This window comes from Veillonella sp. AS16, assembly GCF_000517785.1.
Taxonomy (GTDB): domain Bacteria; phylum Bacillota; class Negativicutes; order Veillonellales; family Veillonellaceae; genus Veillonella; species Veillonella denticariosi.
Genome location: NZ_AZYX01000013.1, coordinates 1 through 57671 on the forward strand (window position 1 = coordinate 1; position 57671 = coordinate 57671).

Sequence of the window (57671 nt, forward strand, 5' to 3'; positions counted from 1 at the left end):
AGGTATCTCGCTCGGCCATGGCAACCGGTCAGCCCAATCTGTTCACTCCACCCTCGGTGGTCCATTTAATAAGCTGCGTACTACAGGTTCTCAGCTAGTCCCGCTCTCTGTAAGTGCATTTCCTATTTTTATCTCCACCTCATCGGTTTCTTTCAGACGAGTATAAAATTATAATTAGATTATACGATTCCTATAAAATGAAAATCAAGAATTTTAATTTCTGATTATTATTCTTAGCATGAGCTTTGATGATACTGATAAATGTATCCATAAAATATCTTCTAACTATATTCTTACGAATTAATAGTTCGAATAAATTTATATGAAGCTACCAATATTAATATCACCTTTATCAAGAATGGCAAATTACTCTGTAACAGCCAAATAACCCCTATAACATATGCAGAAAAAATAAATATCCATTTTATTTTGCTTCTAGGAATGATATCAATACCTAACAACTTACCATGAAGGCCCAATAAAAAATAAAGATATACTTTCCATTTCGACTGATAACGTTTATAAGCCTTTTTATAAATAAAATAATAAATCTTTCGTCGTCTGTATACCGGCCATAATACGGGTATGCAAAAAATATAAGCCGGAAATAAATAACCTAACAACGATAAAGAAAAGGTATAGTTGCTTTTTTCATAAGCTGCAGCAATTGCAACAATCATAAATAGACCTGCGCCAATCCATCTCATTCTAAAATCATTTAACAGATTTAAAACGTTCTTCTTCATATATAATCTAGCCAATCATTACTCATTTATAATGGCCATATCATTGCATAGCCATAAATGCGTTACCTATTCCCATTTGCCATGTAACATGTAATAAAACAAATAAATGAAATGTATTATCTATGTTAAATTATCCATATACCTATCTCCCATAAATAAGCGAACCGATACAACGATTCTCTTTTCTACAATAAAAACGTTCTTCAAGGTCTATGTGTTTGTACGTAATGTCGTGTTATGATTAATATAATCCATAGTGATTACCTCGTTAGATTATATTTCGTCACTTAAATCATAACACAAGGTTCACTATGGATTTTTTATGTGTTCAATTTCATTCTACAATTAAGCAATAAAAGAAAATATCAAAAATTTGGTTTTATAGTAAAATACCAAGATTTTTTTAATAGTAAATGATATAGTACAAATACATTTACAAATGGTAGTACTAAACCAGCAATCCATAATGAGCTTAATAAACAATCATGTAAACGTCTTAGTGATAATGTAATAATCCCTATACCTGGCCATATATAAACCATTAAAAGATTAGTACCTCTAATTAAAGATACATTAAATATATCAATACTAAATTTAGAGAAAGAAATAAACAAGAACATCAAAATGAAAGAGACGAAGTTCCCTCCAATCACCCCAGAAAAATATTCTCTCCTATTTGCTCGACCACTTATATAAAATAATTTAGCAAAATATATTCTATAAACATTATCAAAAAAATCAACTTGATTTACTTTATTGTTTAGAGAAGTATTATTTCCATACGCCACAAAATAATTATCAATTTTGTTAACACCATAAGCATATCCATGAATATTATTAACCGCTTCACCAGGAGGTAATGAAAATAACATCAAAAAAATAACTATAAAGAAGTTTTCCTTAGTTAAATCAAAAATTGAAATGATTTCGAAAAAGGATACTCCATCCAAATCATAGTTATTAAATGTTAGTTTAATAAAAAAACATATAGTTAAAACTATAATTATAACCCATCTTGCTAAACCTATGTCATTTAGTCTTCTAACTAAAGATATAAAAATAACAATCATACCACTAATGATTAAAATATATGGAAGTATTTTAACAAATGGACTATTTGTTAAACTGCCCAATAACGCTATAAGAAATAAATATATATAAATATTTATTACGGTTCCGACAATAGCAAATATATAGGCGACCCGTTCCATACGTTTATTTATTACTATACAGGATATATTATTTTTAAATAATTGCCATTCCTTTGATAAGTTCACTAATAAGACCTCTGAATTTCATTAAAATCTTGTTTAAAAATTTCATTTGGAATAAGAATAAACTTTTCTTTATCAATTAACAACTCTTTTCCTCCATATTTATTTTCACGAACAAAATAAATATAACCAGGATCATTATTTGAATAATATAAGCGACCTTCGTTAGGATGTAATTTTTGATATGATATAGCCATCTGATTGATTCTAGGTTGATAACCATAGCGCTCATTAATCGATTCATTCACTTCATGTGTATTAACACTTGGCACTTTAAAATCCTGTGAAATACGTAATCTTAAATCAGTCGCACCCTCACCATAATTAAATGTTCGTTGTTTCGTATTATTTTTAGGGAAATGCAAATTCACTAAATCATTATAAAATGATTTATTTATCTTTATCGTATAATCTACCACATCTAACGTGCCCGTACGGAGTGGTTTATTATCAATTGTAAGTGTTTTATAATAAACTTTTATATGTGGATGATTAAAGTCAGATGAAAATATATTATTATCAGAAATAGATAATGATGGTTTCTTAGGTAAAGAAAATATATTATCTACCCTATCATTTTTCGATTTTTTATCAAAAGGGTTTTTGATAAAATCTCTTACACCTACATCTATACCTAATGCTCCTGTAACACCATCTACGGAATCATTTCTAATTGCTCCATACCCTATAAGACTAGCACTAACCTCAGTACCATGTGGAAGTTCTGCAGATGTTTTTCCTTCAAAACTTGTAGCACGATTATACATTGGTGTTGCTATTTCATAAGAAGATTTCCTATTAGCTGCAAAAGCTTTACCTTCGTAAATAATATAATTCATAGTCATATCACCACTTGCAGGATACACTTGATATCCATTATCGGCCATATAATCACCAAATTGAGAGAAAGAATAAACTGCCGGTTTAATAGTATATTCAAATTTACCGGTATTAACATCAAACACGGCATTATTACCATCTGCTAAAGTGATAGCTTTATGACCATTATCAACTAATTCATCTCCATAGTTCTCATGTACTCTAGCATAAGGATTATTATTAGAATAGTATTGATCATCAGAAGCATAAATCGTAGATATCCAAGCATTTGGCTTCCAACTAGAATTTCCACGTTCTAAGTTTGAGCGTGTAGAATAAGCAACATCAACAGCTGTCCTATTTAGGCCAGCTAAATACATTAAAGTATAATTTAGCCCACCATTTAATACAGATTCGTCTGGTAACCATGATGCTAAGGCATAAGCAACACTACCATCTATAGTTTCATTTTGATCATTATCATCACCCAAACCATGTACAGCTCTATAATTACTTAAACCAGCCCATTTTCCAATAATTTCTGCAATTCGTTTATTACGAGAATATCCTTCATCATACGTAAAAGCACCTGTTAACTCTGTCAACATTTCTTGTTGTTCTTCATGTGTTAACCAATTATTATCTGTCGCTGATAAAGCAATACTTTGTCCCACATTATTAACAGAAAATGTTTTTAAGGCTGCAAGGCTAACTATTTTTCTAATTCCAGAATCTTTTATATCCTTTAAGGAATTATTAAGGGCAATATTTAATGTACTACCTTTAACACCACTTATAGCACCATTACCTGACCACGAAGAAATTACACCTCCGAATCCTGCATGTAAAGCAAGCCGATAAACACCATTCTCATTCCATTTTTTTGCTTCTTTAATATATTCTTGTGCCAACTTCTCATTTCCATCTCGACTAGCTTCAATAGCTTTAATAGTTAAATCTCGAGATTTTTTTAACGCAATATCCCCTATCAACTTATACCCCTGATTAGAAATCTTAGTCAACAGGATCTGCTTTTCTTCCACTCTCTTCTTATCAAAGATTGGAGCCAGTTTATTAAGTGCATGCTCTGTATCATGATTAATTTTTTCTAACGATTCTTTTTCAGCAAGTTCAATAATTCCTTCACTAATAGCCGAATGTGTAGTAGACTTTGCACTGTCTTTTACAGGAATACCCATATTAGGACTACCTGTAATTCCTAATGGGTTATTCTTAGTTCGTTTAGTCGTTGACAAACTATAACCGGAAGTTTTTGCAGAATAGGATTCTTCATTTTGAATATCCTTCATTTCTAAGGATTTAGAAGATAGTTTATTCTTAGATGTATCTGAACTTCCTTTTATTATACCACCGATAAGTGTAGTCGCATTGCCTACTTGTACATGGTATCCACCTTCACCGGCATAAATCCCCGCTTGGTCTGTCACACTGGCATAATGACTATCCGTAGTTCCTTTACCATTTTCAAATCCCACAAGAGCAGGTCCACTCATACCATACGATACAGATAAGCTTTTGTTCCGACTATTTTTATGATAATCATGTGTATCTTGCAAACTTTCAATACGTAAATCATTACCTACATTAGTTACAACCGTATTACCAGTAATTTTAGAACCAAGGATATCCGTATTGTTACCGGATGTTGTAGTCGCCAGTTGTCGTCCCCTAATCATCGTACCGACATGTGTAGTAATCGTTTCAATACCCTTTTCTTTACCTTTGAATACATTCGCATCAAGACCGATAACTCCATTACCATGAGGACTGATAGTAGCTCCGACAGACCAGCCGGACTGCGTATAGTCATTTGTTTGTATGCTTGTATTCGTACCGGCCTCTAAACGAATATTATTCTTCGCATTAATATGTACTTCGGGTGCATCAACTGTAGAACCGGTAATATGTACATTACCGGTATTAGGTGTTTCTCCTGTTCCCGTAACGATAACTTTTGCGTTACTTCCAATTGAACTTCCCACATATTGTGCCTGATTGAGTTCACTCGTTTGTTTATATTGACTGGACCCGATACCGACTTTAATATTAAATAATCTGTCATGTTTAGCCTGTTGCACTTTATACGCATTCTGTTTATTTTGAACATTCTCTACCGTCGGATCTATGCCGTCAAAATCATGAGTCGCCAATCGATATGAAATATTTCTTTCAGCAGCACTATCCAGTACCGCTTTCTCATTATCTAATAACCGTAACGGTTTCAAGGATTTATACGCTTTCACATCATTATAAGCATGCTTAGCAGCATTCGCTAACTCGCCATATTCAAAAGCAGCCAATGCACTGCTTTGCCGATTATGAGCTTTCTTACCTAATTGTTGCGCTGTATTAAGAGAGCTTACAACACTTCCACCTACGCTAACGGTTAAACCGGATCGTTTTTCTTCATGGCTTTGTACCTCATGCGTTACATTATGCTTACCATCAATAGTTACATCAGAAGCCGTTAACTCTGCCGGTTGATTACTAAAGTAATTTGTCGCCGTGCTATGAATTGAATTCCCTGCATTTACCGCTATATTACCTTTAGAGGAAGCAATATTTGTTGCCACCTGATTCGTATACTTTCCATCCAGTGTATCCGTTACTTTTTTGCTACCGATGGTAAAACCTATACCGGCACTCATCAAACCTGTTTTCTTGCTGTGCTCATAGATATCATCACGCTGTCTTTCTTCACCGGAATTTGTACTCACATCATGTCCCGCAGTAATGTTTACATCCTTCGTACCCAATACATTGGCCCCCGTTAAGGACACATCATGGTTGGCTTTCATATCGACAGCATTGCCACCGATGGTTGAAGATAGAACACCCGTATGTTCATGGTCAGTACGTAGTGTACGCACTGTTTTAGATAATAAGCTCTTTTCCTTATACTTAATACCATATTCATCACGGCTATAGCTTTTACCGGATGTCACATTCACATCATGTCCGGCTGCCATCGTCGTTGTACCCTGCTCACTATTCACGACACCATTACGAACAGATACATCATGACCGGCACGAATAGCCACATCACCGTCACCTAGAATTGTCGTACCCAATTCAGTACGACGTTCCGTACGGTTATAATTATCGCTGTTGACGGTCATATCTTTTTTTGCAGCCAGCTGTTCCGTACCGATATTCACATCATGGCCGGCCGTGATGTCCATCGTTGTATTAACACCGCCATGAACCAAGGCCCCTTTGAGATGTATATCACGATTAGCGGCAATAGATAATTGTCCGCCCGGTTCAGATACACCTACTGTACCTTGACGACGAACAACATCCTGATTCGACAATGCCTTAACACGAGCGCCCACATTCACATCCCGACCTGCACGCACCACAACGTGTGTATCGCCATGAATAGCCCCCGTAGTATTCACATCCTGTTTCGCTGCAACCGCCACAATACGTCCATCAATCGTACCGGTATTATGGATATTCTGTCCATTCAATACAATGGTATCAGCCGTCATCACACCTTGGTTTTGTATATCAGCATCGGTCTCGCTTACAATCGCACGACCGCTGATCAGACCGCCCATAGCATCCAGACTCTTTGCGGATTGTTTTGCTAAGTATACTTTTGGATAAAGAACTTGCTGTTCTTTACCATTGACAACCATCGTTTTCGTTTCGAGCCATACCATGTCCGTTGTAATCGCCTGCATTTGTGCATCAGACAAGGTAATCCCCGGCGTTAAATTAAACTGTTTACCATAAGCAATGCCCGCCTCAAGAAGCGCTTTATACTCCGCTTCATTATCTGTATAACCGGTCAAATATTGACGGCCGGTAGCAGCGAGAATCTGCTGATTCACCAATTGTTGTTCATAGAAACCGTCACCTAAACGCTTAAGACGACGGTCAGGGTCCTGATTAAGGGCATCAATCATATATTGAGAGGATAAAAATTGTTTACGGTCTGTGAACGCCGGATCTGTCTCTACCAATGCATTAGCGGTAATCTCCGGATGAATTCTGTAAAGTGATTCCGTAGGTAATGATAACCCATCAATCGTGCCGCTACGCTTACCGTTTCCTTTACCCAGACCATATGGATCTAAACTCTCACTTACCTTAACTATTGTTGAAGCCGACAGCACATCCTCTGCATGATCTTTTACGACACCCACAGGTTTGACATTCTGTTCGGTAACAGACGGTGTCATAAACACTTCATCCTTCCAGTACCGACGGCGCTTATGACCTATACCGCTGGACTTTCTAACCCGTTTAGTATAGCTTTCCTGCGTTGTACCTGTCGCAATCGTTTTCTCACTGACTTCATCAGATTGATTATCTATCGCACCATGGGTACGTACAGTTCCACCCGCTACGATACGGCTATTCGTATTATGGATGGCTCCGGATACAGTCATATCCCCACCGCTGCTGATGACCCCCGGATCATCGTGGGTAATGTCAGTATGGGTATGTTCAGTTTGACTACGAATAATAGTAAACTTATGAACACGATTTTCATCCTTATCCATTTCTTTGTTATACGCTTCATCTTCTGCACTATGTACCGGTATAACACGAGGTGTACCATAGCCACCATTATTATCAGCATACGGGAACTCCGATTTATCAAACACTTGCCCTTCCAGCTTATGATTCGGATCATTCACTTTAAGCTTATCAGGATTGTTAGTCACACCGTCAGAAACACGCTTAGCCCCAAATGCCGCATTCTCATTTTTTACCACAGGCGTATCAATCGTCATAGCCCCTGCGGATTTAATCGTTGCACCGGTATTCGTCAGGTCCTCTTTAGCTGTCACACGCATGGACCCGCTACTATATATAAGCCCTCTGCCTTCATTTTTTATATGCTTCGCGTCAACATCTACCTCTTTGCGACCTGCTATGGTACCTGATGTATGACCAGCAAACTCTGTTTCGATAGCAGTCAGCTGTGTTTGTGCCTCATCATATGCTTTTGTAAGGTGTTGGATACGTTGTTTGTGCGCAGCCAACTCTTCTTGAGTTTTATACGCAGTTACATCCGCATTCCATTCATCATCGAGTGCTTTCTTTGCCGCTTTTAATGCGTCTCCGGCTTTATGATAGCGTTCTTCTAATTCGCGATTTGTATGGTTATTAACGTGATTAGCTTTAATGGATACAGCATCCCCATACACACGTCCACCATCATGGTTATCTACAGTGCCCGCTTCCACATGTGTAGTACCACCGGAATTAATAAGACCTGTGTTATCTACTGTCGTTTGACTGTCTACGGTAGTACCTGCATCACCTTGTACAATCCCGGATCGTCCTACTGCAACGGCTTGACCGGCTATAGCCGTATTGCCATTACTCGTCACACCACCACTAACAACAATGCGGCCGTCACTCGTAATATTCGTGGCTTTTGCACTACTGACTACACCTTTTACATTCACACCAAGTCCGGTATTACTTCCTTTCATGGTAATGGCATTGGCATACATCCCACCGATAGCCGCTACATCCAAGCCAACTTGATTGGATGTGCCTATGCGCTGTGTATCTAACGTATTCGCATCCACAACATTTTTGCCGGTACGGACATTCGCCTCATTTGCCCATACACCGGCATTAATATGGGCCGCTTCCGTTAAAATCTGTAATGCATTAGCCCCTTTGGCGTTTAACCCTTTTCCATTAACCGATACCGCACCTTGTTCTACACGATAAGTTTGAATATTACCGTCCGCATTGAACTCCGGTTTCCCTGTCGTCAATACGGCACGGTCTGTATTAATAAATCCGCCTCCATCGACACTGATACCATTCGGATTAGCCACCACTACCGAGGCCTTTTGTCCTGCCACCTCGATAAAACCTTTCATAGCAGTTGGATTGGTAGAAGTTACCTCATTAAGAATCACACGTGCCGCACCACGAGCCATATTAGCATTACCCGGTACATAACCGGCAAGCGTAGTATTGGACATACCATACGAATTATTTAAAATAGTCCCGGACTCAGGCACATTAAACTTCGTATAATCGTTGCGAGATACACCACCGGCCGTAGGACCTGTTACATTAACTAGTGTCACACCATTACCGGCCTGAGTGACTTGAGCCTGACGGTCTTGAGGGGCCTGGCGGTCCACTTCAATCGGATATTCCGCATACGAAAAAGGCATCACAACAGGATCCACAACCAACAATCCCATCGTGAGCCATATAGCAATTTTATATTGTAATGATTTCTGTTTCATACAGCTCTCTTCTCCACACATAATAACACACTATACATTATATAGCAGGCGGCATACACTATAGCATACCGCCAGTTCAATACACATAACGACTACTGAACAGTACAATTGCATCACACTTGCATTCACGCATATACAACTGTATTGTCAATGCTTAGAATCGAATACCGGCCTGAAATCCGGTCGTTACATGATCAGTTACATATCCGCTCGGTTTATATAAAGGGACACCGACAAAAGCATCATAAAACAAACCGGACTTAAATTGACCGCGTATACCTAATGCCGTACCGGCTATAATTCGTCCTATTAATATATCCGTACTAGGTCCATATACTGCACCGACATCTACATTAACATATACACTGGAATGAAGACGAGGAATATAGCTAGCCACTTCATTCCGTACATACCAACCGCTTTCACCTAAAAGCGTCCGTTCCCCATCAAAACCTTGTACCGTATAGCGATTCCCAATACTCATCATATCGCGAGAAAATAACCGCTTACCGCCTAAGGTCCATTGACCGTGAAATGATGTAGTAATGCTGGCCGGACGATGTCCCCACCGACGTGGTATTTGATAATCTACATCGGCAAGAAGTTGGGTAAATCGAGTGCTAGGTGCATCGCCGCCAAAATCAGGATGGGAACCGAACCAGCCTACCCCCTGCTTTACGCCTACACGAGAGTATAATGTATTTTGCCTTATATAGCGCCGTTCCGACACCCCCACTTCCAAAGCGGCCGTATCAGCCCGTTGTACAGCAATATCCACATCATTAATATAATTATGTGAGTTACGTTTGCTGATACTCACGTCCCAACTGCGTTTAGTAGTTCGATCACGATGGAACACATGCTGCCACGTGCCTCTAACGGATTTCACTCGACTGGAACTGATCACAGGCCCCACTATAGACTGAATCGATTGATGATACGATAAATGACTATATCCAATGCTAAAGGTATCCTTACCTCGCGGAATAGAATAACTAATACTATGGTTTTTAGTTCCCTTTACATACCCCTCATTGGCACCATCATGATTGGCACTGATACGCAATACATCATTCGCATTGAAAAGTCGATCAATACCAATAGACGCATTCCATTGCAGTTTACCCGTATCTTTCATTCCCGAGTCATCCACAGAAATAACACCATGAATCGGTGGGCGTTTTGTTGTTTGTAAAACAATACGGGAAGATAGCGGTCTGGCTCCCGGCTCCAGCTCAATCGACACATCTTGGGAGCCGATTCGTTTCATCTGTTCCAGTCCTTGTTCAATATCCCGAATATTCAATATATCTCCTGGACGTAATGGAAACGCATTTTCCCATGGTAAATGGGGACTCTTTTCTTTATATACGACAGATTCGATGCGACCTACCTGCAAATTAAACTGTAACTGCCCTGATGCTAACGACTGTGCAGGAATGCCAATTCGTGACGTGATATACCCATGAGAAACTAACGCCATATTTAACCGTTCTGCTAATGTATTAATATCCTCAATGGTCATTTTCCGATTGACAAATGGACGTGCCGTTTTACTTAAAAATGAAAACTCCTTAGGTACATCCATGACTAACGGTGTACGCCGCGCGTCATAAAACAAAGGACCTTTAATCATGCGCGTACTTGCCGGCACACTATTATCCAGGAAAGTGGTATTCTCCATTGTGGAGGCCGTAACAGAATCACGGGATATAACGGTTTCCTCATGTATCGGCTCCTCCACAATGCGAATATGAGACACAAAAAAAGATGGTCCTACCTGTACTGGCTGCTCTGCCAGTATAGTATGACCATCTAATGATGTACTTGACGATGCTATAGTATCCATAGTATCGTCTTGTAAATGTATACGTTCTTCTCCTAGCCGCGCCTCTCTCGCTATCTGTTCTTCTTTTGCCCGTTCCAACGGTTCCATTTGATCCATAGTTTGTGCTTGTATGGATAATGGAAGACTCATTACAGCTGTAATTCCCATCAATAGTTGTCTATATTTCATAAACACTCTCTTTCTATAACTACTGTATACACATTCTGTACTTATTATATGGTGATTAATTCATGAAATCAAATGAGTGATACATGAAGTTGTATTTATATAACTCTCATAAGTTGATATTGTTTTCTCTTAAATGATAGTAGTATACTGACAATAAATGTATCATGAAGATATCACAATACGTCCACACATATTAAACATTCAATACTAAAGGAGGTCCCGCATGGAAACGTGGAAACGAACTGTCTATATCAGTTTATTATGTGTATTCTGCACCTCCTTCGGTGTCAGTCAGTTGGCGCCGATTCTGCCGCTCTACTTTCACGATTTAGGCATTACCACACCGGAAGGTATGTCTCTATGGTCCGGTTTAGCGACGGGCGCCACTTATCTCATCGTGTGTTTAGCCGCTCCGTTCTGGGGGCGTATCGCCGACAAGAAAGGGCGCAAGATTACATTGATCAGGTCCAGCTTCGGCATGGCCCTGTGTAACATCCTAATCGCCTTTCAAACAACTCCGGAGGGTGTCGTTATCGTGCGCTTGATTCAAGGACTGGTGAGCGGATTTTATACGGCAACGATAACATTAATCGCCTCTGAAACGCCAATCGACCGGACCGGTTGGGCCCTTGGCATGTTGGCCTCCGCCAATTTGGCCGGTTCATTAATCGGACCTCTTATCGGCGGCTATATGGCCGATGCAATCGGCATTCGTAACGACTTCATCGTCGTCAGCGTGCTCATGTTCATCGCCTTTATTATGGCGACCCTATTTATCCACGAGGATTATACGCCCCAATCCAATGCCAAGAAATTGACACTTTCAAAACTGAAAGAAGAAATCCCCGAATTCAACAGCATCATTGCATTATGCGTGGCGTCTTTTATCTATGCGATCTGCATCATGTCCTTACAGCCTATTATTTCCGTTTATATTAAAAGTATCGTCCCAAGCGATACGGAAAATCTTGCATTCATCGCAGGCGCGGTATTTTCGGCCATGGGGATTGCACAATTAATCAGCAGTTCGCCTCTTGGCAAGCTGGTCGACCGAATCGGACCGCGCAAGGTACTCGTCATTTCTCTCATCTATGTAGGCCTCCTCAATATTCCTCAAGCCTATGTAGACAATATTTACCAGCTCGCTGTCATCCGCTTCTTACAAGGCTTCGGTTTGGGCGGAATGTTGCCGGCCCTAAATACATATTTATCCTCAAAAACACCTCGCCAGTTTACGGGACAAATATTTTCCTATAATCAGTCGAGCCTGTTTCTCGGATACTTTTTAGGCGCCGTCGGCGGATCCGGACTCATGGCGCTATTGGGATTTACCACATTATTCTGGATCAGCGGCGGATTATTTATACTTTCAGCCCTCTGGATCGGATTAAAATTAAAATAGAATACAGTACATAACCATATATATTTTTATATCACGCTGTATCAAAATATGACACTACAACAGCAGTAACATAATAACTACAGTTGCCGCTACGCATGGAACAGCATTACGCTTTGCCAATTCCATCGGATTGATGCCTGCCAATCCGGCGATGATGATGCCGGCTCCGGCCACAGGGCTCATACTGCGACCGATACCGGCCCCGAGCTGAGCCATAGAGCCGAGTTCCATAATACCGTATCCAAAATCCGCCGCATGAGGTGTTACGGCGCCATTGAAAGCAAGGGCCGCCGCATTACCGGAACCGGAAATAACAGCCAACAGGAACGGCCCGAAAGCAGCCCCGATCTGCGCAATTTGCTGAGAGTTTTTCATACCATCGATCAATGCGCTTGTAAGCCCGATATACTGCATCCCCGCCGTAAAGCATGCAGCAGCAGCCATCAAGCCTACTACATCACACATACCGTCACCGGTACCGCGGAAAAATTTCTTCACCGCATCAGTCACATTAGGACGGACCGCAACGATACCGATGGCCGTACCGATGAGCATTGAAACAGGTACGGAAATCTCAGGGATTATCGCTACCTGCTTACTGCCTAACACAAGCAGTACCAGCGGAATAATCGGGATAATCGCATAGAAATAATTCACCCTGAACGCTTTGCTGTCTTCGGCATTAGACTCCAGTACATATCCGGTATGTTCCTTTTTGACGATTGCCACGATATTAAGTAATACGGAGGCCACCACAAGTCCCACAACCGCTTGCATCGAAAAGCTGGCAATAACGGTCATAACATCTGTTCCTGCCAGTTGCGCCACCTGCGGGTTAAACATGAGGCCGGGACTCAGGGAGCTACCCCATGTGCCTAAGAATACAGCGGATCCCGCCATCGCCGGATGAACACCGGAGCGAATAAGGGCCGGAATCAACAGGGCCCCTACGGCGGCTGCACAGCCCGCCGCAGTCGGCAAAGCGATATTAATCAAAAAGGTAATAATGACCGCACCGGGAATGATGATTTTTGTCATGCGCTTTAAGCCGGCAGAAATGAAGTATACCATGTGCTCCGTACACTTCGTGTACTCCATAACATAACTGAAGCCGAGAACCGTACAGATCGTCGGCACGAGTCCGGCATTGGTAAGTTCTTTCACGAAGGCCGTCGTACCCGCCGCGATGTTACCGCCGATAAAGCACATCAACAATCCCGATAAAAACAGAACAAGTCTCGTTTCAAACTGTTTAATGATGGCGATAAATGTCGCCACCACGATAATAATACCCGAAATAACCATAGTTCTCTCCTGTCCACAAACTAAAACTCGTGATAAACCTAATTAAGATTCAGATAATCCCTTATAGTAGTTAGATGAGCCTTGTTTCAGCTGAGCTGAGGCTGCGCAATACCGTATCCAGAACCCTCGCCCCGGTCACGATATCGTCCATCTCGGCGAATTCCGCCGGATTATGGCTGATACCGTCGCGACACGGAATGAATATCATCCCTGTAGGGACAGCCTCCGCCCAATGCATGGCATCATGACCGGCTCCGCTCGGCATACGCATATACTCTACGCCTAAAGACTGAACAGCCGCCTTAATCTGTGCAATCATAGCCGGATGCATCGCCACCGGCCGGTCCTGAGCAATCGGCTCGATGGTATATGTCAGACCGCGTTTTCCGGCGATTACATCGATGTATTCTTTCACAAGGGTCACCACGGAATCCCGAGCCACCTTGGACATACTGCGAATATCGACGCCCAGTTTCACAGCGCCCGGAATTACATTCATCGCACCGGGGCTAACATCTACAATACCAACGGTTCCCACAACAGGCGGTTCCTCCTGCATCGAGGTGATTTCCTCAATGCCGAGGATGATTTTCGCCGCACCGCACAGCGCATCGTGACGTAAATTCATCGGCGTGGCGCCGCTGTGATCCGCGTGCCCCCGAACGGTCACATAGAAACGCTCCGGTGCCGCAATACCTGTAACGATACCGATTTTTTTCTGTTCGTGCTCAAGAACCTTGCCCTGCTCAATATGAATTTCTATGAAAGCTTTCACAGCTCTCTTATATTGCATCTGTTCAATAGCATCCGGATCGAGGTTACGAGTCTGTAACGCCTCATACAGTGAGATTCCCCCTTTATCAACTAAGCGGTGTAAATCCTTTGCGGTCAATTCGCCTCGCATCGCCCTGCTGCCTAATGTGGCCGCGCCAAATCGGCTGGATTCCTCACACATGAAAGACACCACAGCAATGGTATGATCGTGCGCAAATCCGTCATCCGTCATACTGCGAACCGCTTCGATTGCGGACAATACGCCGACAACACCGTCATAGTTCCCACCATTAGGCACACTATCCGTATGGGATCCGACCATCACGACGGGCAAGTCTGGATTCTTACCTGCCTTATAGCCGATAACATTGCCAAATCCGTCGGTCTCAACAGTCAACCTCGCCTCAGTCATGCGGTCCATGATATATTGACGCCCGTCCCAGTCCGCATCTGTGAAAGCAAGGCGATTGATACCTTCACCCGGCGCTGTAAAGATCGCCATATTATTAAAGTCCTCAGCTAATCGTTCCCGTTGTATCATAGACGCTCCTTTACCAATATACTGCATTTCATAAACCATTCTTAACCGTTTTAATCTATACAAGGAGTATGCTGATTCGGTCAGATTTATCATTTTAGTGTGGTGATTCTGTCAGAATTATCGTTTCAAATAATGTTCCGCTATAGAACATAATGCGACGATACCGTTCAGCATGTCTTCTTCATCGATATCAAAAAGAGGATTATGATGCGGCGCCTTAATGGCAGAGCCCAACACCATATACGTCGCCTTACCGCCGTTATCGATGACGCGATTGAGGAAATACGCACAGTCTTCACTGCCGCCGCCACTATAGTCAAAAAGAACCTCTTTAAAGATACCTAAAGGCTCAATAATCTTTTGTACTTCTAGGGCTAAATCATCACTGATGCGGCCTGCCGGCGTTTCACCCTGTTTTGTAATTTCATAGGTACAGTCGTGCATTTCCGCTGCAGCTTTAATAATAGTTTTTGCCCGATTGATCATATAATCGTTGATTTCCGTTGTGGCGCCGCGCGTTTCAAGTTTAAGAACCGCCACGTCCGGCGTTACATTGCGGCCGGTACCGCTTTCAAACACGCCCACATTCATACGGGAAGCCCCCCGGCTATGGCGAGCGATAGCCTGTAAGTTAAGAACCGCCGTACAGCCTGCAAGCATCGCATTTTGCGCCTTTTCAGGAGATCCGCCGGCATGCGCGGAATAACCGTGAAATACCGCATCAAGCTTGGTGGTGGCCAGAAAGCCGTGATCACTGCAGGCAAAGCAGTTGGACAGGTTTTCGTTAAATCCGATATGCATGCCGAACATCAAATCCACATCATCCACCACACCGGCTTCAGCCATGGCTTTTGCACCGCGTACACCTTCCTCCGCCGGTTGGAATATGAGCTTAATCGTACCTTTATAGTTAGCCTTATGCGCAGCCACATATTCCGCCAGTCCGAGGCCCATCGTCATATGCGTATCATGGCCGCATGCGTGCATCGCCTTGTCATGGCGGGAGCGAAAGCCCTTATCTGCGGGTATATGACCGGCCTCATTTGATTCTATGACATCATTTGAGTCCATATCCGCCCGAAATGCCACCGTAGGGCCGTCATCGTCGAATTTCATTGTGGCTACGATGGCCGTTTTACCGTAACCCATTTTTTCTACCAGTTCAGGATCGGCCCCTTCCGCAACGGCACGATCCATGGCGGCTTTCATGATCTCATCGCCGGGAAGTCCCATGCGTGCATCCAAATCGAGGACATCCGCCCCGAGGTCCACGTCATACCCCAGTTCAATAAGACGCGCCGCCACCTTTGCCGCGGAGCGATACTCAAGCCACCCCGGCTCGGGATACATGTGAAAATCCCGTCGCATCGCGATAAAAACATCGCGCCGTTTCTCTACAAAACTCTGAACAGACATAGAAACCTCCTCTATAAACAAAGAATCCGCATATCTTTACTATATGAACAGATATGCGGATAGTCAACCGAGTACGGCTATGTATACAATATATATAATTGTCTGCTTGGTACCTATTTATAAAAAACAACTTTAAGATCAATCGATTATGCCAGCTCCGCCTTATTGAGCTTCGCCAGTACTTCACGCTTGATTCTGCGGTGCCGTTCCCAGCCGATGATAAATACGGTGCTGATGATAAATACCATACCGAGAATTCCTGTGAGGGTAAATTCATTGCCTAGCAACGCCCAGCCGAACATAGCCGCCGAAATCGGTTCCAGAGATGACAGGATGGATCCCTGAACGGCTCCGATGCGACGGACGCCTTCCATGTAGGCGTTAAAGGACACCACCGTACCGAGGATGATGATGGTAAATAAGCCTAACCACGTCATATGGTCCCAAACGGCTTTCGATTCGTAGGCGCCGAAAATAGAAATGGATAACATGCCGGATATGAGCATGGCAAAGCCCACAATCGGCCCCGTGCCATACGTGCGCAACAACTCAACCGGCTGCAAGCTGTAAACGGTGATTCCTAATGCGGATAACAACCCCCAGAAGAGAACCCCGCCATTTACATTCTGTATATCCAAACCGCCTTGAAACATGATCAACATCGTCCCCAATATGGCGAAGAACACCGATACGACCTCTCCGGAGCTCGGCTTATTGCGATAGCGCAAAAATAAATATACGATAATCATCGTCGGCGCCACATATTGAAGGACCGTCGAAATCCCTACACCGGCAAGGGCGATTGATCTAAAATATGTATACTGGCACATCGCCATCCCGAAGATGCCGAAAATGAGCAGCTTCATGATATCCTTGGGGCTTTTAAAAACGTTAAATACGGCTGTTCCCTCTTTCATAAACGCCAATATAACCGTGATGAGGCCTGCCCCGATCAGCCGCACCTCCAGCAACCATTCCACGTTGACATGTTTCGCATCTTCAATAAATTGTACGGCCGTTCCCGACAGTCCCCACAGCAATGCCCCTAATATGGTGAGCCCCATGCCGACCCATTGTTTCTGTTCCATCTCTCCCCCAATATCCAGCGAGATTTATCTTATAATTACGACGTATGGTGAAAGTCGACCACAATTTGCATAACAATTAACATGCTCATGAGTCAATCATTAAACTTTCACAAACGTTCTACAAGAACCTATTGTAAAACAAAAAACAGCCCAGGTCTATACAAATTTCCAGGCTGATTCTCAATATTTATTTCTAACTGATTAAGATTTCTTTTCTAATGCGATAATGATAACGGTCGCAATGATAAGCGCCATCCCGACGATGCCTAAAACACTGAACTGATTTCCCAGGAGGAGCCACGCAAAAAAGGCTGCGGATATCGGTTCAACGGACGACAGGATGGATCCCTGAACGGCACCGATGCGCTTAACCCCTTCAAGATAGGAATTAAAGGATACAATCGTTCCGAGGAATATGACGGAAAAATATCCTAAACCGGTCCAGACATCCCACGTTGCGGAGGACTCAGGCTGATGAAATAATATTCCTGCCGCAATGCCGCTGAGGAACATCCCGAAGCCTACGATCGGCAAGGTGCCGTACCGAGCCAGCAAGTGCACCGGCGACACGCTGTAAACGGCTACGCCTACGGCAGATAAGAGCCCCCATACGAGTACATCCAGACGGATGCTTTCAGCGGAAAATCCGTCATTACCGATAAGGCAGATGGTCCCCACCAACGCGAGAATAACGGATAGAACCTCGCCCCGTGTAGGATGTTTACCGTAGCGAAACACGGCGTACAGAATGATCATGGACGGCGCCAGATATTGAAGGACCGTTGCAATGCCCGCACCGGCCAACAGAATCGCGTTAAAGTAGGTATACTGACACATGCCCATGCCTAAGATACCGAAAATCAGCAGCTGCATCGTATCCCGGCGACTCCTGAATACGTCGAATATTCGGTTACCGTCGCGAAACCACGTGTAACATACCGTAATACCTCCGGCCAAGATAAGCCTCGTCGTGACGAGCCACTCCAAGTTCATGCCTCGGCTGTTCCCGAGAAACTGGACGGCTGTTCCCGACACGCCCCACAGGGTGGCCCCCAGTAATGTCAATGCGATACCAACAACCTGATATCGGTTCATAATACTCCTCCTACCGGCCTAACGTAACAACTGATACACACGAGTTCATATAGGCGACACACATTACACACTGAATATTACAGGCAAACCGTTGGAAAACTCAATCTTATAACAAAGATACGTGAACCTTAACTACTACTTTACGAATATCGATCGGTTTATCATTCACAGCCAACAGAGGTCGATGTATATCCGACGGAAAAAAGACGGTGTAATACCCTTCCGGACAATGAATCATGCCCTCATCGACGGCTTCATTAGGATAAAAATAACAGTCCCGATCCGGATAGGATTCAACGGGTTTAACTTTACCTCGGTCCACAAAGAACCCCATATGTTCCTCACCGCACACCATAAACTGTATATCCACATAGTTTTTATGCGATTCCGGCTTGGTTTCTTCAAATAACTTCGTTTTCACATCATCCACATTGGCGTACATCAGATCGCCTTCGATAGCATGACGGCCCCCGGATAATGATTTGAGGTCCGTAGTCTTCAGAAAATCAAGGGCCCGCACAATAGCCGCGGGATATCCCATTTTCGTATAATCCGCTTCAATGGAAGAAAAAAACATATATAACATCCTTTCAAAAGGCAACCCGGTATTACGTTCAATCATAATATATTTATAGTAGCATATATACCGACAAGGGACTAGCTAATTATTAACATAAAGCCCCCCATACGCTACATATATGGAGGGCCTCGTAAAATACTATTCAAATTTATGACTTACTGTCAATTGTTATGCTTATGAAATTGTGTATTCAATTGTCAGTTTAAAACTAAAAACTAAATCATGAACATAATCAAATCTTATTCTCGATTTTTGAAAGCAGCGATAATTTCTTCGGCTTGCTTATGCGGAACCTCTTCATAGCTGTAGAACTGTCGATTGAATACGCCCTGTCCTTGCGTCATCGAACGCAATACAGTAACATAATCCGACATTTCCGCCAACGGCACTTGTGCTTTGACCACGGATATACCGGTTCTTTCACTTTGTTCCATGCCTAATACACGACCTCGTCGACTATTCAAATCGCCCATGATGTCACCCATGAAAGCATCCGGTGCAAACACGTTGACCTCATAAATCGGCTCCAATAGGACCGGTTTCGCCTTCGGAATTACATCCTTGATGGCCTGTGACGTAGCTACTTTAAATGCTAGCTCCGAGGAATCTACACTGTGGTACGATCCGTCCAGGAGTGTCACCTGTACGCCAATCATAGGATAACCTGCAATTAGACCTTTATCCAGGGTTTCTTTGGCACCCTTTTCCACCGCCGGAATATATTGCCGTGGTACAGCACCGCCAAAAATCTTGTCTACAAAAGCAAAGTCGCTACCATCATATAATGGATCCACTTGAATCTTAACATGCCCATATTGCCCATGACCGCCACTTTGTTTTTTGTATTTAGATTCTGTTTCTGCAGAACCTTTTATCGTTTCACGGTATGGAATGTATGGAGGTACAAGTTTCGCCTGTACACCGTATTTACGGTCCATCTTATTAAGAATATGTTCCAAATGCACCTCGCCCATACAGTCGATCTGTAATTGGCGGGCTTCCGCATTTTTCACAACTACACAAGTAGGGTCTTCCTCCGCTACTTTCATCACCGCACTTGCTAATTTCTCCTCCTCACCCTTTTTCACCGGTTCCATAGCCACGGTGTAAAGCGGTTGAGGGAAGCGAATCGCATCGTACGTTACTTTGAACTCGGGAGCGGTCAATGTATCCCCTGTCTTAGCATTCGGCAATTTCGGTATCACTACGATATCCCCGGCTTTGGCAGCGGAAACAGGAATCTGTTGCTTCCCTATAAGGGTAACCATCTTGCCCCATTTTTCCTCTACGCCCTGGTTCACATCGAATAGTCTATCACCTTCCTTGAGTTCCCCTGAGAAGATTCGTACAAAGCTTTGTTTTCCTGCGAACGGATCTAACAGCGTCTTGAATACGAAAGCAGTTAACGGTTTATCTACATGTACTGCCCGCTGTTCGCCGGTTTCCGCATCCGTTGCGGTCATCACTTTTTTCGTTGCATCCGGCATATAGCGGATCATCCGATCCAACACCTGATCTAAACCAATCCGAGATGTGGCACTGCCACACATGATTGGGCATACACGGCCACTAATCATCCCTTCGCGTAGCCCCTGTCGAATTTCCTCTAACGTTAATTCTTCACCTTCTAAATATTTCTCCAACAGTTCATCGCTACCTTCAGCCGCGGCTTCTACGGTTAACTCCCGTATTTCTTGAGCCTTTTCAATAAGATGAGCCGGTACAGCAATCTCTGTCGGTTGGCCGTCCTTATAAGTAAACGCAGTCATTTTCGCTACGTCTACGACGCCTTCGAAATCGGCGCCTTCACCAATAGGAATCTGCAACGGCATGATGCCCTTGCCGAATAATTCCCGCATTCTTTCAATAGTACCGAAGAAATCGGCACCATCTACATCCATTTTATTGATAAATGCCATGCAAGGCATTTGTAATTCTACAGCATAATCCCAGGCGCGCACCGTATCCGTTTCAACACCGGACGTAGAGCTCAACACCATCAACATACCGTCACAGGCGCGCAATGCGGCACGAACTTCGCCATGGAATTCATTGTAACCCGGCGTATCCACGAAATTAACCTTGTGGTCATGCCATTCACAAGGGGCCATGCCCAACTGAATGGTCACGTTACGCTTAATCTCTTCCGGTTCAAAGTCCATAATATGCTTATTATCTTGACCACGGCCGACAAAATCAACGGCACCGGAGGTTAATAACAAAGATTCCACAAGAGCAGTCTTCCCCGCTCCATCATGGGATACGACAGCTACATTTCGAATTCGGTCACTACTATACTCTTTCATCGGAATCGCCTCCTTATTGGCAAATTACGCTTTTGCTATACTATTTCGACGTTCCTTTGTAAAAGTCCTCTTTTCCGATCAAAATTAATTCAAAAGAAATATCAAGAAAATTTATAGTATATTTATACTTTCGCAAAACAGACTAATTTTATATTATAATTAAAATAAATAAGTATGTTTCTATGGAGGTTGTGATGTTGTATTACAAAAATTTAGAGCAAATTATTTTTTCAAAACATGAATTATTAAGCGATGAACCAGATGAATTATTAATTATTAGCGGATACCTAGGGCCCGCTCCTATCGAGCGATTAAGAGAACTTCCTAATATGAAAATTACTATAATTGGAGGAATGTACTCTAATGGTATTGATGCCAGACTATTAAACTCCTTAAATTTAATCAAATCTCAAAATGATAAACTAAATATTTTATATAGTCGACAAGAAATACATTCTAAAATATATATTTGGAAAAAAGATGATAAAATTTTATCTGCTTTAATTGGCTCAGCAAATTTTTCTTCAAATGGTCTTAGAACAGATTTCCGAGAATCATTAGCTGATGCAACTAGAGATACCTTCTCACCATTAAAAGAATATGCAAAATTTATACTAAATGAAGTAACAGAAACTCCACCATTAAAATCCACTCAAGCAATTATCGAATTCGATACCAACTTTAACATCAGCCATATTACCGACTTTAAACAAAAAAGACTATTTACTGTTGATATTCCATTATATTCTGAAACTCAAGCAAATGGTAAATTTATTCCTAAAAAAAGTGGATTAAATTGGTGTTTTGCTAATGCACATGTATCTGCAGGAGATGCTTACATACGTATTCCAAAAAGCATTATAAAATTAGGGACTGAACTTATTAAACCCTATGATACTTCTTACGTTTCTACTAGTACCCGTAGAAGAAATTCTGATTCAATAGAAATAATTTGGGATGATGGTGTTGTTATGGAGGCATCCCTCGAAGGAGAACAAAAATATGATAATAAAATTTATCCTAAACAAATAGCTTCTTATAAAGCACAAAGGCCTTATCTGGATGGCATCCGAATTTCAACCAAAAGCATTCTAGGCCGATATTTAAGAAAACGATTAAATGTTAGCTTAGATGATTTAATTACTCTAGAAACATTAGAAAACTATGGTAGAACAACTATTACGCTATCATTAATTGAAGAAGGCACATATTACGCTGATTTTTCTGTATAAAAACAAAAAGGAGAGCCTTGTGATGAACAAATGAACTGCACCCCAAAAATTGGACACAATTTTTGGAGGTGCAGTTTTTTATGTCAAAATACTCAAAAGAAGTTAAAGAAAAAGTCATTAGCCTTTTTGAAAAAGATTTAAGTCCCTTTAGAATCGCTAAAGAGCTTAAAATTCCAGAAAGCACTGTAAAAAACTGGTTATACAAGTTTACCCTTAGTCATAATTTGACCCATAAAATTGGTAAACAAGTATATACAGCAGATTTTAAACGTAAAGTTCTTGAAACTAGATGGAAAGATAAGTTATCCTTTAAAGAAACAGCAGAATTATTTAGTTTAGATAATCCTAGTCTAATTGCAGCATGGCAAAAGCGGTATTTAGACGAAGGGATTTTGGGATTGCACCCCAAGCCTAAAGGTAGAGCACCTATGAAGACTAAGAAAGAAATTAAAATACAAGTAGATTCAAGCCAAAAAACAGATAAGGAACGTATTAAAGAACTGGAAGCTGAAAATGCTCGATTAAAGTATGAAATATCTTTTTATGATGACTTTATGAAAGAAATGCGTGAAATTGCTAAACCCAACCGAGCTGTAAAAAAAAAGCACAAACAATTGCCATCGAAAGATTAAGAAAAATATATCCCCTTCAGTTTATGCTCAAGTACTTTGGCATTAGTCGTAGTACATATTATGCACGCCTAGCTAGCATAAAAAAGGGAGACAAATATGCAGAAGAACGAGAAGCTATTCATACACTTGTATCGATGAATAAAGGTCGCTACGGATATCGACGAATCACAATAGCATTACATAAATTAGGCTTCACGGTGAATCATAAAGTTGTGATGCGTATTATGAAGGAAGAAAACTTAACATGCAAAGTTCGTCTAAAGAAGTACCGTTCATATAGGGGGATCGAAGGAAAAATCGCACCTAATATTATTAAGCGAAACTTTACTGCAACAAAGCCAGATCAAAAATGAGCAACAGATATTACAGAATTCCACCTATTTGGGCGTAAGGTTTATTTATCACCAATCTTAGATATGTATAATGGTGAAATTGTATCCTATGAAATATCAGAACGACCTGTATTAACACAGGTATTATCTATGTTGGATAAAGCCTTTAAGAACAGGCCACATAGCAAAGGCTGCATCTTACATTCAGATCAAGGATGGCAGTATCAGCATAGAGCTTATCAAAAAGCATTAAAAAATCACGCTATCATCCAAAGTATGTCTCGTAAAGGAAATTGTTTGGATAATAGCGTGATGGAAAACTTCTTTGGCTTACTAAAATCAGAGTTGTTATATTTAGAGGAATTTACTTCCTATGAAGATTTTATCAACAAACTAAGAGATTATATTGATTATTACAATACAAAACGTATTAAGCTCAAATTAAAAGGAATGAGTCCGGTAGAATACCGAACTCATTCCCAAAAAGTAGCTTAATTATATCTCTCCAAGAAAATGGGTGCAGATCAAAAGCATCTACAAGCACTCTCCTTTTTATTTTTCACTAGCAACTAAAGACTTATACAACTCAAGAATACTTAATGCCAATTTTTTCGCAAATAACGGTGGTACTGCATTACCAATCATTTCATAATTAGCAACCTGTGACTCAATAAATTCAAAATCATCATCAAAAGTTTGTAACCTTGCGGCTTCACGAACAGTAATACTTCTTTTTTGCCGTGAATCCGGATGAATATGTCTTAGTCCATCTTTCTTTAAATGTGCAGGTATTGTATTACTAGGCTTATCCCACCGCAATACATGATATTTATGAACATTCGTAATTTTCCCGGTCTTCTCTTGATATAATTTAATCAATTTATCAGTTGAATTAAATTCATTTACATTATCCTCTATATCTTTAGCTAAAATCCCAAATATCTCCTGATCTCTAAGATTATGGTATCTTGATTTATGTCCATTTATTTGACTTAAATTATCATAAGCAACTCTCTTAGTTACTTGTTTAACAGGATAAATCGGTGGCAAGTCTCCAATCGCATCTTTTACCGTTCGCCTATAATTAACCTTATATTTCATTAAAGTACATCTATAAAAATTCTCTAATATATTTTGATAATTAATATTTTTATCTTTTCGAACTCCAACAATAATAACTCGTTTTCTAACTTGTGGGACACCAAATTCCGCTAAATCTAATAAAGCATCTTTTCTTAAATCATCAATTATTTCATAACCTATTTCTGCAAATGCAGTACGAATCAAATCAGTTATTCTTTCTCCAGTTGGAATAGCTGATAATATTCCTTCTACATTTTCAAATACTATAATTTTAGGCCTATACTCTTTTACTACGCGAATATAAGCTTCAAAAAGGAAATTCCGATAATCATTTTTCATTCCATCCTTATCTCTAATTCTTCCAGCTATTGAATATGCTTGACATGGAGGCCCTCCAGAAATTACATCAATACACTTATTACCAACAAGTTGATTTAATCCTACTGAAGGCAAATAATCTGAATCTTCCCAACCATTAAAAAGCTCTTCCGATCGTTGTATATCAAAATTTAATATTATATCATCTACCAAACATCCCATATTATATTTAGATTTTAGCCTATTTTTTAAAGTCCTTACTTGAGGCTTTAACCATTCTACCGCAGCAATTAAATTATATTTTTTAGTTTGTTCAAAACCATCTAATAGTCCTCCTGCACCTGCAAAGAGTTCTATCACATTAAGCTTTCTCATATTTGATCCTTTTCCTATTCTTTTTTGCAAGATCTAAATACTTTTTTATTTCTTCACCTATAACTTGTGCGAGCAAAGGCGGAACTGCATTCCCTACTTGTCTATTTTGTTGAGTTTTAGTTCCTAAAAACTCAAATCGATCCGGAAATGATTGCAAACGAGCATTTTCTCTTACTGTAGGAACTCGATTCCATTTATAATGAAAATGATTTCTATGCCCTGTATCAATAGTTTTAGATGGCCGTTGACTATGATATCGAGTCCATGCCTCATTAAATTTTCTTGATTCACCAACTCCTGGTGGTAAATCTTTATAATTCCCACCTTCTGGGACTTGACTAATAACCCATTTCACTTCCTCTGTATGTTTTGTTCCAACATGATTATATAATTTAACCGCCCCCTCTCGCATAAGCCTTTGATAAGCACTTTGCGGCTCACATTCATACTCAGCAGTTGGTTTTCCTAAATCAAATTCTAAAGAGGGCAAGTCAGAAATTGCGGCAGCAGTCCCAACATAAGAACTTGAATCTAATATAGGTTCCGGAAATTTAAATGAATCGATTCTCAAATCATTTCTAAACCCCACAAAAAACATACGTCTTCTAAATTGTGGAACACCATAATCAGCCGCTAATAAAGGTTTTTCAGTTACAAAAACTTTATACCCTAAATCTTCAAACGTATTTATTATTTGTTCTTTAACTCTTCCTTTATATAGGGTAGCCATACCTGGAACATTTTCAATCAAAAAAGCTTTAGGTTTAAAAAACTTAACCGCATGAACGACTGCTAAGTATAGCTTATTTCTAGTATCATTAATATCTCTTGAACCAGTTAAACTAAACCCCTGACATGGTGGTCCTGCAATAATAACATCCAAGTCTACATTATTTATTACTTTAGCAATATTTGCCATAGCAACATCTTCTTGAAATAAATCTGCTTTCAAAGCCTTTGCACCTTTTATATTACGAGCGTAAGTTTTTAGTGCAGCCTCATCAAAATCAATTCCTGCTAGAATTTTAAATCCTGCTTGTAAAAATCCCTGACTTAAACCACCTGCACCAGAAAATAAATCTATAACAGTGTACTCAGTTATCATGTATATCATCCTTAATTATAGTCTAAATTGTCTAGTTACAATTCAATTGTTTTACAAATTATAATAACATATATCGAACATAAGAGCCATATTTTAATTATCTCTTAATACAGTTTCACCACGATAACAGTTTATATCTAGCACGACAAAAGACGATCCGTACGTATGCCGCCATCTCAGGGACGCGGAGCAAACATGCACAGACCGTCTTTTCAACAATAATACATCAAATAAAATTTTTATAATTATCTGCCGACTAATGAGGCGCAACCGTTTAATAAGGCTATAAATAATGCATAAATAATAAGAATGATAAGCGACGTAACCACACAGGCCAGGAATACTTTCAATTTTGACAACATGACCTGTTTTCCCATCAGCGCCAAGGATACCCAGATCATGATAACAAGCATACCTATAAAGCTGATAGAAAATACAACCCCAAATAATGTGGGTGCATCGAAGAAGCCTACTAATATACCTGCAGGAATGACAAGCAGTGCATAAAATGCCGTCCCAAACAGTACGCCATAGCCTTCCAAGTACCAGTTAACTTTCATAACCGCATTGACATTATCGGTACCGCCCATTTTCTTAACAACCCAGTTAAAAATATAAGAATAAATAGCTACACCGATAAACGACAGCAAAATTCCTAAAAACCAAATCAAAACGAAAGCTACACCGGCAAAGGTAAGGACCATAAGAAAAGTATTCGTGATCTCGTTACGTGGCAACAGGGGAATGAGCATCGTGCCGAATAAAGCTAATAATAAATAAGGAATGGCCCAGAAGAAAACCGTGCCCCAAAAGCCCTTTTTCAAAGTGCCGAATTCAACAATTTGATCAATCCCTTTCGAAAAGGGATGCACCAACAACTGAAAAAAATCCGAATACCATTTCGTTTCCATAAAATTCTCTCCTTTTATGCTATACAACACATAACATCATCGTCATGCCGTATATGACTCATATGAACAATGAACTAAAATGTTCCGGTTCTTTTCCCGTAATGTTTGGAGTCCCCGTTCTGTTTCCATCCCACCGTATCACCGATGGACATAACGCGGCGCGTTAGGCAGTCCTTACATTGTTCCGCATTATCGTCCACACATGGTTTGTTGTCGTACAGCAAGTATTTCGCGCGGTGTTCGGGAATCGTTATGATGGGCATCAATATATTCGCCCCTGCGGCAAGACCTTTTTCACGCCCCAGTTTATCGAGGGCCTGTAGAGCCGTAGTGGCCGCAATATTTACATCTTTCAAAAATAGACGGGTCAATGCAATCATCTTAAGTCCCAGTTGAACGCGGCGCAATTTACCCGCTTCATCATCGATACCCAACGCAAGGGCCTCCTGACCGAGCGGCGTATCATGATGCACCACATAAGGTCCCATACCGATCATGTCGATATCCATATCGCGATAAAACAGAATATCATTGACTAAATCCTCTTCCGTTTGTCCCGGCAGTCCGATCATGACACCCGTGCCCACCTGGAATCCGACGCGGCGCAGACGGCGTAAGCATTCCACGCGCGTCTCAAAAGAGTGCAATTCATCGTGAGGATGAATTTTATAGTATAATTCTTTATTCGTCGTTTCAATGCGCAATAAGTAGCGGCTTGCGCCGGCTTCGCGCATACGACGGTACGCCTCTTCCGACTGTTCTCCGACGCACATGGTAATCCCCAAAGAGCCGTCACCGATTGCTTTAATATCGCGAATAAGTTCCACCACATAGTCGACAAATGCATCATCACAGCGCTCGCCGGATTGCAAGGTAATCGATCCGTATTCATGATCGTACGCCCATTGCGCCATTTTAATGATATCCTCCCGATTCATATCAAACCGTTCGGCCTTATCATTTTCCCGGCGGATGCCGCAATAGTTGCAGTTCTTTATACATCGATTCGAAAACTCGATGAGACCGCGATAATATGCCACAGGTTGCACATATTTCGACTTCACTTCGTAAGCTTTCTTATAGATCAATTGCAACTGTTCTTCATCCGTTACGGACATGAGAAACCGCAACTCATCTTCGATCAATGCGGCATCGCCGACGAGATCTTTCGCTAAAATATCCTGAACTTGCAATCAATCACTTCCTTTCATAACGAACCGTCATCGATTCGCTTGGTATCGTAATGGATTCAATATCCGTCACACATGTAAATCCATTTATTTCACGAGGCAAATCACACACATGCTTCACCTCACGCATCAAACAATCATGCGCCATCATGCCGCGACTCATCTTGGACGATGTGCTCATCTGCTTATAGGCATCGCCGCGAAGTTCCCAGAATTCCGCGGTTACAATCTTCGGATGATCCAGCATTTTAGCGTATTCTTTCAATGCTAAATTCAATATCCAGTCTTCTTTGTGAAAGTAGTCCTTCACCGCATCGCGCCATGTATCATAAAGGTTGATACCGATTTTATCCACCATGTCGAGACGATAATCGCGAATCCCCATGTGAGGTTCTACGATGCCATACAACGCGGACAATATGACGAGATGACGTTCACCAAACCGCTTCGCCCGATCGGACAGGCCGGACCAGTTCAAATATTTAAATGCGATGCCGTCATAGCTCTCACCGGCACGCCCCACGGGATACTCCTCATGTCGCCGATAAAAGTCATGTACCGCCGTGGCCTTATCGCCCTTCAGCTTGAGCGCCTTACCTAGCGTTTCTACGTCAAGGGATTTCACATGTTCTAAAACGGATGCTGTAATCTGCGGATGAAACTGAGCGCATACATCCTTCACATGTGCGCTAATGGTCTTGGTTTTACTAGGAGAGAGGACGATTTTCATTCGCTAGATCCGCCTTGATAGATTCCTCTGTAAGATTATCGATAAGCTCCGGATTCCACAACATGAGCGGTACCGCTACCACGTGAGCCGCTTTCATTTCCTTACACAATTTAATACACTCTTTGAGGTATGGAGACTCGTCATCAAGAAGATCGCAAACGATAACCACATGACGTCCCTTGAGATTTACCCCTTCATAATCGATGCTTTCAGCGGACACGGTGAGCATCCCTGTTTCCAAACGACCTTCGCTCATGTCCCCGAGTCGGGTCATCAATACATGTTCAAGCAAGGTCGATAGCGGAGTCACAACGCGACCGATGCCGATGAGCGCCTCCGGTTGAGCATGGACGATGATTGTCTTCTTACGTTTATCCGTTCTGAAATCAACGAGAGCCTGCTCAAGTGCCGCATAAAATACAAACAGTTGCCATGGGTCGAAGGAACCCGTCTGGAACATGTCGATAATCGTACCGTCATCATCCATATTGAGACGTGTCAACAATTCCTCCGCAATATCATTTACAACGATGCTGAAGTCGGATTGAATAGGTTCTTGTACATTCTTTTGATCTGCCATTAATTCCTCCTGAATAGGATATATAATACTGCGCCGGTCGGCGCCGTCACAAACGTTTCTTTAATTTTAATTGTAACATATTTCGCGTCATCGTTGGGATACCGAGGATACACTTTTCACATGAACTATACGTTGACTACATGTCATGAATATATCTTTTGAAAGCATTCCTGCGGGAGAGCAAATACGGAGTGTAAAAATGGACCGCCGAAGCGGTCCATAAATTACTTGCACTTAAACATATACTTGAAATGATATGCACATAGCATTATATACTTAAAATTACATCTATTTGAAAGTACATATAGATAAAATTACATGTACTTATTACATGCTTTCACCGTTCTGAGCATTATCCATCAATATACAATTAATCAGCCCATTATGAGTAAATAGATATTCATAACAGTGACGATAATCCCGATGCCCCACAGTACAATATTTGTAAATGTTCGATTTACATATTGCCCCATAATATGACGGCTGCTGGTCATGTACAGTTGCAGAAATATCGTAACAGGCAGCTGCAGGCTCAAAAACATTTGAGACACCAGTAAGGCTTGGAATGAATCCGTTACAAATATGATGAGCAGCAGCGCCGGAATATACGTCAAAGACAATCCCAGACGACTGTGAAAGTCATTCATATCATAGGATTCGCCAAACATGCCCGCAAAAATACTCGCACCGGCCATGCCCGCCGTCGCGGATGATGCAAATCCGGCAAAGAGAAGTGCCAATGCAAAGATGGTACCCGCTGCGGGTCCGATTAAAGGCCGCAATAATTCCTCGGCCTGTTCCAGTTCCGTCACCTCTATGCCGTGAGAAAAAAAGACAGCTGCCGCCAATAAAATCATAGCGGAATTAATCATCCACCCGATGCCCATCGAAAGCAATGTATCGAGAAATTCATAACGCAACTGTTTCTTTATCACCGTCGGATCCTGCGTGTTGAACTGGCGACTTTGAATGATCTCGGAGTGCAAAAATAAATTATGCGGCATAATAACCGCACCCAGAATACTCAAAATAACGAGCATCGATTCATTTGGGATCTGAGGATTCACCCATCCGATACCGGCCGCAGCCCAATCCACATGAACCATATTGACCTCTACCACATAGGCCAATGCAATGAGAGACACAAAGCCGGCGATGATACGCTCTAGCTTACGATACGAATTGGTGATCAGCATAACCGTACAGATCAAAGCGGTCAAGATGCTGCCGATCAGCAACGGTATACCGAAAAGCATCTTCAAGGCTATCGCCGCACCGATAAATTCAGCCAAAGCCGTCGCCGCAGCAGCGATACCGGCCGTACTGAGCACAATGCGGGAAACCCAGCGCGGCAAAAATTCATAGGCGCATTCCGATAGACATTGGCCGCGGACTATGCCTAAATGCGCTACATTATGTTGCAGTAAAATGAGCATAATTGTGGACAGTGTCACCACCCACAAAAGTTGATACCCGAAACTGGCGCCGGCCGCCAGATTGGCGGCCCAGTTGCCGGGATCAATGAAGCCGACGGTCACGATAATACCCGGACCGATATATTTAAAGACTTCACTCACATGCTGCTTACCGTTTTGATGAACGGTAAACAATTGTCGTTTAAAAAAATCAATCATCCTAACTCCCTAAGTAAGGATTATAGAGTGAACTTCATCTCCGTTCTTGCACGCGCATCGGTTTTAGCCTTACCGTTTTTGGAATCGCTGTAACGGATGCGAACATCGCCGCCTACTTTAACGCGGGAATCATCAATTTTAAAATGTTTCATTTTTTCCTTGATCTGTTCATCCGTCAACGCGCGCTCTTCAGGCTTTGCCACTTCATCATTAGCTTTATCGAGAGCCTCCTGTTGCGATTCGCTTACGCGGTATTCCTTACCCGACGCTTTGGCCTTAGCGGCGCGTTTCTGGTCCGCTTTTTGACGACGTTCGTCCGTAACTTTCTTATCCCGTGCGATACGATAGTCCATTACATCGCGCATGTTTTCTTGATAAAGGCGCAATGCAAACTGGCGGTCATTGTCATTCATCTGTTCCCGTTTTTCCACGACCTCATCGATAAGGGGCATCAATTCATCCTTTGTATAGCTCGTACCGTCAAAGGCCAATCCATGAGTATCCGTGATAGAACCATGTTTAATCAACGTTTTCAATGCCGTATACGTCCAATCGTTCGGAGTTACCACATCGGAGCTCACACTGTGTTTGGAGTCGGAAGCGCGTACCACCTCCGTGTCAGCGCTGACACCGTCCACCATAGGACGGGCACTGGGAATGGCGATACTTTCAGCATGAACAGCCCCCAAAGAAGCGGTTAAACAAAAAGCCCCGACACCTAACGTGCGGCAAATCATTTTCAATCGACGTGTATATGTTGTATTCATAAGAGCCTCCTTAAATTAAATTTGATACAATCTATTATAATAACTCCCTTATGTATACGTCAACTCTATAACCCTTATACACTTCTGTGATGTGATAATATCCCGTGCTATCGCTGTAAAATCATAAGATAAATCAAAGCGACATCACAACCGATTACCCCATCACTACACAAATATACAAAAAGACCCCACATCAAGCGATGTGAGGTCTCAGCATGGCGGAGGATTAGGGATTCGAACCCTAGCGACGGTAACCCGCCCTAACGATTTAGCAAACCGTCCTCTTCAGCCTCTTGAGTAATCCTCCATGCTTTACTGAGTAATCATATCATACTCAGCAAAACATCGTCAAGATTATTTCAACATGGATTCGATGAACCAGATTTGTTTTACATAGTACTCAATATGGTCTTCCATCATGTTGGAAAGCAAGAAGTTATCTTCTTTACCTGCCGCTTCACGAATAGCCGCGGCCTGATCTTTCATGTATTTGAAATCCTTCAGTAGAATCTCAATTACCTTATGTTGAGGAACATCTTCCTGACCCAATTCGCCGATTTTTGCCAATTTAGCATATTCAACGGAGTTAACCAACGGGAATTCACCCTGCATTTTCACATGCTCAGCTACCGCATCAAAATAATCAAATGCTTCATCATAAATGGATTCCAAATATTCATGGATAGATTTGAATTGTGAACCTGTTACATTGAAATGTAAGTTATGCAATTTTACGTTCCATACGGAAAGATCTGCTAAATATTGATTTACTTGTGCTACGTTTTTCATAATAAATTCCTCCATTATTAATCAATTCTCAATTACCATGTATAACAAAAGACTTATACATTTAGTTGGCATCTATGCCATTAACTCTTTTATTTAATTTGTAATCAATATTGATTACATTGTTAGTATAACAATAATAATTATCCGTGTCAATATATAAAAATCTTTATCATCAAAAAAATAACCTATTACTATAAGACTAATAATCCTACAGCAATAGGTCGGTATATAACCATCAGAGTAATTTAAATATAATATTCTATATAATCATCCGGTACCTTCTTTTCCTCCGAGATCGCTTTATTATTTGTATTAAGTCTGGACTTTCGAACATACATGTTTTCAGGGTCTGTTTCGAAGATGACCATATCCTGAGGTATATCGTGCTTAATGACGAGGTTACAGCCGATTTTAGTGCGGGCACCGATGGTGATATCGCCCAAAATTTTCGTACCCGTACCGATGAGAACATCATCCTCGACCGTCGGATGGCGTTTCACCTTCTTAGATGACATACCACCGAGTGTGACCTGGTGAAATAATGTCACATTATCCCCTACAATAGCGGTTTCACCGATAACAACACCCATACCGTGATCGATAAATAATCCGCGTCCGATGGTAGCGCCCGGATGGATTTCTATGCCCGTCACATGACGTGAATGCAAAGCTATACGACGCGCTAAAATAGGCCATCCCGCCTTATAGAGGCGATGTGCAAAGAAATGCCAGAACAGCGCCGTTATGTGAGGATATGTCCAGATGACCATCCACACACTGGTTGCCGCAGGGTCCGAGTCCATAACACGCTGAATATTATATTTAATTTTTCCCCATAATTCGCGTAGACCTTGCATCACAGGTACTCCGTTTCTTCCTACAAATTTTTACTTTATGGATAGATGATAAAAAACGTCCTCAGGAAAATCCCAAGGACGATATTGTGGTTCCACCTTGTTATCCACTATGCAGAGTGCATATGCCTTTGTGCACTCTGATTACCCATACTCTAACACCTGAAAGCAGCCATTGTCAAGAGAATGAGAAGTACTTTTAAAACCCTAAAAAAGCAGGAAATAACTAGGTTCATCGATTAACTTGTAATTGTCGTTACATCGTAGGCCATGACTCCGGGACTATCAGCAACCACATTGCCATACCTATCAATAGTATAGATGTCATGACCATACAAAAAACGGGAATCCCCGCAAGCCATCTGTAAAGACCGGAATCAGACAGTCTCTCAAGGGTCTGCCGGTCGTGAAGCATAATATGTCCCCATACATAACCCATGAGGAGATACGATACAAACTGAGGAGCACCGAATAATATCCACACAAGATACGGCCAGGTGCTACGAATAGGCATACGCAACATATAAATACAGTCCGTTAAACCTTTTGCAAAATTACAGCGCCCGTTCAACATGTACTTCTCTTCCCACGAAGGGCTTTTCATGCCCTTATCAAGCTGTTCATAACGAAATGCCAGATTGCGCTCACCGTGGCTAAAGTCGATAATCCTCAACTCCTGTAAAATCAGAATGACAAATAAAATAATGCTGACGACTTGCCACCACTTACCGAAAACCCATGAAATATCAATTGCTAAAGGCATATACGTAGAGTAAAAATGTATCAGACAAGTGCCCAGCATATTAATAACAAATAGTATGGCAATAAATAGGCCATAAGAAATCCATGATTTCCCATTGTCTTTCATATATTGATTACTACGAATACCGGCCATCACCACTGCTGGTTTTAATGATAAACCCAGCCCTATCAAAAAAAAGAGCATAAATGATATGATTGCGGTTATATAATGTTCTAACATAGTATCTGTACGCTATGCGCTTTATCGGTACGCTACGCGCTCAGGCTGCATATCGTGAAAATGGAGGCGCTCCTTTGCCGTCTTTTCCCACTCCGTCCCGGACTTTCCATAATTCGCATACGGATCGATGGATAAACCGCCGCGTGGCGTGAACTTACCCCAGACCTCGATATACTTCGGATCCATCAACTTCACGAGATCTTTCATGATAATATTGATACAATCCTCGTGAAAGTCCCCATGATTACGAAAGCTGAACAGGTATAACTTGAGAGACTTGGACTCGACCATGCGCTTGTCGGGTACGTAGGATATATATATGGTCGCAAAGTCAGGCTGTCCCGTCATAGGACACAAGCTGGTAAACTCCGGACAATTAAACTTAACGAAGTAATCATTGTCAGGATGTTTATTTTCAAACGCCTCTAACACCTGCGGTGCATAATCAGTAGGATAATCAGTTTGATGACCTAGCATCGTTACGCCTTGTAACTCTTGTTCAGATCTGCCGGATGCCATAAGGAACCTCTTTCTATATAACACAATAAAAACCAGGAAACAATTCACTTAATACTTAAATTATATCACATGGAAAACTATAAAAATGTTCATAGCCTCGTACTACGTTTATTCACATTTAGTCCTTTCATCTTTTTCATCAAATTCATATTCACCAACCATAAACGCTTTCAACATTATTAACCAGTCGTAAACTCTCTCAATATCATCCACTAGGCATAAACACATTCAACATCATCAACTAATCATAAGTGTCTCCCACATAAATTGTATAAAATTTAAGTTTATAATTAAATATTCATCTCTTTATAGTACAGTACAAATGTATAATTTATCGTAATATTTTTATACATAATGGAGGATCTCATGAAATTAAAACAACTTATTTTATCAAGTATAGCCTTAGGGACTCTTGCTTTCACGAGCGGTATCATACAGCCTGCACAAGCGGCGGTCGGTGCGGAAAAATCTGCTACAACGCAAAATATTGAATCATCTGCAACTGCACAAACAGCGACACCTGCGACGAAACAAAATGTAGGAACATCTGTTGCTGCACAAGCACCTGCATCTGCAACAAGACAAAATGTAAGGACATCTGCATCTGCAGCTGCAGCTACACAAACACCGACACCTGCAACGAAACAAAATGTAGGAACATCTGCTGCTGCACAAACACCTGCATCTGCAACAAGACAAAATACGGGAATGCCTGCAGCTACGCCGGCATCAACACCGACATCGATGCAGAATACAGAAAAATCCGCAGCGGTGACGACACAACATCGTATCAATGTGGATGACAAGGTATTGGAACCGACAGCTAATAAGGCAAATGTCATTTATGTTGAGGGTCAACCTCTCGTGGCGTTGCGTCAAGTGTCTGAAGCTTTAGGATACAAAGTATCCTGGGACGCACCTACTAAAACGGCATTAATCGATACGACCGTCGCAACCTTGGCGGTACAGCCGGATTCTAAACAAATACTACGAAAAGGTAAATTACAAAACATCAACCTCGACACATCTGAATCCTTGCTGCCTGCTGCGCGTATAGTAGACGGAACACTTTACGTGAGCCCGCAAGCGTTCAAATTATTGCTGAATGATGTGAGTATAACAAAAGATGAAATTTATATCGCGCCACAACGCTCTCAATCCATCGATAATCCGGCACAAAACGGCCAACAGAACGGTGTAGATACGTTCTTGCCGCCTGAAGAGGACAAGGTGATACCGTACGAAGAAGATACATCCGCTACTAAAGAAAAGAAACCTCTTGTAACGGTAAAACGGACTGATACGAAAACGGATACCTCTAAAACAGATACAGACGATACAAAAAATACAGTAAACACGAAAAATACAACAAGCACAAAGACTTCCGGGGACCAACGATCCAACGGCTTAAGCAGATAAATAAATCTTTACCGTAAGCTAATTAAATCATCCCCTATCAACAAAAGATGGCGACTCATCACATCGATGAACCGCCATCTTTTTTTATTACTCATTACCAGTCTCTATTACGCCCCGGTTATTGTAACGACAGGGAGTAAATTAATCTCATAACATTTTTATTGCTTAAGCCCTTTAGACATAGCATCTAAACTATCTTTTGCGGAATCTATCCCCCGTTTTAAGTCCTTCACGGATTCCTTCATGTCCGGCGGCGCTGTGAGACCTGACTTATCAAGACCCTTTGCAGATTCGGAGGCGCGCTTCATATTTTCACCGGCTTGCCCCATGCCTCTCTTAATCCGGTCCATATTAGCATCCATCTTATCGATTTCATCTTCATCATAAATAAAGAAATTACTGCCCCCATGAGAGGTGATATTCAACGGCCCCAGCGTGAGCTCTCCATTATCGATGCGCAAGGCATCCGTCGAAATTGTGGTGACATTCGTGTTAACTTTCACATCACTAAAGGATAAATGACGCCCCTTATTGTGAAAGTTTCCCGTAATGCTCTTAATCGGTATCAATACATAATGGCCCTCGCCGGACCAGAAATTCCCCCACACCTCCATATCTCGCGGTTTACCTTCACTTTTAAAGTTCAAATTCGCCGATACGGGAACGTCGAACTCCGGCGTTTTTAAGGCTATACTGCTATCGAGATCCGTCGCAGTTCCCGTAATGGTATAAGCGCGAGTATCGAGATTATATATGCCCTTCGCCTGTAATTTGCCGCCATACACATTGGCGCTGACATTCTCAAAATTTAAATTCCCGTCTTGATAGGTCACATCCCCTACAACCGTTTCAAAGGTAAGTGCAGGAATATGCAACACCGGCATCGTGACGCGCCCCTTTGCATAAGGACGATTTAAATCTCCAGTCACCTTTGTGAGCAAGGTCATCGCATCATGAATATTATCACCGAACCCGAGGGATGCAGGATCCACACCCTTGATATCGAGCTGCAGATTCAGTTGAGGCATGCGATGTTTCAACGCATCCTTCAAATCGATACGACCTTTCATGACGAGTCCGTCGCCGATAGCAGTTCCGCCGAATTTGCCGGTTTCCAAATCGATGCGCATAGCACGATGGCTATCGAGGTCGATTTTCGCATTTACATCCTTCATCACATAATGCCTGTTTTTCTGAAAGATTTCCAGCTGATTATGACGCAACTCAATTTTCACATCCAGATGTTGTCCCTGCCAATTAAAATTACGGACGCGCTTCCCCAGTTCCTCCTGCCGTTCCTGCGTCGTTTTCTTCGGTGCTTTCGGTCTCGGTTCCACCTCATTGAGCGGTTTTGTAACATCCGGCGACATAGGCGCAAAATCCACGCGGTTATTGTCATCCAGATCGATAACGACCACCGCATCCTCCAACAGGATTTCACGCACCGCGGAGGCCTTAAAATTTCGAGTTACGATATCCCACATATTAACGCGAATCTTACCGCTCGGTGCATTGAGCAGTTCATGCCCTTCCGGATCTTTCCAGACGAGCTCCGTGAAAGACAATGTTCCCCACGGCGTGGCGGATAAGCTTTCAACTGTAACCGTACCGCGCATAATGGTCTGTCGAGCCATGACCTCATTGAAAATAACGCCCATACCACGACTGGCAATCGTAGCGAGGATAAAAAATACAATCCCGCCGATAGCAAGGAACAAAGCAAGCCCCTTGATTCCCTTCTTATACAATTGTTTATATTTTATCCAATAGGAACGCATGTAATGTTTCATAGCCCTATTATAGCACGTTGAAGGTATAAGTTTTATTTTGATTGGTCTCGCTATATACTACATTTATATTGAGACTATGAAACATTCCTCGGAAAAGAGAAAAGACGAGGTCAAGCCTCGTCTTTTAATTTAAGTTTTCAATTGTTATGCTTTTGCTTCTTTGCCGTATTTTACAAGGCTTTCAGCCTCAATTTCAGCCTGAGTGCGATAGTCCTGAGGAATACTGGACAAGCGAATCCAGCTGCGAACAGCCTCAACCAATACGATGAGGATCATGAGGAACATAGCTGCACTGAATGCCACCAGGATCCATTTGCCAGCCGGAATATAACTGTTGAATACGTTTTCAAAATCAGCCGTAATAGCGACAATAGCCATCAATACACAAGGAATACCGGTTACCCATGCATAGCGTTTGTGACCGAGGCGCATGATAACGGTAGTACCTACGGCCAAGGTCATGGTGCCCAGCAATTGGTTGGATACACCGAATAGAGGCCAGATGATACCGATGTTGCCCTGCAATACGAGGTAACCCCACAATACGCAAATCAAAGCGGCACATCCGTACACGCCGGGAGCCCAATGCTGATCGTTGAATTTATGGTAGAAATGACCGAGCAATTCTTGAAGTAAATAACGACCTACACGTGTACCGGCATCGATCAATGTCATGATGAACAAAGCTTCAAACATGATACAGAAGTGATACCAATAGCCCATCAAATGATCCATGTTAGGTAATTTGGAGAAGATGTGAGCCATCCCTACAGCAAGGGATACGGCACCGCCGGGGCGATGCATCAAGTCTTCGCCGACCATTGCGGACAATTTAGGCAATTCATGAACCTGAAGGCCTAACGCCTTGAAGGATTCCACAGTGGAGTTAATTGCGAAATAATCATCAGGATGTAATGCTGTTGCCGCAATCAAAGCCATCATGGCGATGAATGCTTCCGTCAACATGGCACCGTAACCGATAGGCAAGATTTCCCGTTCATTAGTAAGCATCTTAGGTGTTGTACCGGTAGCGATAACAGTATGGAAACCGGATAACGCACCGCAGGCGATAGTAATGAAGATATAAGGGAATACGGAACCTTTCAACACAGGACCGCCGCCATAGATATAAGGAGTGATGGCCGGCATCTGAATTTCAGGCATTACGATGATAATACCGAGTGCCAATGCACCGATAGTACCGATTTTAAGATATGTAGATAAATAATCACGAGGTGCTAATAAGAGCCATACAGGAAGTGCGGCTGCAAAAAAACCGTAAATAGCAAGCATGATTTCAATGGTCTGTAAATCATAGGTAAACCAATGCGCATATTCGCTGGCAGCCACGTTCGGACCGTAAATAATAGCCGCAAAGATCAAAGCCACACCGATAACGGTGGCTTCCTGAATTTTACCGGGACGCAACCATTTCAAATAAATGCCGATAAAAATAGCAATCGGAATCGTGGCGAATACGGAGAAGAAGCCCCAAGGGGAGTTATGCAATGCATTAGCCACCACTACGGCCATCCCCGCAAGGGTGATAATCAACAGGAACAATGTGGCAAGCATGGCACCGAATCCGGCCCATTTGCTGATTTCTTCGCGCGCAATATCCGCAATGGACTTGCCGTCGTAACGAACGGATGCGAAGAGAATAACCATGTCGTGTACGGCACCGGCCACAACGGAACCGATCAGAATCCATAAGGCGCCCGGTAAATACCCGAACTGAGCTGCGATAACAGGACCTACGAGAGGACCTGCACCGGCGATAGCCGCGAAGTGATGACCGAATGTAACCCATTTATTGGTCGGTACATAATCGTGACCATCGTTGTGAACCATAGCCGGCGTCGGACGATACTGGTCCAAGGTGAGCACCTTCGCCGCTATGAAAGCCCCATAAAAGCGGTACGCTAAAATTAGAATACACGCGGAGGCTATAACTAAGTAAATACCATTCATAACCATATAAACACCTCCAATTGTCCCGTGACATGGTGCACATATGAATATAACAAATAAAACTATTTTTACCATGCCACTATGGCTCTCTATACTTTTGTACTTACAAGTTAATTGTATAACTAATCAGAAATGTGTCAATAATTGATTTCTCATTTTGAAAGTTTACTATGATAAAAACGCATTATAAAAAGGCATTCTCCCGTTTCGGGAAAATGCCTTTTTCTTAATGCTTAACTGGTTATATCTGTCACTATACATTCTATTGTATCAACTTCGTAATGTTACCAAATGTGCGGAGTAAATCAAGTCCTACGGCTCCGCTCTTCTCCGGATGAAATTGCATACCGTATACCGAACCGCACTCGACAATCCCCGGCACGGCCATTCCGTAATCGGCGGTAGACGTAATATATTTCGAATCGGTATCCACATAGTATGAATGGACAAAATACGTATATTCTCCATCGATGCCGCTGAAAACACTTTCCCGATGATGCACAGTATTCTGATTCCATCCCATATGAGGAACGCGAAGCCCCATATCTCTAGGGATCGCTTTCACAACGCCCGGAATGATTCCAAGCCCCGGCGCAGGTCCGTATTCCTCGGATTCATCAAACAAAAGCTGCATGCCTAGGCAGATACCGAGGAGCGGAATATTTCGTTTTACCGCCTCTGAAAGCGGCTCGACAACGCCTCGTTCCTTCAACACGGTCATGGCCGACGCATAAGCGCCCACGCCGGGCAGAATGACGCCGTCCGCCTGTACGATTGTATCGGCATCGGCCGTCAATACCGCATCAAGCCCGATATAGGCCAATGCCTTTTGAACGTTAAATGTATTTCCCGCATCATAATCAATTATGGCAATCATGGTGTGTTCCTTTCCGATGCCTACCGTTATATACTCACTTATACTACATTTCGATTTATGCTACATACTCGCGCAAGATAGCCCGCATTCTATCTCCGTCCTGCGCGGCCGGGATGGTGAGACGCAACCAATTCGGGCGCTGACCCCGGCGCACCTGATACCCCGCCGAAAGCCATACCTCGGCTAAGCCGTCCGCATCAGGTACGGTAAAGAAGATAAAATTCGCTTCGCTTTTATAATAGTGAATCCGCAGTTCATCAAAGAGCGATTCCCATATAGCCCGTTCCGCCGCATTTTGAGATACCGTACGCGCTAAAAATTCCTGATCCGCCAAAGCCGCCTCCGCCGCCACCTGAGATAATGTGTTGAGGTTATACGGCAGGCGAATGGTCTGGATGTAATTCGCCAATTCCACGGGCGCCATCATATAGCCTACTCGATAGTTTGCAAGTCCGTAAGCCTTTGAAAAGGTGCGCATAATCGCCACATTGGGAAACTCATCAAGCAGCGCCCGTGCCGTCGGCACCGCTACGGACGTGACAAAGTCGATATACGCTTCGTCGATGATAACCAGCGTATCTGTCGGTATATTTTCCACAAATCGCCGAATATCTTCCACCGCTTCATACGTTCCCGTCGGATTATTGGGATTACAGATCCAGACGAGACGTGTCGTATGATCCACCGCTTTCACGAGAGACGAGAAATCATAATGCCCCGTTTCAAAATCAGCGGGCACCTCACGGATTTCGGCGCCTTCCACAAGACCGTTCAAGGCGTATTCCGAAAAAGCCGGCGTGCTGACCACGACAGAGTCCCCCGCATTAATCAATGTCTTGTTGACCATGGCGATAACCTCATCGAGGCCGACACCGATAACCAGCTGCTCCGGCTTAACCTGCCAATACTCCGCCAGCTTCGCCCTCAAGGACGTCGCATTGCCGTCCGGATAGTAGTTCGCATCATTATGCGTCACATAGGACAAAATCGCTTCGCGCACCTCCGGAGATGTACCGTAAGGATTTTCATTCGCCGACAGTCGCACCAGACGGTCCACCCCGAGGCGACTTTTAACCGCTTGCGCCGGCTCTTCCGGCACATATGGTTGTAATGTACGAATAATCTCTTTCATAATCTGTCCTTTCCGACACCGCTACTGCCGATTTTTATAAATTCGTAATCTCCGGCCGATCCGTGGTCTTGCTCACAACCCCTTCGCGGCTCGCCAATTCGGTTTCAATCGCCTCGTAAGGAATCTCTTTTTCCACCAACAGCACCAATAAATGATACAATACGTCAGCCGTTTCATAGATGAGCTCCTGCGGATTTTCGTTCTTCGCGGCGATGACAACCTCTGTCGCCTCTTCGCCTACCTTTTTCAAAATCTTGTCGAGTCCCTTATCAAAGAGATAATTCGTATAGGACCCTTCCTTCGGCTCCGCTTTACGCCGCCTGATAATCTCGTATAATTCGCTCAATGTCTGCCGTGCCATCTGTATCATCCACGCTTTCTACAACTCAATATCATTAAAGAAACAACTGGTTCGCCCCGTATGACAGGCCGGCCCTTGCGGTTCCACCTGCACGAGCAGCGTATCCCCGTCACAATCGAGGGCCATCTTCACGACGCGCTGCACATGACCGCTCGTACCTCCCTTGTGCCACAGCTCCTGCCGCGACCTGGACCAGAACCATGTTTCCTTCGTTTCCAGGGTCTTGTGAAAACTTTCTTCATTCATCCACGCCACCATGAGAACTTCCTTCGTACGGACATCCTGCACAACCGTCGGCAAAAGGCCGTTACCTTTATCAAAATCAGGTTTCATAAAACCCTCCTCTTGAAATGTCTGCTATAAAAACAGCATTTGTTAACATGCACTTTAAAATTTACCGTACGGGAATACCACATTTTCTCAGTTCCGCCTTGAGTTCCGGTATTTTGATCTCCCCGAAATGAAATATGGATGCCGCCAGAGCCCCCGTCACACCGGTCTGTTCAAAGAGATCCACGAAGTCCTGTACCGTTCCGGCACCGCCGGATGCGATGATCGGCACATCCACAATCGATTCAATGGCCTTATATAACGCAATATCAAAACCCGACTTTGTGCCGTCCTTATCCATGCTCGTCACCAACAATTCACCGGCACCGCGCGATACCGCTTCCTTTGCCCATTCAAGAGCCTTCTTCTCTGTTCGATTACGACCCCCGTGAGTATATACATACCATTCGCCCGTGTCTTCATCGGTTTTCACGTCAATAGCCACTACCATGCATTGATTACCGAATTTTTGGGCACCCTCGCTGATGAGTTGCGGATTAGCCAGCGCCGCCGAATTTAAGGATACCTTATCGGCACCGGCTTTCAGCAAGGCAGTCATATTCTCAACGCTCTTGATGCCTCCGCCCACGGTAAGGGGCATGAAAACCTTTGCGGAAATATCCTGCACAACGTCACGCATGGTCGTCCGGGCATCAACGGTGGCCGTAATGTCCAAAAACACGAGCTCGTCCGCCTGTTGCCGGTCATAAGACGCAGCAATGTCCACAGGACTTCCTACGTCCACGAGATTCACAAAGTTAATCCCCTTTTTCACGCGCCCGTCATCCACATCGAGACAGGGGATAATCCGTTTTGCTAACATACCGTCCCTTTCATTTAATCATCCATCTAATTATTACATTTATTCTCTACTCTTATTTACTAAATTTACTACACCATTTACCATATCTGTTTACGTTTATTACTTCACCTTATTACATTTATTCCGTTCCGCAATGGCCTCCAGCGTAATCGTTCCTTCGTAAAGCGCCTTGCCTACGACACTATCCATGATGCCTCGCGCCTCCAAAGACTCAATATCCGTCATATTCCGAATGCCGCCGGATGCGACGATGTGTACCGCAGGAAACTTCGATTGTAAATCTCCCAGCAGGTCTTCGTTGGCCCCTTCCATCGTACCGTCTCTATCCACATCCGTAACGATAAAATACTTCGCGCCGGCTTCAGCCATGATCCCGATAAGCTCACTCATCGCTACATCCGACTGATCGAGCCACCCCTCGGCGGCGACCTTTCCGTTTTTGCCGTCCACGCCGATAACGATGCGCTCAGGGCCGTATTTTTTCAACATGCATTTCGTAAATTCCGGATTTTTCAGCGCTACGGAGCCTAAGATAATGCGATTTACCCCCATCTCCACATATACATCAACCGCCGCTTCATCGCGAATGCCGCCACCTATCTCCAAAATGCCTGTGAAAGCTGAACGCACCGCTTTCACCACATCCACGTTAACGGGCTTGCCCGCCTTGGCGCCGTCCAAATCCACCAGATGTAGGGCCCCTACACCTGAGGCTTCATACGCTTTGGCCTGTGCCACCGGATCGGGATTGATGACCGTCTCTTGAGCAAAGTCCCCCTTATAAAGGCGTACACTGCGGCCATTTTGCAAATCGATTGCCGGAAAAATCATAATTACCTCTATTCTTGTATAAAACAAATTAATATGTTTTTATATAGTCCCCTTGGTTGAATTAACACCGACGATATCAGGGTTGATGGTTACAGCCTTACGCAAGGCACGGCCCGTCGCCTTAAACATACTTTCAATAATATGATGCGTATTGCGACCGTACAGATTGCGCACATGTAAATTCATGGCGCCGCTCATGGCGAGGGCCTGAAAGAAATCCTCCACCAATTCCGTTTCAAAATTACCGCCCAGCACAGGCGTATTCCACTCACCTTGAAATACGAGGTACGGGCGGCCGCTCAGATCGACAACAACCTGTGTCAAAGCCTCATCCATAGGCACCCACGCATCACCGTAACGCTCGATGCCGATCTTGTCACCCACGGCTTTCACCAAGGCCTGCCCCAATGCAAGTCCCGCATCCTCAACGGTGTGATGCGCATCAACATATGTGTCGCCGTTCGCTTTCACAACGAGCCCGAAGCGACCGTGCTTCGCAAACAAAGTCAGCATATGATCAAAAAAGCCGATGCCCGTCGAAATACTGCTCGCCTGATTGCCGTCGAGGGTAAGCTCCACAATAATATCCGTTTCTGCAGTCCTGCGCTGCACCGTTCCTGTTCGTATCATGATATCCTCTCAATAATTAATCTGTCACATAACAACCGGCAAATTCCGTTTAAAATATTTCTTGAATTACTTGCAATTCCCTTAATTGCAAGCTCTATGAACTATGCTAATTTGCCTTAATGCGATCTTCCCGCAATTACTCAAATCTCACTTCGATAGCGCGCGCATGAGCCTCAAGGCCTTCGGTACGCGCCAAGGCGGTAATGTGTTTCGACACTTCCTGTAATCGTTCCTTCGTAAATTGGGTGAAAGACGTGCGTTTCACAAAATCATATACCCCTAATGGAGACGAGAACCGCGCCGTACCGCTGGTGGGAAGCACATGGTTCGTACCGCCCACATAGTCCCCTAACGGCTCGGACGCATAAGCGCCGAGAAACACGGAGCCTGCATTCTGAACCAGACTCATATAACTCATCGGATCCGGCAGCTGAATTTCCAAATGCTCCGGCGCCACTTCATTCATGACCGTAAACATATCCTCCACAGAATTCAGCACCGCAATATAGCTGTTGTTTTCAATCGCCGGACGTGCGATACTTTCACGAGGCAACGTCTTAAGTTGACGTTCCACCTCATCCGACACGGCATTCGCCAAGGTTTCACTGGTGGTCACCATGATAGCACGAGCCCGCGCATCGTGCTCCGCCTGCGATAAAAGGTCCGCCGCAAGATGCACCGGATTTGCACTGTCATCCGCAATAATACCGATTTCGCTGGGGCCGGCAATCATATCGATATCGACCTGACCAAAAACCTGACGCTTTGCGGTAGCCACGTAAATATTGCCGGGGCCTACGATTTTATCAACCTTCGGAATCGATTCCGTACCGTATGCGAGGGCCGCCACACCTTGGGCGCCGCCCACCTGATACACCGCATCGACACCGGCTATTTTGGCCGTACCCAGCACGGCCGGATTGATGCCATCCTTTTGAGGCGGCGTCACCATAATGATTTCCTTAACACCCGCAATCTTCGCCGGCAATGCCGTCATCATGATAGTCGACGGATAGGCCGCCGTACCGCCAGGCACGTACAGACCGACGCGCGCCAAAGGAATCACCTTTTGACCGCGAATAATGCCCGGCGTATCCATATCTACGAACCCTTGTTCAATCTCACGGCTGTGAAATTCCGTGATGTTTTCCTTTGCCTTGAAAAGGGCCTCCTTGAGATCATTCGGCAATGATTCATACGCCGCATCGATATCCGCCTGAGGGACTCTGAAAGTATCGATACTGACACCGTCAAATTTTTCCGAGTAGGCACGCAACGCCGCATCTCCGTTCATGCGCACATCGCTGATAATATCATACACGCGCCGCTCGATTTCCATATCTGTCGTCTGCTGCGTATAATTGCGCACGATAGAAAGCATCGAGTCCAGCGATTCCTTGTAAATTTTCATTTCCATCCTTCTTTCCGTTTGAGTGGTGTTTTAAACTATACCTACTTAAGTATTATTTCACATAACACCTATTTAAATATTATTTCACATAACACCGACTCAAATGGCATATCATATCGATTCAAGTTTTTCACGATATACCGACACAAATACTATTGCTCATTATCACTACTATTGATTAATCTCCTCAGACAGTTGATCTATCAACTTAAAAATGATGTTCCGTTTTTGCTTCAATGCCAGCGGATTCGCCACAAGCCGTGTTGAAATGTGCTGCAACCGGTCAAAGATTTCCAAATTATTCTCACGCAAAGTTGTGCCGGTTTCCGTAATATCCACGATGGCATCCGCCAAGCCTACAAGAGGCGCCAGCTCTACAGAGCCTTCAATCTTGATGATTTCCACATCTTGGGCTCCGAAATACCGTTTTGTCACTACAGGATACTTCGTACCGATACGCTGACGACGACCCTCTTTCGGATTATATCCGCCAAGCGATGCCAGAATAAATTGACATTGCCCCGTCTTAAGATCTAATAATTGATAACTCGTCTGCTCCTGCTCATCCAGCACATCACTGCCGACGATACCGATATCTACGACCCCATTATTCAGATATGTCGTCACATCTCCGCCTTTCACCAGAATGATCTCCAGCTCATCTCCGAGCGGAATGATGAGTTTACGGGCTTTGTTTCGAAGCGGTTCACAATCGATACCGCATGCCTCCAGTAACGGAACAGCCTGTTCCTCTACGCGCCCCTTCGTGAGGGCGATGCGAAGCTTCCCGGATCCACTCGTCACGGCAGATGTAACCGAGGCGCTCACGTCGGTAAGGACATCGATATTGAAAGCCATCCCCACCGCATGCACGGGATTGCCGTCAAAATTGTTTAGCAGATTATCATAACGACCGCCGCTGACGATATATTGAGACACACCGTCCACAAAACCTCTGAAGGTAAATCCCGTATAGTAGGATTGAGGCGGCTGATTCGATAAGTCGATACGTACCGCTTGACCGTCCGCCTCAACGGATTGACCGAAATCCATCAATGCGTCCCACAACCGCTGTGCGGGGGCCGGTAAAATTACACCGGACAATTCGGATAACACCTCATCAATGGTCCCGAACAAACGCGGCCACACTGCAAGAAACGGATACAGTGCACTATTTTCGTAAACCTCGATGATACTTTCATAAAGAGGAAGATTTTTCGCGAATAACGCATCCAGTAAAGGTGTTCGTTCATCATCGCTGAGCCCCAAGGCGTCAGTAATAGCAAACGCAAAACGCGCATCCCCCAGCTCAAGTTGCAATGCGCCTTTCAGCTGTGTCTGATTGACCTCCTTGATGAGATCGATACATTCCTGTTCAGCCGCCATCGACTCATAACCGACGAGTTCGATTCCGCCCTGCGTCACCTGATTAATGCCACCGCGATGCTTCTCGGTACGCCCCAGCACATCACCGAGATAATAGAATTTACGCGGCAGCTCGATATTTGTCGTCGCCAGAAAACGGCCGATAGGCATGGTCAGATCAGGACGAACCACAATGGACTTAGCCGTACCGTCGAGGAACTCGTACATATGTTGACGCCCCATGGCATACCCTTGAAACACGTCCTTGTACTCCATGAGAGGGGTCGAAATTTTCGTATATCCACGATTCCGACACAGATCCAGCACATAGCGGCCCATATCATCCTTGCGTTCCGCCAATACCCCTACATCATCGCGAAACCCCGTAGGCAATTGCTGCTGTACCATCGTTACCATCCTTTCCATAGCTCAATCTATATAATTCTTTTCTCTATGAAAGCACTATCCAATCCGCTATTTGTTTAAAATTGAATTTCACTAGGAGAAATAAATTACCTATATAGATATTTCTCTATTTTATCGCTTTATCTTATTAAAGTATGAAATCATAATATAACGGTTCTACTGATATGTCAATAGAACCGTGAAAACTTCATATATTTTATATATACTCTTTACTGATTACTGAAATTTATTAACTTTAATTACAGCCCAATGCTGCTTTCCCATTTTAAACTCTGTATTTACAAAATCTATTGAGACTTCAGATTCCGGTTCGAATAAGTGATTATCTTGATCATATCGTAAATCCCAATCCGTCTGACTTTCAGGAACAGACGAGTCATCATAATCAATACCTCTCCAAACGGCGTTATCTCTAAAGTTATCCATTCCATCAACCTTTAAACGAGTATCTAAACAAAATTCTGATGCTAACGTAAGATTTCCTTGTAACAATAGATTTCTAAGAATTATACATTCATACTCCCACCCGCCGAACAACAGATATTTATAGTATCGAAGTGCAATAAATGCATCCCATTGCCTACGACATATTAAAGTTTTAAACCAATCATTTATTTTTTCATATTCGCCGGATATATAATACGAATTACCAAGCAAGTAATCATATAACTCAGCATCCTCAAGATCAGGTAATGTATCTATAACAGTAAATATATCTTTCACCAGATAAGCTCCTTTTTTCTTACGCTCTTAACAGATTATTGCTTTTTGATGGACTTTTTTACTGCCAGAATTTTAAAAAGAGTCGCCTATCCTGATGAACGACTTGACTCGTCATGGAGTGAAAAAGTATAGGTGACTCTTTTAACAATGTAACAGTAACATAATTAAGCCATCTAAAAGCAATAACGCTGTTACCCCCATACGCGCTCTATATCTTTAACACTATGTGCATCGGATCCCAACACGAACGGTACGCCGATAACGGCAGCCATGCCCTGTATAAATCGGCTCGGATACATTTCCTGACAGTCCGGCTTGAAGAAACCGCTCATGTTATAGTCCAGTTCACGGCCCTGAACGCGCATGATATGTAGGATATCGCTCACCATTTGAGCGTTACGGCGATCAAAATGATGCTCAAAACCGAAATGATGTTGGTACTTCTTGATTAAATCAAAATGGCCGATTCGCTTCGGCGTGTATTCGCCGAGATCGGCACGCACAGCCTGATGTACGGTGGCGAAATATTTATAATACAAATCAAACTGCTTTTGTATCCACGGACCGAAACCTCGTTCAAATTCTTCAGGGCTGAAGTCAATGCAATAAAAAGCGTTGTCCACGCCTTCCATAAAATGCACGGATAAAATATTCTCCTCCGTCAACGGACCATAGCGATCTAAGAACTCCTGAATATCCGCTTCATATCCCGGAATGTAATCCACTTCAAAGCCCAGTGAAATATCAATATGCGTACCGTACGCCCGTTGTAACTGACGCCCCAATTCAAGGTAGGCATCTACTTGATTCAATTTTAAGGAAGCCGTTTCGAGGGCTTTCATATCACCGCCGTATTCCGACGCAAACCCCACGGGCAACGGAGCATGCTCCGTAAGACATACCTTTTCAATGCGCAATTCGATGGCCTTTTCGATCATCATCGCAGTCCGATCTCCGCTGCCGTGCGGACATAGTTCCGTATGTACGTGACCATCGACGAGACGGCTGCGATATGTGCTGTATCCCACGAACTGCCGTTCATATTTCATATTCATTCTATCACCCTATTCGCCTTACCCCACGGCGAACCCTTATAGATAATCTATCCCTTTGCATATCTTTGCATATATTATAAAATTACAGTTCACTCAACAGCTTAATTCTCTTCCAGCTTTTATTATACCAATAATGAGTATGTTTCGGTATCCTGATACGCACCGTTTTTAAATCCCACCTGCGGCGTCAGTCCGCAATAGGTAAATCCGAAACGCTCGTGCAGTTTAGTACTGCCTTCATTACCGGCCGTAATCACGGACACCACATTGTGTAAGCTTTCATCATCCTTGGCCATATCCAAAATATGACTCATCAATTTCGTTGCCATACCTTTTCCGCGATAATCCTGATGAATATAAATCGACAGTTCCACGGTACTTTTATAGGCCTCTTTAGCTCGATATGGTGAAAGCGACGCATAGCCGGCCACAACATCATCAACGGTTCCTACAATAATCGGATGATGCTCATCACGGTTGTGGTCTGCAAACCATTCGTGCCACTCCGCTAACGTGCGCGGTTCCAGGTCAAGTGTAGCCACGCCGTTCAGGACTTCGTAATTATAAATATCTAAACAGGCCGAAATGTCTTCAGGACAGGCTAACCGGATATCTAACTGCATATGGCACTCCCAAATCTATTATCTTTATAATAAGTCTATTTTAGTGTACCATACATCAAAAAAGCTGTCATAGCATATCGCTACAACAGCTTAAGAATCAATTATATAGTACGAAAACTAATATGGTAACAACTACTAATCCCGCTATAACGCCATAATCAAGTGAACGAAGTCCCACCGACGCCGCAAAGCTGTGCGTCGGTCCGCCAAAGCCCCGCAGTTCCAGGGACAGCGCCATGGTTTCGGAGCGTCCCAAGGATTTCAGGAGCAACGGTTGAATCACAGATGCATAGGATTTGATGCGCTTGATAAAGTTTCCCTCCAAGGATAAACCACGACAGGCCTGAGCCTCCTGTACGGCGTGGCTTTCAGCAATAAAATCAGGCACGAAGCGAAGCGCCGCGGTAAACATAAATGCGTATTCATAAGGAATTTTGCATTGCGTTACGAGGGCCGCCGTCAAATCCTGCAGTTTTGTCGTCGCCAAAAGAGAGATGAACACTAATGTCATAGCAAGCATCCGCAAGCCGGACACGATGGCCGACTCCACATCGCCGCTGCCGAGGAATTGGATCAGTCCTAAAAACACGGCAAATGAAATCAATGCAAAAACAGTTTTGTATTGTTTTACTAACAGACCGAATACGAGCAGAACCGCCAATTCGAAGATCACCAGCGCTAACAGGGACGGCCAGTCTCGAAGCAATATGGCCCACACGGATACGGCGAGGGTCATCAAAATTTTTGTTAACGGTACTAAACGTTCCATATGTCCCTCCTATTTCCCGCTCAACTGAGCCACTAATTTCGATTTCAATTCATCCATGGACTTGCAATAACCTAATTTCGGTACCGCCAGTGAAAGCTCCACACTTGGCGGCTTCGTAAGTCCCAAGTCGAGTAATTCGTCGGTGGATTTCATAAACAGCTCCTGCGGCGTACCGTCAAAGGCGAGCGTCTGATGTCCCATGATAAGGGCACGACTGCATTCGCCGGCCATGATTTCCATATCATGTGTGATAAGTAAAATCGTGATGCCTTCATCATTCAGTTGACGCAACAACTGCAGCAATTCCTTCGTTTCCTTGCCATCCTGACCGCTGGTCGGTTCATCAAGGATGAGGATTTTAGATTGCATCGCAAGAGCCGATGCAATGGCAACGCGTTGCTTTTCGCCGCGTCGCAACGTCGGAGGATAGGCATCCTTCAAGTGAGAGATCCCCGTTTTAGCGAGGACATCCTCAACGATGCGGTTGACTTCGTCCTTACCGCGTCCGAGCGATTCCGGTCCGAAAGCAACCTCCGTAGCAACGGTCGGTCTGAACATCTGGCGATCCGGTTGCTGAAACACGTAACCGATAAACTGCCCACGCTTTGATGCGGGCATCGCGGTAATATCCGTGCCGTTATAATACATATGACCGCTCGTAGGACTTTCAAGGCCCACTAACAGACGCGTAATCGTCGTCTTACCGCAACCGTTGCGACCGCCGATGGCGATATATTCGCCGCCGTCGATTGTGAAAGATACATTTCGGAAAATATCTACGGTCGGCACATAGCCGAAACTTACATTTTCAATCTTAAGCATGCGTGCCACCGTCCTTTCCCTTTACGATTTCATCAACGGAACTTTCACCATGGACCTCAACCTGAATGGCATGCGCCATTTCCAGCTGATGCAGGCCCTTGATAGCGGATTCGATACTGAGCCAAGGTTCATCACTGTGAAAGCCCGCCTGTTCCAGTTCCATATAGGTTGTAAATACGGACGGCAATGCATCGACGTGAATATTGTGCTCGTACATATAGCGAAGCGTTGTGGGAACGTCCTCATCGCACACGATGGAACCGTCCACCATGAGAGCCATCCGATTTGCATATGGCAACACGGCATGAAGGTCATGATCGATAACCACAACGGTAATATTGTGATTCCGGTTCAAGCCGCCCACAATTCGATACAATTCCGCGGTACCGTCGGGATCAAGAGAGCTGGTCGGTTCATCGAGCACCAATATAGACGGATTTGTAGCCAAAACGGAGGCAATGGCCAGCCGTTGACGCTGCCCGCCGGAAAGGCTCGTAATCTTGCGGTCCTCTAAACCTACGAGACCGACCTGTTCAAACACCTCTTGGGAACGCGCTTCAATCACATCCCGATGATATCCGCGATTTTCCATGGCGAATGCCACCTCTTCGCGAACGGTCATCGTTACAAGCTGCGTATCATAATCGGCGAGAACAACCCCGATGTGATTCGCCAATTCAGGAATTTCAAGCTGTGTCGTCGCTTTCCCTTCTACGAAGACCATGCCTTCGAGACGACCGCCGTAAAATTTAGGCACAGCCCCTACCATCGCCATACAGAGGGTACTTTTACCACAACCGGCAGGACCCGTCACGACGAGAAAATCACCGTCATGCACATCGAGATTGATGTTCTCCAACGTCGGAGCGGTCGCCTTCGGATGATAATAATTCATATGCTCGATGGAAATTTTCGCCTGCCGTTCCGGCAAAATGGTGAGGCCGCTATGATCCGATGTTAACTGATCCGCATCAGGCAGCATACCGCGCTTTGAAAACAACCGCTGAGCCGGAATGTATAGAATCGGCGTAATGGCGCCGTTCAACGCACCGACGATAAGTACCATAGGCCACATACCGTACATATATACATTATTCGGCAATCCGAGAATCTGCCACAAAATCGTTACGAAAATACCGCCGGACACAACGGTCGCCATAAAGCCCGTAATAGCCGGCATAATATCAAAGCCGCCAATTTTACGGAACTTGACGGACATCATAGCACGCGCCACGAGGGCCGCCGTCAACGCACCACCCGGTTCGGACAACAAGTTACCGTACGGGAATGCCGATTTAGACGTCAACACATTGATGAGCGCCGCCACAAGACCAATTCCTAAAGTTTGACTCAAACTGGGCCGCGTCAATAAAATAGCCACGCAGTACGTAGCAATCATCCAGTTCGGCGTTACACCCAATACACTGGGGCTCACCAAATGTAAAATAGCCCCCAACGCCAGCATCAACGTGCTGACCGTGACCCACCTGAACTGACCACCCTGCACATGGGTATACACAAGATCCTGAATCCGTTCCATAATTGCCTCATTTCTATAAAAATATATATGGATTTATTTTATCATTGTTCTATCAGTTTTGCACGCAGTGTTCTATCAGTTTGATGTGCCGTCCACCAAATAAATATGTAATCATTGTGTCTGGAAAGGCATATATATTCATTGTATAATTGAAATGTTACTACTCCATTCTGGTAACAGAAAGGAGGTGAAGACTCTGTTTGATATTTTCGTTTCCTTAGCAGTGTCTGTCATAGCAGGTATAACTTGTCACTATATCTGCAAGTGGCTGGACCGGCACTCTCGTTAGTAACCAGCACAACAAAAATAGCAGGGCGGCAACCCTGCTATTTTTATTTGTATGAAGACTCTATATCTCCATATCTTCGTTTCCTTTGTCATATATAGGATAGCATTCTATACAGAGATAGTCAACAGTAGTTGTTCTTATGGTACATCAGGAGTAGCCTAATAGCCTGCAATTAACATTAACCTTTTTCGTTTACTAACAACAATTTTGACCGTGAGGATAATAATCTTAAAAATATTAGTATATAATATATGTATTATATATCCTAATCAAGGAGGTTCCTCATGGCGCAGGCATTAATCGTAATCGACATACAAGAAGGCTTAGTTAAGGCAAACCCTTACGATGCAAAAAATCTTATCGAAAATACAAAAGCAATCATTCAACATTTCAGAGATCAAAATATGGAAGTAGTTTTTATCAGACACTCTGAAGATGAAGGTTTATTAGCAACAGGTAGCGCTAATTGGCAAATCTACCACGAATTAAAACCGCAGGAAAACGAAAAGATCTTCAATAAATATTATAACAGTATCTTCAAAGATACTGAATTAAAGGAATATTTAAACAACAAAAATATTACCGATTTAACGTTCGTAGGAATGCAGGTGGAATTCTGTATCGACACCTCCCTAAAAGTAGGCTTTGAATATGGTTATGATCTCACCATCGTAGAAGATGCCGTCTCTACCTTTGACAATGATCATCTATCCGCCGATAAAATCCTATCATTCTACAAAGAAAAAATTTGGCAAAATCGATTCGCACAGCTAAAAACAACAAAAGAAATCCTAGGCAATAATTAAACTTTCAGAATCTCAAAGCAATTCTCAAAAAATTATTTCTCACCATTTTTTCTCACGTATTTGTCATATATGTATGTTAAAATTTCATCAAATATTTATGCCCGAACATAGGAGGTCTTTTTATGTATAAGTATATTACGATTTTAGGAGCTGCGGGCCAAATTGCTCAAAAATTGACTGCTACCTTATTAACATACACAGATATGCATATCACATTGTACGGTCGTCAATTAAAACGGCGCCTGGATCCCGAGATTTATGCACATGAACGTATCACCGTTATAGAGGGTTCCTTTCAAAATCCCGCAAAATTGGAAGAGGCCGTGACTAATGCCGAGGTTGTATATGTGAACGCTATGGAATCCGGCAGCGATATGGCCGCCATCGTAAAAGCCCTAAGTCGTAACAATGTACGCCGCATCATCGGTGTCTCCATCGCCGGTTTGTCCGGTGAATTCCCGGCAGCCCTCGAAAAATGGACCTTTGACAGCTTACCTATCAGTTATGTACAAGGCGAACGCCAGGCCCGAAATGTGTTGCGCGAATCTAATTTAAACTACACTATCCTACGCCTCACATGGCTTTACAATGATCCGGAAAAGACCGATTATGAACTCATTCCTGAAGGCTCTCAGTTCAACGACGCCCAGGTATCTCGAGAGGCCGTTGTGAAAGCGATTTTCGACATCTTACACGCAGATGATGAAACTCCGTTTACCCGTGCCAGCATCGGTGTCGGCGAACCGGGTACACACTTTGATAAACCAAGCTTTCACTAATATATAACATTAAATTTAGTAGAAAAAAGAAAATACTATATACCGATATCAGACTATCTCCAATACATATGGAGATAGTCTTTTTATATATCATTATATGATTAAAGTATCTAGTTAAAACCCTTTAAATAAATGCCTCATATATATATTGATATACTGCAATTATATCGTTTAAATGATATAATTATGGTATATAAATAATGAACTAACACTTTTAAAATTATAAGGAGATAACTATGGGAATATTACACGAAACAATACGTCCATCCTCTGATTTACGAAATAAGTATCCTGAAATTTCTAAATCCCTACAACTTAAAAATGAGGCTGCTATTATTACTGTAAATGGTCGTGGAGACACCGTAAGTCTCGGCTATAATACTTACAATATGTTAAAGTCAAAAATAGAATTACTATCCTCTCTTGTAGAAGGGCAAAACGATATCATTCAAGGTCGTACCACTACACTTGATGAAACTTTCAACAGTATTGATAAAATGCTAGAGCAAATGGGGTAAATCTATGGAATCCCAAACCTACACAATCATTCCTACTGAAAAGTTCAATAAAGAACTGCATCAGCAAATACTTTATGTAGCTATGCAGTTTTCAAAAGAAACAGCTATACAAGTCAAAGAAAATATTCAAAATTCAATTTCAAATCTTATGAATCATCCATATATGGGGACTACACCTAAAATTAGAGCACTTAATGACAGTGACTTTCGAATGTTGATTTTAGAAAAGCTTATTATTGTCTACACAGTTGTAGAGGAAACTAGAACTATTTATTTAATCTCTATACTTGATTAACGACAGGATTATGTAAATATACTAAACGGATTATAACATTTGAACTAAACCAGTACTTCATTAAAAATTAAATACCCTTCAAAGTAGTATATCCTAAATCTAATCAGTACATTTTTACTCATGTAAAGCAATTTCAGAGTATACCTTTTTTATTCCCATAATTTATAGATATTTATATAGATAAACTCGCGTATTTAGGCTATACTAATAAATGATTAAGTTATACTAATAGATACGTGAAAGCAAACGCCTATGCGATTATCGATCACATTAATATAATATATACATTTTACTGTATAAAACATCTTAAAATTTGTGTATAAAAATAAATGATAAACATTTTTAGTCCCACTAAGCGCTGAGGCTTATTAAGGAGTTATTATGAATCACATTGTTGTTATTGGCAGTTGCAACATGGATATTGTAGTTCTCG

50 protein-coding genes, 1 tRNA gene and 2 pseudogenes (1 of these 53 running past the window's edge) are annotated in these 57671 nt (G+C 42.9%); 12 read left to right on the forward strand and 41 right to left on the reverse strand.

Features of this window, described 5'->3' with window-relative positions:
- Window positions 1-293: 293 nt before the first annotated feature.
- The 4 genes from HMPREF1521_RS09050 to HMPREF1521_RS04850 all read right to left on the reverse strand — a co-directional run bounded on the left by HMPREF1521_RS09050 (window position 294) and on the right by HMPREF1521_RS04850 (window position 11113).
- On the reverse strand, window positions 294-707 hold the full coding sequence (locus HMPREF1521_RS09050; protein ID WP_198014210.1) for a hypothetical protein: 414 nt from the start codon (window positions 705-707) through the stop codon (window positions 294-296).
- Between the two features lie 404 nt (window positions 708-1111).
- Window positions 1112-1957: a DUF805 domain-containing protein gene (locus HMPREF1521_RS04840; protein ID WP_232203189.1), complete on the reverse strand. Its 846-nt coding sequence runs from the start codon at window positions 1955-1957 to the stop codon at window positions 1112-1114.
- Between the two features lie 65 nt (window positions 1958-2022).
- Window positions 2023-9096, reverse strand: a complete 7074-nt coding sequence (locus HMPREF1521_RS04845) for a hemagglutinin repeat-containing protein (protein WP_038116554.1) — start codon at window positions 9094-9096, stop codon at window positions 2023-2025.
- Window positions 9097-9250: 154 nt separating this feature from the next.
- Window positions 9251-11113, reverse strand: a complete 1863-nt coding sequence (locus tag HMPREF1521_RS04850; protein ID WP_084214625.1) for a ShlB/FhaC/HecB family hemolysin secretion/activation protein — start codon at window positions 11111-11113, stop codon at window positions 9251-9253.
- 223 nt (window positions 11114-11336) lie between these two features.
- On the opposite strand from HMPREF1521_RS04850, the gene HMPREF1521_RS04855 reads away from it, so the two are divergent.
- A complete protein-coding gene (locus HMPREF1521_RS04855) occupies window positions 11337-12515 on the forward strand; it encodes an MFS transporter (RefSeq protein ID WP_038116557.1) in 1179 nt (392 codons plus the stop codon).
- Window positions 12516-12569: 54 nt separating this feature from the next.
- On the opposite strand, the gene dcuC is transcribed toward HMPREF1521_RS04855, so the two are convergent.
- The 7 genes from dcuC to fusA form a co-directional block, all read right to left on the reverse strand.
- Complete coding sequence (gene dcuC, locus HMPREF1521_RS04860; RefSeq protein WP_038116559.1) at window positions 12570-13820, reverse strand: C4-dicarboxylate transporter DcuC; 1251 nt, start codon at window positions 13818-13820, stop codon at window positions 12570-12572.
- A gap of 70 nt (window positions 13821-13890) precedes the next feature.
- Window positions 13891-15135: a M20 family metallo-hydrolase gene (locus HMPREF1521_RS04865; RefSeq protein WP_038116561.1), complete on the reverse strand. Its 1245-nt coding sequence runs from the start codon at window positions 15133-15135 to the stop codon at window positions 13891-13893.
- A 117-nt stretch (window positions 15136-15252) separates the two neighbouring features.
- Window positions 15253-16551 carry an amidohydrolase gene (locus tag HMPREF1521_RS04870; protein ID WP_038116563.1) on the reverse strand — a complete coding sequence of 433 codons (1299 nt, stop codon included), beginning with the start codon at window positions 16549-16551 and terminating at the stop codon, window positions 15253-15255.
- Between the two features lie 146 nt (window positions 16552-16697).
- The gene (locus tag HMPREF1521_RS04875) at window positions 16698-17639 is read right to left on the reverse strand and encodes a DMT family transporter (protein ID WP_038116566.1); all 942 of its coding nucleotides are present in this window, start codon (window positions 17637-17639) and stop codon (window positions 16698-16700) included.
- Between the two features lie 201 nt (window positions 17640-17840).
- Complete coding sequence (locus HMPREF1521_RS04880; RefSeq protein WP_038116570.1) at window positions 17841-18734, reverse strand: DMT family transporter; 894 nt, start codon at window positions 18732-18734, stop codon at window positions 17841-17843.
- A 106-nt stretch (window positions 18735-18840) separates the two neighbouring features.
- On the reverse strand, window positions 18841-19311 hold the full coding sequence (locus HMPREF1521_RS04885; RefSeq protein ID WP_038116574.1) for a YhcH/YjgK/YiaL family protein: 471 nt from the start codon (window positions 19309-19311) through the stop codon (window positions 18841-18843).
- A 242-nt stretch (window positions 19312-19553) separates the two neighbouring features.
- Window positions 19554-21620 (reverse strand): elongation factor G, encoded by a 2067-nt coding sequence (gene fusA, locus HMPREF1521_RS04890; RefSeq protein WP_038116578.1) that lies wholly within the window; start codon window positions 21618-21620, stop codon window positions 19554-19556.
- A 194-nt stretch (window positions 21621-21814) separates the two neighbouring features.
- Between fusA and HMPREF1521_RS04895 the strand changes: the two genes are divergently transcribed.
- The 4 genes from HMPREF1521_RS04895 (at window position 21815) to HMPREF1521_RS08955 (ending at window position 24311) form a co-directional block, all read left to right on the forward strand.
- Window positions 21815-22852, forward strand: a complete 1038-nt coding sequence (locus HMPREF1521_RS04895; RefSeq protein ID WP_038116581.1) for a restriction endonuclease PLD domain-containing protein — start codon at window positions 21815-21817, stop codon at window positions 22850-22852.
- An 80-nt stretch (window positions 22853-22932) separates the two neighbouring features.
- Window positions 22933-23484 carry a helix-turn-helix domain-containing protein gene (locus HMPREF1521_RS04900; protein WP_156924913.1) on the forward strand — a complete coding sequence of 184 codons (552 nt, stop codon included), beginning with the start codon at window positions 22933-22935 and terminating at the stop codon, window positions 23482-23484.
- Between the two features lie 23 nt (window positions 23485-23507).
- Window positions 23508-23837, forward strand: a complete 330-nt coding sequence (locus HMPREF1521_RS09160) for an IS3 family transposase (protein WP_084214626.1) — start codon at window positions 23508-23510, stop codon at window positions 23835-23837.
- Window positions 23838-23846: 9 nt separating this feature from the next.
- A complete protein-coding gene (locus HMPREF1521_RS08955; RefSeq protein ID WP_084214627.1) occupies window positions 23847-24311 on the forward strand; it encodes an IS3 family transposase in 465 nt (154 codons plus the stop codon).
- A 57-nt stretch (window positions 24312-24368) separates the two neighbouring features.
- Here HMPREF1521_RS08955 and HMPREF1521_RS04910 read toward each other — a convergent pair whose 3' ends face one another.
- The 13 genes from HMPREF1521_RS04910 to queF all read right to left on the reverse strand — a co-directional run bounded on the left by HMPREF1521_RS04910 (window position 24369) and on the right by queF (window position 35653).
- Window positions 24369-25592, reverse strand: a complete 1224-nt coding sequence (locus HMPREF1521_RS04910; protein ID WP_038116582.1) for a DNA cytosine methyltransferase — start codon at window positions 25590-25592, stop codon at window positions 24369-24371.
- The gene (locus HMPREF1521_RS04915; RefSeq protein ID WP_038116584.1) at window positions 25579-26697 is read right to left on the reverse strand and encodes a DNA cytosine methyltransferase; all 1119 of its coding nucleotides are present in this window, start codon (window positions 26695-26697) and stop codon (window positions 25579-25581) included. Before HMPREF1521_RS04915 ends, HMPREF1521_RS04910 begins: the two co-directional genes overlap by 14 nt.
- 245 nt (window positions 26698-26942) lie before the next feature.
- Window positions 26943-27608, reverse strand: a complete 666-nt coding sequence (locus HMPREF1521_RS04920) for a hypothetical protein (RefSeq protein WP_038116588.1) — start codon at window positions 27606-27608, stop codon at window positions 26943-26945.
- Between the two features lie 74 nt (window positions 27609-27682).
- Window positions 27683-28801, reverse strand: a complete 1119-nt coding sequence (gene hydE, locus HMPREF1521_RS04925) for a [FeFe] hydrogenase H-cluster radical SAM maturase HydE (protein WP_038116594.1) — start codon at window positions 28799-28801, stop codon at window positions 27683-27685.
- A 4-nt stretch (window positions 28802-28805) separates the two neighbouring features.
- Window positions 28806-29528, reverse strand: a complete 723-nt coding sequence (locus tag HMPREF1521_RS04930; protein WP_038116596.1) for a YaaA family protein — start codon at window positions 29526-29528, stop codon at window positions 28806-28808.
- A complete protein-coding gene (locus HMPREF1521_RS04935) occupies window positions 29506-30108 on the reverse strand; it encodes a hypothetical protein (RefSeq protein ID WP_038116598.1) in 603 nt (200 codons plus the stop codon). Before HMPREF1521_RS04935 ends, HMPREF1521_RS04930 begins: the two co-directional genes overlap by 23 nt.
- Before the next feature lie 374 nt (window positions 30109-30482).
- Window positions 30483-31742 carry an Nramp family divalent metal transporter gene (locus HMPREF1521_RS04940; protein WP_038116602.1) on the reverse strand — a complete coding sequence of 420 codons (1260 nt, stop codon included), beginning with the start codon at window positions 31740-31742 and terminating at the stop codon, window positions 30483-30485.
- 20 nt (window positions 31743-31762) lie between these two features.
- Window positions 31763-32509, reverse strand: a complete 747-nt coding sequence (locus tag HMPREF1521_RS04945; RefSeq protein WP_038116605.1) for a hypothetical protein — start codon at window positions 32507-32509, stop codon at window positions 31763-31765.
- Window positions 32510-32725: 216 nt separating this feature from the next.
- Window positions 32726-32816 (reverse strand) — tRNA-Ser (locus HMPREF1521_RS04950).
- 47 nt (window positions 32817-32863) lie between these two features.
- Window positions 32864-33298: a DNA starvation/stationary phase protection protein gene (locus HMPREF1521_RS04955; RefSeq protein WP_038116606.1), complete on the reverse strand. Its 435-nt coding sequence runs from the start codon at window positions 33296-33298 to the stop codon at window positions 32864-32866.
- A 245-nt stretch (window positions 33299-33543) separates the two neighbouring features.
- Window positions 33544-34158 carry a serine O-acetyltransferase EpsC gene (epsC, locus tag HMPREF1521_RS04960; protein WP_051435752.1) on the reverse strand — a complete coding sequence of 205 codons (615 nt, stop codon included), beginning with the start codon at window positions 34156-34158 and terminating at the stop codon, window positions 33544-33546.
- A gap of 250 nt (window positions 34159-34408) precedes the next feature.
- Entirely contained in the window at window positions 34409-34915 is a 507-nt protein-coding gene (locus tag HMPREF1521_RS04965; RefSeq protein ID WP_198014213.1) for a hypothetical protein, read from the reverse strand.
- A gap of 240 nt (window positions 34916-35155) precedes the next feature.
- Complete coding sequence (queF, locus tag HMPREF1521_RS04970) at window positions 35156-35653, reverse strand: preQ(1) synthase (RefSeq protein WP_038116615.1); 498 nt, start codon at window positions 35651-35653, stop codon at window positions 35156-35158.
- Between the two features lie 366 nt (window positions 35654-36019).
- On the opposite strand from queF, the pseudogene HMPREF1521_RS08985 reads away from it, so the two are divergent.
- Window positions 36020-36118 (forward strand): annotated as a pseudogene (locus HMPREF1521_RS08985) (copper amine oxidase N-terminal domain-containing protein); the annotation flags it as partial.
- A gap of 282 nt (window positions 36119-36400) precedes the next feature.
- Window positions 36401-37072, forward strand: a pseudogene (locus HMPREF1521_RS04975) (stalk domain-containing protein); the annotation flags it as partial.
- Between the two features lie 158 nt (window positions 37073-37230).
- On the opposite strand, the gene HMPREF1521_RS04980 reads toward HMPREF1521_RS04975, so the two are convergent.
- The 17 genes from HMPREF1521_RS04980 to HMPREF1521_RS05060 all read right to left on the reverse strand — a co-directional run bounded on the left by HMPREF1521_RS04980 (window position 37231) and on the right by HMPREF1521_RS05060 (window position 54551).
- A complete protein-coding gene (locus HMPREF1521_RS04980; protein ID WP_038116617.1) occupies window positions 37231-38862 on the reverse strand; it encodes a membrane biogenesis protein AsmA in 1632 nt (543 codons plus the stop codon).
- Between the two features lie 144 nt (window positions 38863-39006).
- Window positions 39007-40839, reverse strand: coding sequence for a carbon starvation protein A (locus HMPREF1521_RS04985; RefSeq protein ID WP_084214628.1), 1833 nt, complete (start codon window positions 40837-40839; stop codon window positions 39007-39009).
- A gap of 256 nt (window positions 40840-41095) precedes the next feature.
- Window positions 41096-41710 (reverse strand): imidazole glycerol phosphate synthase subunit HisH, encoded by a 615-nt coding sequence (gene hisH / locus HMPREF1521_RS04990; protein ID WP_038116620.1) that lies wholly within the window; start codon window positions 41708-41710, stop codon window positions 41096-41098.
- Between the two features lie 55 nt (window positions 41711-41765).
- Window positions 41766-42842 (reverse strand): histidinol-phosphate transaminase, encoded by a 1077-nt coding sequence (gene hisC, locus HMPREF1521_RS04995; RefSeq protein WP_038116623.1) that lies wholly within the window; start codon window positions 42840-42842, stop codon window positions 41766-41768.
- A 34-nt stretch (window positions 42843-42876) separates the two neighbouring features.
- Window positions 42877-43203, reverse strand: coding sequence for a phosphoribosyl-ATP diphosphatase (gene hisE / locus HMPREF1521_RS09105; protein ID WP_038116627.1), 327 nt, complete (start codon window positions 43201-43203; stop codon window positions 42877-42879).
- Window positions 43204-43221: 18 nt separating this feature from the next.
- A complete protein-coding gene (gene hisI, locus HMPREF1521_RS09110; RefSeq protein ID WP_038116630.1) occupies window positions 43222-43536 on the reverse strand; it encodes a phosphoribosyl-AMP cyclohydrolase in 315 nt (104 codons plus the stop codon).
- Window positions 43537-43597: 61 nt separating this feature from the next.
- The gene (gene hisF / locus HMPREF1521_RS05010; RefSeq protein WP_038116633.1) at window positions 43598-44356 is read right to left on the reverse strand and encodes an imidazole glycerol phosphate synthase subunit HisF; all 759 of its coding nucleotides are present in this window, start codon (window positions 44354-44356) and stop codon (window positions 43598-43600) included.
- A gap of 99 nt (window positions 44357-44455) precedes the next feature.
- Window positions 44456-45187, reverse strand: coding sequence for a 1-(5-phosphoribosyl)-5-[(5-phosphoribosylamino)methylideneamino]imidazole-4-carboxamide isomerase (gene hisA, locus HMPREF1521_RS05015; RefSeq protein WP_038116636.1), 732 nt, complete (start codon window positions 45185-45187; stop codon window positions 44456-44458).
- A gap of 39 nt (window positions 45188-45226) precedes the next feature.
- The gene (gene hisB, locus HMPREF1521_RS05020) at window positions 45227-45817 is read right to left on the reverse strand and encodes an imidazoleglycerol-phosphate dehydratase HisB (RefSeq protein ID WP_038116638.1); all 591 of its coding nucleotides are present in this window, start codon (window positions 45815-45817) and stop codon (window positions 45227-45229) included.
- 136 nt (window positions 45818-45953) lie between these two features.
- Window positions 45954-47228, reverse strand: coding sequence for a histidinol dehydrogenase (gene hisD, locus HMPREF1521_RS05025; RefSeq protein ID WP_038116641.1), 1275 nt, complete (start codon window positions 47226-47228; stop codon window positions 45954-45956).
- A 171-nt stretch (window positions 47229-47399) separates the two neighbouring features.
- The gene (gene hisG / locus HMPREF1521_RS05030) at window positions 47400-49001 is read right to left on the reverse strand and encodes an ATP phosphoribosyltransferase (protein ID WP_038116643.1); all 1602 of its coding nucleotides are present in this window, start codon (window positions 48999-49001) and stop codon (window positions 47400-47402) included.
- A gap of 234 nt (window positions 49002-49235) precedes the next feature.
- Complete coding sequence (locus HMPREF1521_RS05035) at window positions 49236-49742, reverse strand: hypothetical protein (protein WP_051435753.1); 507 nt, start codon at window positions 49740-49742, stop codon at window positions 49236-49238.
- Between the two features lie 191 nt (window positions 49743-49933).
- Complete coding sequence (hisJ, locus tag HMPREF1521_RS05040; RefSeq protein WP_038116645.1) at window positions 49934-50797, reverse strand: histidinol-phosphatase HisJ; 864 nt, start codon at window positions 50795-50797, stop codon at window positions 49934-49936.
- 122 nt (window positions 50798-50919) lie between these two features.
- On the reverse strand, window positions 50920-51420 hold the full coding sequence (locus tag HMPREF1521_RS05045) for a GNAT family N-acetyltransferase (RefSeq protein ID WP_038116647.1): 501 nt from the start codon (window positions 51418-51420) through the stop codon (window positions 50920-50922).
- Window positions 51421-51517: 97 nt separating this feature from the next.
- Entirely contained in the window at window positions 51518-52189 is a 672-nt protein-coding gene (locus HMPREF1521_RS05050; protein WP_038116649.1) for an energy-coupling factor transporter transmembrane protein EcfT, read from the reverse strand.
- 9 nt (window positions 52190-52198) lie between these two features.
- Window positions 52199-53011: an energy-coupling factor ABC transporter ATP-binding protein gene (locus HMPREF1521_RS05055; RefSeq protein WP_038116651.1), complete on the reverse strand. Its 813-nt coding sequence runs from the start codon at window positions 53009-53011 to the stop codon at window positions 52199-52201.
- Window positions 53004-54551, reverse strand: coding sequence for a tryptophan transporter (locus HMPREF1521_RS05060; protein ID WP_051435754.1), 1548 nt, complete (start codon window positions 54549-54551; stop codon window positions 53004-53006). Before HMPREF1521_RS05060 ends, HMPREF1521_RS05055 begins: the two co-directional genes overlap by 8 nt.
- Window positions 54552-55124: 573 nt before the next feature.
- On the opposite strand from HMPREF1521_RS05060, the gene HMPREF1521_RS05065 reads away from it, so the two are divergent.
- The 5 genes from HMPREF1521_RS05065 to rbsK form a co-directional block, all read left to right on the forward strand.
- A complete protein-coding gene (locus tag HMPREF1521_RS05065) occupies window positions 55125-55646 on the forward strand; it encodes a cysteine hydrolase family protein (protein ID WP_038116654.1) in 522 nt (173 codons plus the stop codon).
- A 122-nt stretch (window positions 55647-55768) separates the two neighbouring features.
- Complete coding sequence (locus HMPREF1521_RS05070) at window positions 55769-56425, forward strand: NAD(P)H-binding protein (protein ID WP_038116657.1); 657 nt, start codon at window positions 55769-55771, stop codon at window positions 56423-56425.
- A 236-nt stretch (window positions 56426-56661) separates the two neighbouring features.
- The gene (locus tag HMPREF1521_RS05075) at window positions 56662-56943 is read left to right on the forward strand and encodes a prevent-host-death protein (RefSeq protein ID WP_038116660.1); all 282 of its coding nucleotides are present in this window, start codon (window positions 56662-56664) and stop codon (window positions 56941-56943) included.
- A gap of 4 nt (window positions 56944-56947) precedes the next feature.
- Entirely contained in the window at window positions 56948-57238 is a 291-nt protein-coding gene (locus HMPREF1521_RS05080; protein WP_051435755.1) for a type II toxin-antitoxin system RelE/ParE family toxin, read from the forward strand.
- A gap of 381 nt (window positions 57239-57619) precedes the next feature.
- Window positions 57620-57671: the 5' end (the start) of a ribokinase gene (rbsK, locus tag HMPREF1521_RS05085; protein WP_038116662.1), read on the forward strand. It continues 839 nt past the right edge of the window; only the first 52 of its 891 coding nucleotides appear in the window; its start codon is at window positions 57620-57622; the stop codon falls past the right edge of the window.

Coding starts and splice junctions, on each gene's coding strand:
- HMPREF1521_RS04850 (WP_084214625.1), bottom strand. CDS start 11,113: ATGAAATATAGACAACTATTGATGGGAATTACAGCTGTAATGAGTCTT.
- hisB (WP_038116638.1), bottom strand. CDS start 45,817: ATGATACGAACAGGAACGGTGCAGCGCAGGACTGCAGAAACGGATATT.
- HMPREF1521_RS05045 (WP_038116647.1), bottom strand. CDS start 51,420: ATGCAGTTAGATATCCGGTTAGCCTGTCCTGAAGACATTTCGGCCTGT.
- HMPREF1521_RS04870 (WP_038116563.1), bottom strand. CDS start 16,551: ATGTCTGTTCAGAGTTTTGTAGAGAAACGGCGCGATGTTTTTATCGCG.
- HMPREF1521_RS05075 (WP_038116660.1), top strand. CDS start 56,662: ATGGGAATATTACACGAAACAATACGTCCATCCTCTGATTTACGAAAT.
- fusA (WP_038116578.1), bottom strand. CDS start 21,620: ATGAAAGAGTATAGTAGTGACCGAATTCGAAATGTAGCTGTCGTATCC.
- HMPREF1521_RS04945 (WP_038116605.1), bottom strand. CDS start 32,509: ATGAATACAACATATACACGTCGATTGAAAATGATTTGCCGCACGTTA.
- HMPREF1521_RS04865 (WP_038116561.1), bottom strand. CDS start 15,135: ATGATACAACGGGAACGATTAGCTGAGGACTTTAATAATATGGCGATC.
- HMPREF1521_RS05080 (WP_051435755.1), top strand. CDS start 56,948: ATGGAATCCCAAACCTACACAATCATTCCTACTGAAAAGTTCAATAAA.
- hisD (WP_038116641.1), bottom strand. CDS start 47,228: ATGAAAATTTACAAGGAATCGCTGGACTCGATGCTTTCTATCGTGCGC.
- hisG (WP_038116643.1), bottom strand. CDS start 49,001: ATGGTACAGCAGCAATTGCCTACGGGGTTTCGCGATGATGTAGGGGTA.
- HMPREF1521_RS04955 (WP_038116606.1), bottom strand. CDS start 33,298: ATGAAAAACGTAGCACAAGTAAATCAATATTTAGCAGATCTTTCCGTA.
- hisE (WP_038116627.1), bottom strand. CDS start 43,203: ATGGCACGGCAGACATTGAGCGAATTATACGAGATTATCAGGCGGCGT.
- HMPREF1521_RS09050 (WP_198014210.1), bottom strand. CDS start 707: ATGAGATGGATTGGCGCAGGTCTATTTATGATTGTTGCAATTGCTGCA.
- HMPREF1521_RS04845 (WP_038116554.1), bottom strand. CDS start 9,096: ATGAAACAGAAATCATTACAATATAAAATTGCTATATGGCTCACGATG.
- HMPREF1521_RS04880 (WP_038116570.1), bottom strand. CDS start 18,734: ATGAACCGATATCAGGTTGTTGGTATCGCATTGACATTACTGGGGGCC.
- HMPREF1521_RS04900 (WP_156924913.1), top strand. CDS start 22,933: ATGTCAAAATACTCAAAAGAAGTTAAAGAAAAAGTCATTAGCCTTTTT.
- hisA (WP_038116636.1), bottom strand. CDS start 45,187: ATGATTTTTCCGGCAATCGATTTGCAAAATGGCCGCAGTGTACGCCTT.
- HMPREF1521_RS04985 (WP_084214628.1), bottom strand. CDS start 40,839: ATGGTTATGAATGGTATTTACTTAGTTATAGCCTCCGCGTGTATTCTA.
- hisC (WP_038116623.1), bottom strand. CDS start 42,842: ATGAAAGAGATTATTCGTACATTACAACCATATGTGCCGGAAGAGCCG.
- hisF (WP_038116633.1), bottom strand. CDS start 44,356: ATGTTAGCAAAACGGATTATCCCCTGTCTCGATGTGGATGACGGGCGC.
- HMPREF1521_RS04840 (WP_232203189.1), bottom strand. CDS start 1,957: ATGGAACGGGTCGCCTATATATTTGCTATTGTCGGAACCGTAATAAAT.
- HMPREF1521_RS04965 (WP_198014213.1), bottom strand. CDS start 34,915: ATGCCTTTAGCAATTGATATTTCATGGGTTTTCGGTAAGTGGTGGCAA.
- HMPREF1521_RS04875 (WP_038116566.1), bottom strand. CDS start 17,639: ATGGAACAGAAACAATGGGTCGGCATGGGGCTCACCATATTAGGGGCA.
- HMPREF1521_RS04910 (WP_038116582.1), bottom strand. CDS start 25,592: ATGAGAAAGCTTAATGTGATAGAACTCTTTGCAGGTGCAGGAGGACTA.
- HMPREF1521_RS04930 (WP_038116596.1), bottom strand. CDS start 29,528: ATGAAAATCGTCCTCTCTCCTAGTAAAACCAAGACCATTAGCGCACAT.
- dcuC (WP_038116559.1), bottom strand. CDS start 13,820: ATGGTTATTTCGGGTATTATTATCGTGGTGGCGACATTTATCGCCATC.
- HMPREF1521_RS04855 (WP_038116557.1), top strand. CDS start 11,337: ATGGAAACGTGGAAACGAACTGTCTATATCAGTTTATTATGTGTATTC.
- hisI (WP_038116630.1), bottom strand. CDS start 43,536: ATGAAACCTGATTTTGATAAAGGTAACGGCCTTTTGCCGACGGTTGTG.
- HMPREF1521_RS04980 (WP_038116617.1), bottom strand. CDS start 38,862: ATGAAACATTACATGCGTTCCTATTGGATAAAATATAAACAATTGTAT.
- HMPREF1521_RS05070 (WP_038116657.1), top strand. CDS start 55,769: ATGTATAAGTATATTACGATTTTAGGAGCTGCGGGCCAAATTGCTCAA.
- queF (WP_038116615.1), bottom strand. CDS start 35,653: ATGGCATCCGGCAGATCTGAACAAGAGTTACAAGGCGTAACGATGCTA.
- HMPREF1521_RS05060 (WP_051435754.1), bottom strand. CDS start 54,551: ATGGAACGGATTCAGGATCTTGTGTATACCCATGTGCAGGGTGGTCAG.
- HMPREF1521_RS04935 (WP_038116598.1), bottom strand. CDS start 30,108: ATGGCAGATCAAAAGAATGTACAAGAACCTATTCAATCCGACTTCAGC.
- HMPREF1521_RS04920 (WP_038116588.1), bottom strand. CDS start 27,608: ATGGAAACGAAATGGTATTCGGATTTTTTTCAGTTGTTGGTGCATCCC.
- HMPREF1521_RS05065 (WP_038116654.1), top strand. CDS start 55,125: ATGGCGCAGGCATTAATCGTAATCGACATACAAGAAGGCTTAGTTAAG.
- HMPREF1521_RS04940 (WP_038116602.1), bottom strand. CDS start 31,742: ATGATTGATTTTTTTAAACGACAATTGTTTACCGTTCATCAAAACGGT.
- HMPREF1521_RS04895 (WP_038116581.1), top strand. CDS start 21,815: ATGTTGTATTACAAAAATTTAGAGCAAATTATTTTTTCAAAACATGAA.
- HMPREF1521_RS04885 (WP_038116574.1), bottom strand. CDS start 19,311: ATGTTTTTTTCTTCCATTGAAGCGGATTATACGAAAATGGGATATCCC.
- hisH (WP_038116620.1), bottom strand. CDS start 41,710: ATGATTGCCATAATTGATTATGATGCGGGAAATACATTTAACGTTCAA.
- HMPREF1521_RS05055 (WP_038116651.1), bottom strand. CDS start 53,011: ATGCTTAAGATTGAAAATGTAAGTTTCGGCTATGTGCCGACCGTAGAT.
- HMPREF1521_RS04915 (WP_038116584.1), bottom strand. CDS start 26,697: ATGATAACTGAGTACACTGTTATAGATTTATTTTCTGGTGCAGGTGGT.
- HMPREF1521_RS09160 (WP_084214626.1), top strand. CDS start 23,508: ATGCTCAAGTACTTTGGCATTAGTCGTAGTACATATTATGCACGCCTA.
- HMPREF1521_RS05050 (WP_038116649.1), bottom strand. CDS start 52,189: ATGGAACGTTTAGTACCGTTAACAAAAATTTTGATGACCCTCGCCGTA.
- hisJ (WP_038116645.1), bottom strand. CDS start 50,797: ATGAATATGAAATATGAACGGCAGTTCGTGGGATACAGCACATATCGC.